A 55,869-nucleotide genomic window follows, 5' to 3' on the forward strand; every position below is an offset into this window, starting at 1 on the left:
GCGGCCGGCTTGACGAGGGCGTTGAGATGCTCCCGAAACCTTTCACCTTCCAGGCTCTCGCCATGAAAGTGCGCGACATGCTCGAAAGCGGACGCACGCAGCGCGTACTCCTCGTCGAGGCCGAGCCCACGGTACGGGCTTTTGTTGCCGAAGCGGTTGTCGGGTTTGGCTATGCGGCGGATGAAGCCGCCACGTCTGCTGAGGCGCTTATGAAGGTGCGCGCCGCGCAAGGCCGCTACGATGTAATCGTGCTCGACGCTGATCTTTCGGACAAGAGAGGCGATGCCTTGATGGCTGAGCTGCGCGCGCTCTATTCTGACATGCCGATGCTGATTGCTTGCGCCGACGGGGTTGCTGAAATGTCCCGCAAGTTTGCAGCAGACCGGTGCACGGGCGTCCTGCCTAAGCCCTACACCGCAGCAAAGCTGGCCCAGGCCTTGCGCGATCTTGGTCTGCGCTGTGCGGCGGCAAGCAGAACCGGCTAGGCCCTTCTCATGGTTCGACCCGCGAGCGTGCCGAACCGCAATCGGGCTTGTTCGCCGGTCCGCGCAACTCTTGCAACACCCGGCCAACATCGCTGTGAACAAAGGGCTTTTGCAGCGTCGGACGCCCTCTCCAGGCTGCGGGCAGATCCTCTGCGGCAGATCCGGTCGCGAACACAAAGGGTATTGCATGGCCCTGCAGAATGTCCGCTGCTGGAAAGCTTTTTTCGGAGCCCAGGTGAACGTCGAGGATAGCGACATCGAAATCCAGCGTTTCCTGTCCAAGCGTGTCCATGGCCTCATCGAGGCGGCTGCAGACACTCACAACAATGCAGCCGTAATCCGCCAGAATATCCTCTATCAACATGGCGATAAGCGCATCATCTTCGGCGACAAAGACTTTCAAGCCATTCAGATCGATGTTGTTTTCTCCTTGCATCGACAAACCCCGTGTTTGGCCAACAAAACGGCGCGATAGCACAACATAAAAACGTCGCAGCCCGCGGTTGCCGCCACTTTGCCTGGCTTCCTTTCGAGCAGGCGGCTTGCCGCTCGAAGTCCTGTACATGATCTTGCTGGTGTGATCCAGCGGCAGCGCTGCCCGGCCGCGATGAGTTACAAGACAACGCCCGAATGGCCTGCTAAGACTGCTTGCCGTTGCATTGCAGACATTTGATGGAGGAAAGCCTGGTGCAACTGGACGGCTCAGAGGTAAAAGTCACCCGCCCGTTGGCGGACTTCGGCGCGCTGTTCGACGCCGCACCTACGCCCTTGCTGGTTGTATCACCTCCGGACTGGGTCATTGTTGCCGCAAATCAGGCCAGACTGGCCGTTACCGGGACGACGCGTGATGCGCTGATCGGGAAAAAGCTCTTCGAGGCTTTCCCGGATGATCCGGGCGATCCTCACGCTGACGGTACGCGCAACCTGGCTGCATCCCTCGCCAAGGTGCTTCGAACCAAGATGGCCGACACCATGGCTTTGCAGCGATATCCGCTACGCGTTGCCGGCGGAGAGTTCGAGGAGCGCTGGTGGCATCCCATCAACGCGCCCGTTCTGGGGCCTGAAGGCGAAGTCGCTTGGATAATACACAGCGTAGAAGATGTTACGGAACAAGTGCTTGCGCGTCAGGCGGCGGACGCGACCCGGAAAAAATTGCAGCAAGGTGAAACGGTCATCGAGACGATGCAAATCGCCGAGACCGAGTTGTTGGCTACGGCGGCCAGCGCGCGCTCGCAGGCGGCGGAACTCGAACAGCTCTACGATCGCTCGCCCATGGGACTCGCACTGCTTGACCGCGAGCTGAAATTTGTCCGGATCAACGAAGCTCTGGCCGAAATGAACGGACTGCCGGTCGAAGCCCATATCGGCAGGACGGCTTGGGACATAGTTCCGGAATTGCGACCCTCTGCCGAGCCTGCTCTGACAAAGGTCCTCACAAGCGGCGAGCCTGCTCTTGACGTTGTGGTGACAGGAGCGACGGCGGCGAAGCCCGGCGTGGTGCGGGAATGGCGGGAGCAGTTCTATCCATTGAAAAATACGTCTGGCGAGGTGATCGGGGTCGGGATCGTTTGTGACGAAGTCACCGAACGCCGCGCCCTGGAGCGGCGACTTCGCGAAAGCGAAGCGCATCTGCGCCGCGTCATCGACCAGTTGTTTGCATTCGTGGGCACGCTCACGCCCGATGGCGTGCTCACGGAAGCCAACCAGGCACCCATCGAGGCCGGCGGGATCTCGCGAGAGGATGTCATCGGCAAACCCTTCGCCGATGCGCCGTGGTGGTCTTATGATGCACAGGTGCAAGCCCGACTGCGCGAGGACATCGCCGCCGCCGCTGCCGGCGCCACCATTCGCTACGATGTCCCCGTCGCCATGGCTGCCGACAGCCGGGTCACGATCGACTTCCAGCTCGCGCCGCTCCGCGACGATGGCGGTAATATCACCCACCTCATCGCCTCCGGCGTGGTCATCGACGACCGCATTGCAGCCGAGGCGGAGCTGAGAGCGCTCAACGAAACCCTCGAGAGCCGCGTGCGAGAAGAGGCATCGCGCCGGGAAGCCGCGCAGCAGGCGCTGCTTCAGGCGCAGAAACTCGAAGCTCTCGGACAACTCACCTCGGGCATTGCGCACGATTTTAACAATGTGATCCAGGCGATCTCTGCTGGATTTGCGTTGATAATGAAGCGGACCAGCGATCCTCAGATCATCCACATCGCAGAACACAGCGTCAGGGCAGCGGAGCGCGGAAGCTCGATTGTCAAACAGCTCCTGTCTTTTGCTCGGCAACGTCCTCTTGAGATATCGCGCATCGACCTGTGTGCGTTGCTGAACGAGGCAAAGCCATTGCTCGAACGCTCCGCTGGCGCGAAGGCCAAATTCACCCTCGATTGCCCGGATGATATCGGCACAGTCGAGACCGATCCGGGTCTCCTGGAAGCGGCGCTCATCAATCTTGTGGTCAATGCGCGCGATGCAATCTGCGACCACGGTTGCATATCGGTGCGTGTGTCGCGCGCGGTGTCAGATACGGGCGCCAGCCATGTCACCATCGCGGTCGAGGACAATGGGTCGGGCATGTCGCCGGAGGTTGTCGCACGGGCGCGCGATCCTTTTTTTACGACCAAGGCGCAAGGCCATGGCACCGGGCTTGGCCTTGCCATGGTTCATGGCTTTGCGAAGCAGTGTCACGGCACTTTACGGATCGAAAGCGAAGTGGGAAAGGGGACGGTGATATCGATCGACCTGCCCCAGGCGAAACAGACCAACTGCCTCGCGCCAGAACCAGAAGACATCGGTGGCCGCAAGACGATCCTGTTGGTCGATGACGACAGCAGCGTCCGTTCGCTGGTTGCCTATCAGCTGCAGGACATTGGTTTTCACGTGGTAGAGGCAGAAGACGGGTCGCAGGCGCTCGATCTGTTCGACCGCCAGCGTGCCAGAGGACTACCGATCGATGCCATCCTGACGGATGTAAGGATGCCGCGGATGGATGGTCCATCGTTCGTCAGACAGGTCCACAGCCGCGAGCCCGTGCCGGCGCTTTTCATGACCGGGTATGCCGAAGCCGCAGAAATCAACGATGCTAAAGTGCTCAGCAAGCCGTTCGAGGAACAGGCCTTGGCTGCCGCCCTGAGATCGCTGTTTTCAGATAGGTGACCGCGTGTTCAACATCTACGTGGTGGGGCATCCGTCCGGATGCATGAACTGGTGGGGCTCCCCCGGGTCGCAAAGAGGGAGCCCCGCCGAGCTAGGCTATGGGTGCGGGAACACCAGCCGTATCGAGTAGGTAGCACAAAATACGTTAATGAGAAGTGTCATGGAACAAACCCGTCGCATGCCACCCGCAAAGTAGCGGCGCTGTGAGAGCCGCAAACGGGATGATCTGTAGAATCGGTCAATATTACCGAACTTCACCCGGGTCTCGGGGATGCGTCCCTGCTCGTTGCGGAGCAACGAGGATGAGCAGGATCACCGCGCCCGCAAGGACAGCTGTGGCCAAAGGTCGACTGAAGTCGAGACCACCCTTCGCCACCGGCTTGTCGAGGAAGTCGCCAACAGTGGCTCCCAGGGGGCGGGTAAAGATGAACGCCGCCCAGAACAGCAACACGCGGGAGAGCGTGGTGAACCAGTAAAGTGTGGCGAGAACAGCAAGCGTTGCACCAAAGAGCAAGGCAGCGCCAGAATAGCCAAGCGCGCTGTCCGCTACCCAATCACCGAGTGCCGTGCCCAAGGTCTGACTGAATGTAATTGTGATCCAGTAGAATGTCTCGGCCCGCGCAGTTTCGATCCTGTTCACATCCACGGTGCCGAGGGCTCGATGCCAACTGAACAAGGACATCAGCACCAGGCTAAATAGAAGCAGCGATCCGCCGGGGTAGCCTAGGCCGATTGAGCGCGTGGCAAACATCGGCGAGTGTGGTCCCGGCGGTCGTCGACGCGATGATGGTCGCCCAGTATAACCACGGACTGAAGCGTCGCGCGCGAATTTGCGGCCAAACCAATCCGAGCAGCAGCAGGCCAAAGATGACCGTGCCGACAAGATACCCGTTGAGGCCGCTGGCTCCGGCGCCCGGGGTGGTTTCCCCTAGCCAGCTCATGCTTACCGCGTCACCACCCGTCTCACCCAGGGTTGTCGCCAGGATCTTGATCATCCAAAACGTAAGCGTCACGGCCGGAACCTTGCTCACGGCATCGTCCACGCGATCCCTCATGTCACCCGCTCCTGATTCACTCAGGTTCAGGGCAATGGCAGGTCAAGCAAGGGGTTGCAATTGCGCGATTGCTGCCTTTTCGATCGCAGCTTCACAATCGCGTCTGGATATGCAGACGTTTAAAAAACGGACACCACGCCTGCGGCGAGCACCAGTTCCCGGGCAGCCCGCCGGGGAGCTTGCTGAGCGGGCGGTCAGCGATCCGAGACAGCACAGCGGCGAGCAACGCATCCGGACCGACGTCAATCAGGCACTCCGTCTGAATCATTGGGTGAAGCACTGCTGCTCCGTGATCACCACGTTCTGAGATGCAGAACAAGCACGCCTTACGCCCAGCGGCATACAGCGGCGCGCGCTCGAAATGGTTTTGGGTAACCATAGCCTGTACTCATCGAGGAAACAGGTGAAGGCATTCCAGCGCCGCAACATGCAGTAGATAACCTTTCCCTGATCATGATTGCGACAGCCGGGCGAGCTGGCTGATGAGCGAGGCTTGAAGCTCAGCCAGAACCTGCGCGCTGAGTTCATTGCGGACGGCAAGGCGCTCGCCCGACCAGCTTGCCAGGCAAAGCGCGCCCACGACGCCGGTCTGACCATAGACTCCCGCGGCAGTATATCGGGGAATGGCTTGCGTGAGGGCCCTTGGTGTAAAGCCACATCACGATGGGTCATGCAAATGATCTTCACAACGATCCGGCACGGCCGCGGAAGACGAACGGGTCGTCGCCATACCGGTCACGCTTCAAGCCCTGTTCCACCATCTGTGTAAGGCCGCGCATGCCTTTCCTCAGCTGGGCGTGACCTATCGCGATCCACACCTGCGCGCCGGCGGGGATCACTGCAGCGTCTTCAGTGCGGCCAATGCGTGGGCCGGCGACGGCGATGGTCTACACTCACAGGCTTGCCCCGGGCCAGGTCGATGACCACTGCCGGAGCCGCCACGCCGCGCCTCTCCGCTTCCTCGTCGACGACCAGCGGCGACGGCAAATGCAGGCACGTTCCCGGCTCGCTGGGCTCTGCTTCGGCACGGGCTTGCGCCGCTTGCTGCGCCTGTGAAGATCAGCGAGGTCGCATCATAGCGCTGGTAGCCATCGGCCAGGCGGGCCTTCGGCGCGAACGCGTCGGTCACCCGCAGCCGTTCCTCCTCGCTCCACCTTCAGCGCCGTTCTGGTTGCGAGAACACCGTGATCCGGCTCATTAGCCATTCCCACGAGCACGCACAAATGCGCCTACCAGTGCTCACTCATTGGCCCGACAAGGCAGAGCCTGCCGGACACGTACCTCGCAGCCCGTTCTAGCCGACAGCTGAAAGCCGGTTATGGCTCACGGACCTGCCTCGATTTTCGTAGGCGCTTGCGTTTTGGTAGCGGCCGTGTGGCGTTCGAGTTCAGAATTGAGCTCTGCTCCGAGCATCAGCACATAGGATGAGAGATATAGCCACGTCAGCAGGACGATTACGGCGGCAAGCGAGCCGTAAGTGGCGCCGTAGTCCGTGAAATTTGCGACATAGATCCCAAAGCCAAGTGTCATCGCCAGCCACAGTATGCCGGCCACAACCGAGCCAGGGGTCAGCCATACCCACTTTGCCGTGTGCCGCGACGGCGCAAACCGATAAAGGGTCGCCGCGCCGCCAGCACCAGCAAAAACGAGAACGACAAAGGACAGGAGCTTACCCATGAAGAGCGCGGGACCCGGCAGCCAAGGCAGCAGATCCTCGAGGTGACCGAGGCCGGCGATCGCGATCACGGCGAGGATACCGATCGCGACCGCGCCGACGGTGATGAGCAGCGCAAGCACGTTGACCCAAATGAAGCCTCGCTGCTCCTCTTCCCCATAGGCAATGTTGAGCGCGGTGATAATGCTCGCCGCACCGTTACGCGCGCCGAACAAGGCGAGGGTAAGCGCGACAAGCAGCCCGACGCCCTTTTTCTCGCCTGAGGTTTGCTCGATGTTGATCAACTGATCCCCGATCAGAGAAGCGGCCTCCCGGGGAAGGATCTCACTCAGGCTGGTCACATGGCGACTGATGTCCTGCGGATCGGCAATGAACCCGTAGGACAAAATCGTGGCACCCATCAGCGGCACCAGCGCCAGGAAACCATAGAATGCGACGCCAGCGGCGACGAGGCTCATGTTGTCCTCGCTCGTCTCCCTCCACGTCCTGACGAACACCTCTTTCCAAGCAGTCCGCGGCAGTCGCCAGGGCGACCTAACGTCCGATGGCGTCTCATCCACGGGTTTGGGTGCATCACCCCCCATGAAACCTTGGTTAATCAGGCTTTCCCCCTTCACATCGTATTCCCGCCACGCTCCTGGATCAAATCGGCTGTAGAACACCGGGTGTTCACCGCTATCGATGGTGCAGCAACGCGGCCCAAGGGCCGGTGTTCCGAACCCACAATTTGCCTTGGTCCTGTGGAAATCTCGTCGCTCCGGCACCAATTGCGGCGCTTGGCGTTCCTCGGGTCTCACTTATTGGAAGTTGGCTGCTTGGAAGACCTTGCAAGTTGGATGGCCCCCACCGCCAAGATGATCGCTGCAACGATGACCGCGGCCGATCTCGGCGCGCAGGTGACAGGCTCGGGCTTGGTCATCTTTGCTTTTTGGTCAATGGCATGGTCGGTCATCAGACTGTCGTCCGGTCAGATCAATCTCATCGTCACCAACGGCTTTCTGCTGTCAGTTAACCTGATCGGGGTTGGGCGTTGGCCGGCCAAGCAGCGTGCGTATGACAGGCCTGCTAACCCGGCGGAGATGATCCGGAGCCAGCGTCGATGAACGCCTCACACGGTCTCGGGGCAACCGCTCTCGTGCTCGCCGAATTCCTTCGCGCGGGAGACCTCCTCTATCTTGCCGACGACGAGCAGGAGGCCGAGGCAGTGGCTGGAGCACTCGCTGCCCTCGTCCCTGCCGCTCACGTCGTCTTCCTTCCTTCGAGCGACACCCTGCCCGGCGACCGTGCTCCCGCTTCTCCCGCCAATATCGGGCGACGGGTCGCTGCCTTGCGGGCCCTGCGGCGACTTGCAACGAGCGACAAACGCGAACGCCTGGCAACGATCATGAGCGGCGAGGCGTCCGCCCGGCTCTATGCGGATGCTGCGGCCTTCGAAACCGCTCCTCCGAGCCTGAGGTCAGGAGACGCAATCGACATGACCCGTTTCGCTGCGCAAATGGAAGCGCTCGGCTACATTGCGGACGACCGTGTCGACGAACCTGGCGAAGTCGCCGTGCGCGGCGATGTCGTCGACATCTTTCCTGCCGACGCCGGCCTCCCGGCGCGGATCGATGTCGCGGAAGGTCGGATCGCCGGGATCCGCCGCTATGATCCCGTGACGCAGCTCACCGAAGAGCCATGCGAGGTCCTCGAAATCGGCCGCGCTGCCGAACCCGAGTCGGACTCCAGGGTGTCTATCTTGGCCCATTTGCCGCCGGGCCATATCTACATGTCGCCCAAGGCCGACCAGCGGCGACAACGGTTCGTTCGCCTTGCCGCCTCTGCAGCCGACAAGGCGGGCGCGGTGATCGATGCAGTATCCGAAGAAGCATGGACACAGGCATTAGCCTCCTGGGCTCGCGGCGAGCCTCAGACCGAACCGTCGCCCGTGCCGCGCTTTGCCGAGCAAAAAGCGCCCTTGGCCGCGCTGAGGCAGTTTGCTTCGCCGCTGCTACAGGCTGGGCAACGCCTTCTGCTGGTCGGCAGCGAGCGCGACATTCGCTTCCTGAGACCAAGGCTTGCCAAGATCTTCAAAGTCGAGGTTGAAACGCTCACAACCCTTTTTGATCTGGCGCGTCTGCCCGCCGGCGGTGTGGCGACGCTTGTCGCGCCAATCGACCGGGGTGCCCGTGCCAAAGACTTCGTGATGGTCGCTGCGGCCGATCTTCTTGGCAGCCGCGCGATCGTGGGCCAGGTCCAGCCGAGCGCGTCCGGGATGCAGCTGTCCACCGGCGACATTCGCTCCGGCGATCTCGTCATCCACGAGGATCATGGCGTCGGGCGAGTTGTCGGCCTCGAGGCTGCACCGGGCGATAGAGGCGAAGAACTGATCGCGCTCGAATATGCCGGCGGCAACCGGCGTCTCGTTGCCGTCCACGATGCGGGGCGACTGTGGCGTTACGGTTCTGACGGCGACGCGGTGACGCTCGACAAGCTCGACGGCTCGAGTTGGGAGAAGCGGCGCGGGCCGATCGACGAAGCCGTCGCCGAGAGCGCCCGCGAACTGCTGCTTTTGGCAGAAGAGCGAAGCCGGCTCGAAGCGCCGGTCATCGAGCCCGACTCAGCCAAATATGAGCAATTCGTCGCGGCTTTTCCCTTCAACGAAACCGCCGATCAGATGCGCGCTATCCAGTCCGTGCGCGATGATCTCGCCTCGGGCCGGCCGATGGACCGCCTGATCATCGGCGACGTTGGCTACGGCAAGACCGAGGTCGCGCTGCGCGCGGCAGCCCTGGCCGCCATCGCCGGATACCAGGTCATCCTGGCGGCGCCGACTACGGTGCTGGTTCGCCAACACCTGCAGACATTCGAGCGCCGCTTTGCGGGTACGGGTGTGCAGATCGCCAGCCTTTCGCGACTGTCAAGCAAAGCCGAGAAGAAGACGGTAAAAGCAGGTCTTTCGGATGGATCGGTCGGGATCGTCGTCGGTACGGCCGCGGTCCTGGCAAAGGATGTCAGTTACGCGCGGCTCGGGCTCGTCGTCATCGACGAGGAACAGCGCTTTGGAACGGCTGACAAGGCCAAGCTGCGGGACCGGGCCGCAGCTCACTTGCTGGCGATGAGCGCGACGCCGATTCCGCGCACGCTCCACCGCGCGATGATTGGTCTCCAGGAGGTCTCGATCATAGCGACCCCCCCGGCCCGGCGCCAGCCGATCCGCACCAGTCTCGCCCATCCCGACGATGCGATGATCCGAACTGCACTTCTGCGCGAGCGCTCGCGGGGCGGACAAAGCTTTGTCGTCGTGCCCCGGATCGAGGATATCGCGCCGCTAGCGGGTCGGTTAGCCCGTATCGTGCCGGACCTCACACTCATCGAAGCGCACGGCAAGATGCCGGCTGCCGACATCGACAAGGCCATGGTCCGCTTCGGCGATGGCGAAGGCGATGTCCTCCTGGCTACCAATATCATCGAGGCGGGGCTCGATGTGCCGCGCGCCAACACGATGGTCGTCTGGCGCGCCGATCGCTTCGGGCTCGCTCAGCTTCACCAGCTCCGGGGGCGGGTCGGTCGAGGCAACCGCCGCGGACAGGTCATCCTCCTGACCGAGGATGGCGAGATCGCCGAGCGCACCCTCAAACGGTTGCGCACGCTAGCCACCTTTGACCGGCTCGGCGCAGGGTTCGCGATCAGTGCTGCCGATCTCGACCAGCGCGGCGCCGGCGACCCGCTCGCCGATACGCAGGCGGGTCACATGAAGCTCGTCGGCGTCGACCTCTATCAGCACCTGTTCGAAGCCGCGCTACGGCAAGCGCGAGGACAGGACCCGGGTTTGTGGGTGCCGGACGTCAACCTCGGTGATGCCGGCGGCCTGCCAGCAGAATGGATTCCCGACCCCGATATCCGCCTTGGCCTTTACGTGCGACTAGCACGGCTGTGCGACGAGGCCGAGCTTGACGCGTTCGACGCAGAACTCGCCGATAGGTTTGGCCCGCAACCAGGCGCGGCCCAGCGGCTCCTGGCGGCAGCGCGCATCGGCATCCTAGCACGCGCCGCGGGAATCGAGCGCGTGGACGCCGGTCCCGCCGCGATCGCGCTGACCCCGCGCGATCGTTCTTTGCAGGTTCCCCAAGGGATCGAACTCGCCGAGAAGGAGGGACGATGGCTGCTGAAAGAGCAAACCGCTGAAGCTGAACGACTGGCTCGCGTAGCGGACCTTCTCGAGACCCTGGTGGCAATGGGAGGCTGATGCATGTCGGATGCGCAAGCCAGCCCAATTGTCTCATCGTCGGGCCGCGCCAAGCGCTCCTCCCTGCGGAAATCTATCTCGCGCGCTTCCGCCATGGCGCCGAGCTCGTCGAGGTTGGCGAGAGCCGGGCCACTCTCATTCCGCGCACCCACAACCATGCCGGCTATCCCGGCAGCATTCCCGGAAAGGAATTGCTCGCCCTTATGCGCCGGCAGGCATGGCAGTTCGGGGCGACCGCCCGTTCTGGACTGCTCGAAAACGCTCGAACGCGGTAACGATCTCTTCGTCGTACGCGTTACTGATGAGGCAAAGTGCGCCAGCAGTGTCCTCCTCTCGACGAATGTTGTGAATGGCGGATCGCTGCGCTTTGGTGCCGACAGTGACAAAACGTATTGTTCGTCGCCGTCGGAAAGGTGCTTCAGCGCGCCGGTTACGCGCGCTGAAGCTGGTAGGAAATTACTGCCGCAGACTGTCTGGAACGACGCCGCCGTTCTCCGCAAGCTTGTCCATCACAGCGCGGTGCAGAGCGATATTCTGCTCGGCCGAGCCGTCTTCGCCGGCGTGCACCCCCAGCTCCTGGCCCAGCTCCTTGCGCGCTGATACACTGGACTCGAGATCAAGCAGCTTCAAAAGGTCCACGATCGAGCTTTTGTAGTTACCGCCATGGTCGTCCTTCATCGATGCCATGGCCTCGAGCACCTGTCCGACATCGACTTTGGGCGATTGCGGAGCGGTTGCGGGCGCGGGCGTGGCCTCGGGAGCAGACTGCGCAGCCGGGGCGGACGCCTGCGACGCGGCGACAGGGGCGGAGGAGGGAAACGGCGCTGCCGCCGCGCTGTCGTGATGGAAGATTTTGCCCAGGATGCTTCCGAAAATACTCATTGCTCTCTCCTGCCGTTGAATCGGACGTCGGCGTACATAACGAATTTTGGCCGTCAGGAACGCGTTGCGGGTTCGAGCAGTTAATCAGCCTGGATTCGCATTGGTTCCCCCCGGGAGTTGCTACAATGAAACATTCCGTTCTGTTCGCCATTTCGATTGCCGCGCTGAGTCTTGCCGGTTGCCATAAGAAAGCGGCGACGCCGGCCGCCGACAGCTCGGCCGCCGCCAGCGATATGAGCCACTCTCCGTCCGTCGCGACCACGTCGGCCAGTGCTGGCCAGGCATTTGCAGATACGGCAGCGGCGAGCGACAAATTCGAGATCGAGACCTCAAAGCTTGCCGTGACGCAAGCGCAGTCTGCCAAGGTCAAGCATTTTGCTGAAGAGATGATAAAGGCGCACACCGATTCCACCGCCAAGTTGCAGACAGCCGCTGCGGCAGCTACCCCGGCCATCACCCCCGCCGCGGCTCTCACGCCAAGCCAGCAGCAAACTCTCGACACACTGGCGACAAAATCCGGAGCGGATTTCGATCGCGCCTATGTCGATGCCCAGCGCAGCGCCCACCAGGCAACGCTCGATGCGCTGAAAAGCTACGCATCAACCGGCGACGTGCCCTCACTCAAAGATTTCGCGGCGCAATTGGTGCCGGTTGTGACGGCGCACCTCAATATGGCCAAGGGCCTCTGACGACGGAGATGAGGCCAAGTCCGTCTGCACAGGGTCGGGAGACGGCTACGTGTATCGTCTATATCGGCTGTCGTGCAGCGAGGGCGCACCCCACCGGAGGGCAGCCCTCATCGGCAGCTGGGTTCATGCTGCGTTTGCCAGTGGCAGATTGTCGAAATGGCCTGCACCGGTGTCTTGCGCCAAGACGGTAACAAGGCTTCTGAACTTGCATAAGGCCGAGGTCCATCTACGCGAACCTGTGCCTCGCTGGCTGCGGCGCAGGTCTGGAGGTAGATCTCCTCGTACGTCGCCGAGCATCACAGCCGCTCTATGACGACATTATCTCGCCATCCGCTGTGTTCACGGTCATCCGTGCTGATTGCGACTTCAACTTAGCGCAGCAAGCTCGTCGATGCCAGAGACCCGAGCTGCGGTCCTGATCGGCATTGAGCGCTCTGGGCATTCATACCACGCCAACGCTTTCGCACCCGATTCGACGCAATAGCTGGCCTCAATCGTGAAATCGGGGCGGCAATCCGGACGCCCCTTGCATTTCCCTATTGCCGGAACCTTGCGAGGAGTCGGCAATTATTTGTGCGAAACATGGGATGCCTTGGCAATGACCGATAGCGATGCAAACACACGAGACGATGCGCCGCCCACAGCCTCCAAGACGGCGAAGCCAGATCGCGCGCTCGTCAGCGAGGCAGTCACGATCGCCCGGCCAGCCTCCGAACTGTACGCATTCTGGCGCAATCCCGCGAATCTTGTCCAATTCATGGACAACGTCATTTTGATCGAAGCGCTCGACGATTTGCGTTCGCGTTGGACCGTCAAGGCTCCGATGGGCAAGGCAGTCAGCTGGGAATCCGTGGTCACCCATGAGGTACCGGGACGTTCGATTACGTGGCAATCCGCTGACGGGGCAGATGTGGACAACAGCGGCAAGATCGAATTCGCCGATGCCGGTCGCCGTGGAACGGTTGTGCGCGCGACCATCGCCTATGAGCCCCCTGCCGGTTTTATTGGCCAGATGCTCGCCAAGCTGTTTGGCCGCGAACCCAGAGTGCAAGCGCGCCGTGACCTCCATCGTTTCAAGCAACTGATGGAAACTGGCGAGGTCGCCACAAGCGCCCGGAATCACAAGATCCATGAACAGCGCTACGGGCCTAATGGTCCCGCCGCAGGAGTGTCCCTATGAAAGCGATCGCCTGGCACGGGAAGCACGATGTCCGCTGCGACACGGTCGATGATCCGGAAATCATCAATCCACGCGACGCCATCATCAAAGTTACATCCACAGCGATTTGCGGCTCGGACCTTCATCTGTACGACGGCTTCATTCCGAGCATGCAGACAGGCGACATTCTCGGCCATGAATTCATGGGCGAGGTTGTCGAAACGGGCGCAAAAAGCACTCTGAAAAAGGGCCAACGCGTCGTCGTCCCGTTCACCATCAGCTGCGGTGCCTGCTATCAATGTGCAAAACAGCAGTATTCAGGCTGTGAGAACAGCAATCCGGCCGACACCCAGGACATCGGCCGCGAAATGATGGGTCAGCCAATGAGTGGGGTGTTTGGATACAGTCACCTCACTGGCGGCTACTCAGGCGGCCAGGCCGAATACGTTCGCGTACCGTTCTCGGACATCGGTCCGCTGGTGATCCCGGACGATAGTATCGCCGATGAAAAAGTCCTGTTCTTGACCGATATCCTGCCAACAGGATGGATGGCTGCGGAAAATGCGGGCATTGAACCGGGCGACACGGTTGCGGTTTGGGGATGCGGACCAGTAGGCCTCTTCGCGGTGCAGTCGGCCTTCCTCATGGGCGCAGAGCGCGTCATTGCCATCGACCATTTCCCGAATCGCCTGGAGCTGGCAAAACAATTCGGTGCAGAGACTGTCAACTTCGAGCAAAGCAAGGTCTACGAGGCCTTGCAGGACATGACGGGTGGAATCGGGCCGGACGCCTGCATCGATTGCGTCGGGTTGGAAGCGCACGGAGCATTCGCCGACAACATCTGGGACCAGATCAAAGCCTCTAGCTTCATGGGCACGGACCGGGCCCATGTCATCCGCCAGGTAATCCTGGCGGCGCGTCGCGGAGGACGTGTTTCGATGCCAGGCGTTTACGGCGGTTTCGTCGACAAGTTTCCGCTTGGTCAGTTCATGGAAAAAGGCCTGACGCTCAAAACTGGCCAGACGCATGTCCAGAAGTATCTGCGCCCGCTCTACACTGCCATTGCTGAGGACAAGCTGGACACGACCTTTCTGATCAGCCACACAATGGCGCTCGAGGAGGGGCCAACCGGGTACAGGAAGTTCCACGACGATCAGGACAATTATACCAAGATCGTGCTCAAACCGGGGCGAGAGGTTGCCAGCACGCGATAAGGGCCAGTTGCTCGCCCCATTAGGTTCCTGCCATCGGATACGAATGATCAGACTGTCTGCGCAAGACGACAATGTTTTCGGGTGCGTCGCAGCCGCAAAGCAATGGACCAGCTCCTCCGGCGTCGTCGCAGCCCGCCGGGACGAATTGCTGCTGCGCCCGTCAGTCAGGGCTCGGCGAGCCGGCAGAACCAGGTTCGGCCAACTTGCGGTGCTGGTCTGCAAGGAACGATTGCGGAACGAGTCCGGCGGCCAGGACTTGCGCTTTGTTGAGCACCCCGCTGACGACGTGGCTCTTGCCTGCCATCAACGCCTCCCAACCGTCACGCGCAACTTTCGCAGGGTCCGCCTTTTTGGCGGCGCCCACCCGTGTGTCGAGCATGCCCGCACGCGCAAAAAATTCGGTGTCGGTAGCGCCGGGCATCAGCGTCGTCAGGGTAACGCCCGCCTGCTCATTCAATTCATTGCGAAGTGCTTCGCTGAAGTTGTCGATAAATGCTTTTGTTGCGTTGTAGACAGCATTGAAGGCACCTGGAACGTAGCCGGCAATGGAGCCGGTGATAAGGACCTTGCCGCCGCCGCGCGCGGTCATTTGCATCAGCACCAGCTGCAGGAGATAGAGCGTTCCGGTGACATTGGTGTCGATCGTGCGGCGCCAGTCGGCTGTCGTCTGGTCTAGAAATGCGCCTCCGTGGCCGCGCCCGGCATTTGCAAAAAGCAGATCGACAGGACGGTCCGCTGCAGCCGCCAGCGCCTCGTCAACGCCCTCAAGCTGAGACAGATCTGCTTGCACGGCTTCAACCGCTCCGCCGTATCTGCGAAAGTCCTCTGCCGCCGCCTGAATGGCTGGCTCGTCGGCGACCACGACAAGATCATACCCCTGCTTTGCGGCAAGGCGCGCGAGCTCGTATCCAATTCCGGTTGATGCGCCCGTCACGAGGGCGAGTGGTCGGGTCATAGCAGGATCCTGTAGCAGGCTTCGATGGGTGTGAGCGTGCTTGGCCGCTTCCTTGTCATCATGCGTAATGCAGCGGTCCAGCAAACTGTTCCCAGGCGCTGTGCACTGACCTGCCGCTCTTCGCACAAGGCACGATATGGCAGGTCGAAGACGGCGTTTTGGCTGCGGAACTGTTGCCCCTCAGACGTGTTCAACAAGCAGCGCCGCAAGGGCGAGGGTCGGCCTGCCTGCAAGACATGGAGATGAAAGTGTCTATTCTCGACAAGATCATAGCCGCTGTAACGCCGCCGGAATCCGAAGCCGACCGCGCCCAGGCACGCAGCCGCGCGCTCGAATACACCGACCGCGCCCCTTGGCTGGGCATGGTGATTGATCATCACCGCCAGATCGACGATGCGTTTGCTGCCGTAAAAGCGGCGGCGGACCCCGCTAATCGCAAGGCTCGATTGAAAACACTGGCCGGTTTGCTGACCGCGCACGCCGTCGCCGAGGAGGGCGTGATCTATCCCGCTTTGTCCGACACCGGGGACACGGGTCATGCCACCATGGCGTACACAGAACAGTCCGCTGCAAAGATGCAGCTAGGCCTGCTGGACAGGCTCGATCTGATGAGCGCCGATTTCGAGGACAAGCTGGGTCATCTCGAAGGCGCGGTGAAACACCATGTCTACCAGGAAGAAGGGACCTGGTTTATCGATCTTGCCGAGGGCGCTGTCGATTCCGATCACGAGACGATCGCGCGGCGCTACGCGGAAGAGTTTGACCGATATCTGTCTGGGCCTGGCGGTCAGAGCAGTCCGGCCGCTTCAGTCACGGCCGCTTCAAATGCCACGAACACCGGGTCTCAAGCGCTGCATGGCTCGGTCATCGACCAATCTGACCCACCTGCCTGACGCGAGCGGTAACGACCTACAAAGTCTTTCGACCCGGCCTGGGCAATGCGCGGCGGCTCGCCGCGACCAATTTTTCTCGAGCGGTGCGCGACGAGGCGCAGCGATTGGGCGCCATTCCCGTAATTGTCTGCCGAGATGGATTGTCCTGCGGTTCGCTGCATGAGGGCCGGCGCCCTGCTGGCACGGTAAGCACAAACTGTCCGGGGCCGGGCTCGCTGCGGCCTTGCCTGGCACATTGCTGTTCCGAAGCGCGCCCACAACATTAGGGCAAAGGTGGTCGTGCCTCCGCCGTGGCAACCACCGGTCTCGGTAGCGGCGCATACGGCCCTGAGGAACGGGCACGAATAGTGCAATCGTCGGGCTCTTCCCTTTCGTTTTAAATGTACCATACCATTCGGTCCCACTCGGTTTTTGGGCGAACGCGACCTGCGTGCGTGTCCTGCAGGACCCCTTGTCACGGATGATACTCAGTAGTCCCAGCTCAAAATGTATCGCCCACTTGCTGGGACACTAAAATCAATCCGCTGGCGGCCCTGCTTTCGGCCTCGGACAGTACTTCCGCTCGCACTGACAAGTCTGCACGCCGGCAGACCTTCTTTGCCGCACCGCACGATGCTGAGCGCCGCGTGGCACGTTTCACCCCCGTCCAGGGTGACACTGATCGCGCGTTCTCCGGTTCGTTCGCTCGCCATGATGAAATGGTCGCAAAACAGACGAAACGGCGCCTCACTCACCTGATGGAACGTCCGGCTGGCAAACACGAAAGCCGCGCCTGCACCATAAATTTCCTGGCCAACCTGGCCGGCCGGCTGCCCATCGACGTAAAGATCCTCGAGTGGGAAGGACAGCGCACGATCGATGTGCCCATTGCGAACCTCGGTCGCGAGGAGTTCTGGCGGGAGCGCGTCGGGATAGTAAAACCATGCGCGGTCAAGCGCATATTTACAGTATTCGCTGATGAGCATCCTGGCGGCAGGTTCGAGTTCCGGGCCGCTGTCCCGCAGGTAACATTCAAAGGCCGAAAAGCTGTCAAAACACTCGTAAATGGCCATGTAGGGCGCATCCTGCAGGCACGTGACCCCAAAGAAGTTCCGGTATTGTGCCGCACCGCCGATCTCTGACTCCCATATGGCGCAGTTGTGAAAGAAACTGGCGAGGTAAACGTAACTCTGCTCCAGATAGCGCCTGACGTTGGTGACCCGCCATAGCCGCAGACAAGCCGCCGCGCCCCATGCGGTAAGGTTTGCCTGATAGTTGAGGTTGAACCTCATCCCGCAAGCCGCGTCGATTGCTGCCTCGGCTTCGCGGAGAAACCGCTCTTTGCGGGTAAGCTCGTAGGCTTGCAGCATGACCCACGCATAGAGGCCGCCGACATCTGTCTGACCGCGCCCGTCTGCGCCTGCTACTGCAGTAATGACGGAAAAGTCGGTGACCTTGTATTGTATCGGCCACTTATACTGGAAATGATGAGCCGCTTTAATGCCATAATCGACGGACCGGAGGAACAGATCTCGCGCCTTTTCGTCCCCGGCAATAGCGAGTCGGGCAAGATTGAGCAACGGATGATAAAGATACCACGAGTCGACGGCGTCCGCATCCTTGTCACTTCCTACGTTAGGAAGATACCGGCGAATTGTCTGAAGTTCAGAGTCAAAGAATTTTTTCAGGCGGTCGGAGAACTCTTTTTCCAACTCGCCGGGCCTGCCCCGCCAGGCGGCATAATCCCGCATCGAGGCAAGAAGAGACAACTGGACCATGCTGTCGGGATATTCGCTAGCGGTATAGGGATGAGCATAGCGCTTGCCATAATGCCGGATAGTTGCCTTGGGCGATTGGGACAGATCTCGCAAGGTCTGTTCTGCGCGATCCACCCAGTCGCGAAAGTCACGTTCGGGCAGCTCCAGCGCCGTGTAAACGGCACCGAGCATTTGCACAAAGAGACGGGCACTTTCACACTCGTTCTGCGCGGGCGCGTCCCGGAAGACGATGATGGCGTCGGACAGGGTCACTTTGCGGCCGGCGGGCAGGGGATTGATCGGCGGTGTCCCGCTCTGGATCGAAGTGGGAAGGAAATACCCGATTTCGGGCCACTCGCCGCCCACCACACCATCGGGTTTGGTTCCGGTGAGGGTGAAGTAGTCATTAAGCGCGGTGAGGTTCTGGAAATAGAGCACGCTTCCGAACGCAGGCTTGTCTATGCTGAAATAGAGCAGCCCGCTGTTGAGACCCCGCTGGCCGGCTTCTATAGTGCCTGAGGCGCCCAGCGGGTCATCATTTTCATCGAGCGGATAAAGATCTCTCGGCACGAAAGGGAGGAGCAGTTCAGCCGATGGGACCAGTGTAATGGTCAGGCGCAACCGGTGCAAATCGGTGCCGTCAAGGCGGGCCGCGATCGCATATGTACCGAGCGCGGTCTCGGCCGTGAGCGAAAACCCTCGTTTGCTCCTTTTCAAGGAGCCATACTTGAGTTCCATGCCTGGTGCGTAGGCCAGACGGATCGCGAGACCGCCGCGTCGCGGACGGCGCACAATCGCCCATAAGGAATCACCCCCGCAGCATATATCTGCTGTGAGATCGCCGAGCGGCATTACGCCAATTGAATGCAATCCACCTTTCAGCTCTTTACGCAGTGTCATCAGGTAAGGACTTGCCGGTTGTTCGATAACGGCAGCGCGATGCGGCATTCTGATCTCCGTTTCAAACCGCAGACTTTGCTCGCTTACTCAAACGGAGTTCGATGGATCAGGTTTCAAGAACCTGTGGTGTTATTTCTGTGCGCAGATCAATGCGAGTGGGAGACCGGCGCCGCGAGGATGATCATTCCATCCCGTCAGGGCGGCGGGAGCGGCCTTCCCCTTAGTGCCCACGCCTCTGCCTCCTCCCATGCTACTTGCGCGGTTCATCCGCCTTGCCGGTCCCTCTTACCGCCAACAACGCTTGCAGACTGGCAACAAAGCTCCCGTCACGCAGGGATTGTGGCGAGGCCACGATGCGACCGGACAAGTTCTTATCCAGCTGCGCGCAGTACGTGTCGCCTTGCACCGCCTGCATGCTGATCCGACCGCCGTCCGGGAATGTCACGCTTACATCGATCACAGCAAGAACCACCCCGTTCTCCATTGTGCGATCAATCGTGCATCGGCATCCATGATCGTCGCGCCTGTCCTGCAGAGCAAGAAGCACCGGCAGAATATCCCGTTCGAAGTCGGTCGCGACTCGAAGGAGACGGCGAAGGTCGAGCACGGGGTAGACGTAGGCACCGTACGCTTCCAGTCTGGTGGCGGGCGTCGAACTTCACCAAGGCCGAAAAAAAATGCCTGAATGAGACCGCGTTCGCCTTCCGGCGCGGAGCTGCTGGCCGATGCCTCGACATCACCGGCATAGGCCGCTTAAAATCCAATCCAGAGAAGGACGAGGCGGACATCATGGTCTTCATCCTCAGCTTCGGCTTGTCGAAGCCAAGATAGCGCACGGTGCACGCGAAGCCCCAAAGGCTTCTGGAAGCCGTCCCGCGGCGAACGCTGCTTCTCCTTCAGAGCTTCGGGATGAGGAGTATTGCCCAGCGGATATCGATAAACCATGCGCGCAGCCTAGCGCGAGGAATTCTGACGGAATAGACCACGGCGTGATCAGTTTGGAATTCGCGATACGGCGCGGATCCACTCATCAATTTCCGCTTCAACCCAAACTGCGCATTTGGGCCCCAGCGATCGTGACTTGGGGAAACGCCCTTCGCTCATCCGCTGATAGATGGCCGAACGACGCAGCCCGACGCGGGCCATCACTTCCGGCAGTCGAAGAAGTCGGGCCGGCGACACAGTTTCCGCCGACGGCAGGCAGGGCGTTTCATCTTGAGCTGAATGCGACATTGCTGATCTCGATTGTAAAGTTCGGTCCCCTCCGAACTCCTAGGCCTACCGTGAGAGCGACATGGCGATGTCGCGATTGGCGAAATCATCGATGTGCTTGGCAAGCATTCGCGCCACCAGCTGCGCCGTTCCGCGCGCCCACCGAGGCCGCAGATCCTCAATCCGACGTCCCAGAGTCCGCTGCAGATGGACAGGCAGGCTGGTGAAGAACTCTTCGAGAAATTCGCCCATCTCGCCATGCATCCACTCGCAAGCGAGATCTTCCTGCCCGGCAAGAGCGAGGATCATGCTGGCTCGCGGGTGAGCTCCACAGGCGGCAAGCACACGAGCTGCCTCGTCGAGCCCGATGGGCCGCTCACCACGCGCAACGCGAAGCAGGGTCTCGCGATGCATCCCGCTTTCATTGGCAATCCTGTGGCGTGGTTTGCCGGCAGCATCGATCGCATGGGCAAGTACGCGAGCCAGGCTTTCATTGGCGGGTCTGGCGGCGGCGGTTGGATGGTGCATGGTTGTCTCCTCGTTTCTTCAATGGTGCGACTCGCAGGCATATCGCGAAGCATCCCATGTAGGAAAATGAAAAGAACATAGGTGGAACATCTCGTTTAGAGGCGAATCGGTTCCTCTATCCGAGTCGTCGCCGAATCGCGGCTAGCGTGACGGTAGTCACCGACACATAAAGACTGATTTAGCGCCATTATCGTCGGTTTTGATCGTCGGGCAGGAAAAGATGTGTCCGCATCTGTCCGCCTCCAGCGGAGATCAGATCACAACTCTTTCCTACAAACATTTCCTAGATGCATGTGGAACACACAGCGAACGCAAGGACGCTGTGACCACCCCTCCAACCGGAGCTTCACATGCAGTCACTCACCCTCCCCCGGCGCGTCGGCGTCACGGGTCTCGGCCCAAAGCACCTTGGCAATGCCCTCAACATTGCCATCCCGTTCGCAGTCGCGGCGCTTGCGGCAAGCGCCGCCTATGCCGGCGCTGACACGACCTTCACCCCTGCCCTCACCAAGTTCACCGACTTTCTCGAAGGTTCGGGCGGCAAGATCATCACGGTTCTCAGCCTCGCTGGCGGCCTGATCGGTCTGGCATCCGGGCGCTTTTCGCTCGGCCAGGTCGCCGTTCCGGTGGGCGTCGGCATCGGTGTCGGCACCGGTGTTCCGATCGTCACCTCGGTCGTGACAGCGGTCATCTGAACGGTCGGACGAGAAGGCGGCGTCGCCATGGCAGACCCTTACATCATTCCCCGGCGCCTCGATGACCCGGAGCTTATCGGCTTCTGGACCATCGACGAGTTCGCGGGAATGCTGGCCCCCTTCACCTGGGGGATCCTCACCCAGCATATCTTTATCGGTATCATAGTCGCCTTCGGCGCCTGGTTCGCATTGCGAAAGGCAAAAGCAGGACGCGCCAGCTCCTGGGTAGCCCATGCCGCATATTGGTATCTGCCTGCAGGATTTCTGGGCCTCAAGGCAACGCCGCCTTCTCACTGCCGACTGCTTGCCGGTTGAGGGGAAGCCCATGTTTTCCGACATATCACACGAACGTCAGCAATCGCTGCTGCGCCAGCGGAACCTGTTCGCGCTTACCAGTGCCGGTCTCGGCCTCGCACTGGTCGTAGCAGGGAGCCTTGCCGCCACCCGCGACCGCGAGGTCGTGCTGGTGCCGACTGTTTCCAAAGGGCTCACGGTGAGCAGCGCCGGGGTCGAGGCCGACTATCTCGAGCTTGTCACTCGTGATGCCGCCCTTGTCCTCCTCAATCGCAGTCCGGAAGGCCTCGATTACTGGATGAACGAGATCCTGAAGCTGGCAGATCCCGCAAGCTATGGGCAGCTCAAAGCTGAGCTCGTGCGGATTGTCGAGGAACAGCGCGGTTCGGACGTTACCCAGGCATTCGTGATCCGGTCGATGAGCGTCGATCCCAAGGGTCTGACCTCGGATGTGACCGGCACTCTCAAGACATTCGTCGGCGCGCAGGTGATTGCGAGCGACGAGCGCCGCTTCCGCTTCAGCTGGACCTACCGCGGCCTGCGCCTGGCGCTGGCAGGGTTCGCGCAGCTCCCCCCACAGGACAAATCGAAGGAGGCCCAGTGATGGCTTACCGAAAAGATGCCCACGCTCGGGTCCGATTTCTGAGTGCGGCAGCACTGCTCACAGCAGTAGCATCCCCCGCTCATGCCGCCGACCAGTTCAAGCAAGCGGCCGATGGTGCCGGGATCGAGTGCAGCGTTTCGGCGCGGGAACTGACCCGCTTTGCGCTGGTCGACGACCAGTTCGCCAGCGTCTCGAAGATCTCGACCGGGACGCCCTACAACGACTTTGCGGTGACCAACGAGCCGGTGCGCGGGGATATCTACGTGTCCGTGCCGGAAACCTACGCCGCCCGGGCAATCAGCTTCTTCGCCACCACGAAAAAGGGCTTCGTCTACAAGGTCGCGTGCCGGGTTGAGCAAATTCCGGCGACCCAGGTCTTCGTCACAAACCCCGCGATCGCGAAGAACCAAGCGGCGGACTGGGAAAGCCAGACCCCGATCGAGACCAGCGCCGTCAGGCTCATTCAGGCCATGGCCAACGACCGGACTGTCGATGGCTTCGAGGTCCGCCAGTCGACCGCTATGCCTGCCCGGGTCGGCGATCTCGAAGTCCAGCTCATCGCTGATTATCGCGGCACCAGTCTCACCGGAAAGGTGGTCCGCATCCACAATCGCGGATCGAAGCCCGTGACGCTGGCCGAGCGCGATCTCGCACCGCGCGACACGCTCGCTGTCTCGATTGCCGAGCCAAAGCTCGAACCCGGGGCCAGCACCACGGCCTTTGTTGTCGGCGCAAGCGGGGAGACCGGCCATGACTGATGCAGTCAATGCGAACGGCACGGCCCCTCTTCAGGCCGAAACCGCTTCACCGAGTGAACTTGCCGGGCTTAACGCCCGCACCGCGCGCCGTCAGAAGCTGCTGCTGGGCTCGCTGGGAGCACTCGCGCTGCTCGGCGGGAGCTGGTTCATCCTTGGCGGTGACGACAAGGCCAAGACCGGCGATCCCAATGCGGCGCAGACGATCGACACGGCAGGTCTCGTCAACCGCGATCTGTCGCAGCGCGAATTCGTGGCGACCTATGGCAATCGGCTCGATGCGGTCACGCGCGAACAGAAGGCGCTGAAGGATGGGAGCATCCCGCGGACGGAGATCGAGGCGCAGCTCGCGGCTCTCAAGGCCGAAAACCAGGCCATGCGGGTCGATGGGCAGGCTGCAATCGATGCCATCTCCGCAGAGAATGCCGAGCTCAAGACACGGCTAGCCGCACAGCCGGCGACGACGGCACCCGCTGTACCGCCACCGGCCTATGGGCCGCAGGCGGGCGGATATGACGCGCGGGGACGTTCGCCCCAGCCCAGTTCTGTGTCCGCAGGCGGTGATCCTCAGGGCGGCATGATCCCGTCGCCTGGCGAGGTGAAGCTGATGAGCTTCAGCTCTGACAAGGCAGGGAGCAGCGGTCTCCGGGTGGGCCGCCCCGATGCGCCGCCGGTCGTCGTCGAGGACTCGCCTGATTACCTGCCGCCCAATTCCTATGCGCCGGCCAGGGTTATCGTTGGCGTCGATGCTTCGGCGGGCGTCGCCAGCCAGACCGATCCGTTGCCCGTGGTGCTGAGGATCACGGGGCCTGCCCGATCGGTGATGCAGAACGGGAAGGTTCTGACCACCCGGATCCAGGGCTGCGTTGTGAACGGCGCGGCTCGCGGGGATCTCAGCAGCGAGAAGGTCTATGTGAAGCTTGCCCGCATGACCTGCGATCAGCCTGGTGGCCGGGTCGCAGTGAGCGAGGTCAAGGGCTTCATCAGCTTCGCTGGCAAGTCCGGGGTCCGGGGTCGCGTCGTGAGCCGCGAAGGCAGTCTGGTCAGCCAGGCATTGCTCGCCGGGATCGTCGGCGGCTTCGGGCGCGGCTTCTCCGCAAACGCCAACAGCGTGTTCTCCGGCGTCACGACCAACCCCGATGGCAGTCGCTCCAAGCTGTCTGCGGGCGACATCCTCGGTGGCGGGCTTGGCCAAGGCGCCGCCGATGCCGCCGACACGGTCAGCAAATACCTGATCGAGCGCGCCGAACAGTACCAACCCGTCGTCGAGATGCCGACCGGCATCGATGTCGAGATCGTGTTCCTCGACGGCGTCTACGTGAGGAACTCCCAATGACCGAAAACTTGTCTCTAGAGCGGGATAACCGTCGGCGCCGCTGGTTGCGTGCCAGCGCAGGACTGGCAGCAATCATCGCCTTGTCGGCCGCAACAGGATGGGCGGTGGCAAGCCTTGCAGCCCCCACTGCCGCTCCGGACATGGCGAAGGTGCGTGAGGCACTGAAGCTGCGCCTGCCCAAGACGCCGATCGACGCGATCAACTGCAAAGGCCTTGGCGGTTTGTGCGAGGTCGCATCCAAGTCGACGCTCTTCTACGTTGACCGGGCTGCGAAGTATCTGGTGATCGGCCGGGTCTATGACATGGAAGCCCGTCAGGATCTGACGGCTGCACGGCTGCTCGCTCTCAATCCGGACCTGCTGGCGGCAGGGGCAGCACGGCGCAGCAATCCCGAAGCGCAAGCGGATGGGAGCCCAAACCCATCAGCAGCTTCAGCCCGGAACGCTGAACCGCGGCATGTGCAGCTTGGCAAGCTTCCATCAAATGGCGCGATCACCTGGGGCCCTGCCAATGGTCCACGTGTCGTTGTCTTCTCGGACTTCCACTGCGGCTACTGCAAGAAGCTTGAGGCAGAACTGAAGGCGATCGGGGCGCGGGTCGAAGAACGGCCGATCTCGATTTTCGGCGCAGAGAGCCGCCGCGACGCCGAGCGGGTTCTGTGCTCACCTCGGCCCGAGCTGGCGCTGCACATGGCATATTCGGGTCTGGCGCTCGCCAATCCCAAACCCTGCGACACGAGCGGCCTCGATGCCAACGAGGCCTTCGCCCGGGCTCACGGCTTTGGCGGCACGCCGGTGATCGTGCGCCCCGCCGATGGCGCCGTTCTCGAGGGTTTCCGGCCTGCTGCAGTGCTCCGGGAATTCCTGCGCCCAACCTCCACCCGGGCCCCCACCCCAGCTCCGAAAGGATAAACCCATGCGGTTTCCGACACGTCTCCTCGCCTGCGCCTGTCTGGCCGGCTTCGCCAGTGGCTGCGCCACGTTCGGCACCAATGTCGAAGGCGACTTCACCTGCCGGGCGCCCAAGGGCGACTGCGCACCGGCCCACGTCATCGATGCCAAGGCGACGAACACTCTGTCCTCGGGCACGGCGCCTCATGCCGAGACACGCCCCCGGTCGGGCGTCGTGGATGCTGACACCACGCGTACGGCGGAGCGGACCCTGCGGGTCGTCTTTCCAGCGCATGTCGATGAGGCCGGAACGCTCCATGATGAAGCGGTCGCCTGGACGGTCGTCGATAACCCGCGCTGGGCAACCGAACTGCGCCGCAAAGCGGGTGAGGACAAGAGCGGGGCCGTCATGCGCCAGGTCCGCCGGCAGTTGAAGGCCGCTCAAGCTGCGTCGGCACACGAAGCCGCAAACAGTCACTCGGATGCTACCGTCGATCTTGCGGCGCCCTTTTCATCCGCGCCCACGAACGGGACCAGCACCCTGGAGACCCCGGGCGCTGATGCTCCCAGTTCCGAAAATGCAGTTTCAGATGCCTCGCCGCTGGTCCTCCCCTCCACGGCGCGCGAGGCCGTTGCCGGTGCCAAAGCACCGGCGGTCGAGGGGTTCGACACGTCGCCTCCCCCGCGTGATCGAGCCCCTCGGCCAGAGGCGGGGCACAGCGCCCCGGCGTTCCCGAGCGCGGCGGCGATTGAAGCCGCGAAAGCCGCAATCCGCCCGGCAATCCGGACCGGCGCTCAGCCGACCGACACCACCTCGCAGTCCGAGGAACCCAAGTGATGGCCGAGCAACTCAAGTCCGTCGTTGATCGGTTGCTCAGCGGATTGCTGGGGGATGCCGAGCACGTCGAAAAGCCCCGTCCCCAGCTGATGGTCGACATGCTGTCCGACTGGCTGCCCTACAGGGTCTATGATCCGGCAACGCGCCTGTACTTCAACGCACGCTCGAAGGGCTTTGTCCTCTCGGTCACGCCGCTGATCGGCGCGGACGAGCGCACAGGGGAAATCCTCGGGCAATTCTTCTCGGAAGGCTTACCAGCGGGCGCCTGCCTGCAGGTGCTCCACCTTGCGAGCCCGCGCATCAGCAGAATCATCGCCCCGTGGTTTGCGCCACGGTACATGCAGGGCGGCGTGTACGAGGCGATTGCCCGTCACCGCGCGCGGCGGCTCTATTCGCTCGTCTGGGAATCAGGCTCGCCGGACGCCCCCTTTCATGCGCGGCACCACCAGGTCATCGTCTCGGTCGGCGTGCCAACATCGAAGGCGGTCAGCAACGAGGATCTCAAACAGACCCGCGAGGGGTTGGTGGCGATGCTCAAGTCACTGAACCTTGGCGTGGTCGAAGTCGGGCCGGAAGCGCTCATCGCCGTCATTGATGATCTGACCTCGCCCACCACCGCGCCGCAGGACGACGCCGTGCCCTACAATCCGAACGATCCGATCGCCTCGCAGGCGATCCGCCACGATATCGAACTGGTCGTGGCTGAAGATCGCATGCGGCTCGTGACCGAGCGCTTCCGTCCTACCGGCAAGGTCAATGACGGCGTGCCCGAGATCGGGACCGTCTATCCTGATGCTTTCGATGTTCGCCATTTTGCCGTTCGAAACATGCCATCGCGGTGGGCCCCGTGGGAATGCGCGCGGCTAATCGGCGACCTGTTCACCGACAAGCTGCGCTTCCCCTGCCCGGCCGCCACCATGCTGTGTCTCGTCTATCCGGACCAGGAGGCGGCATCGGCGAAGGCCGGCTTCAAGTTCATGCGGACAACCAGCCTCGCCGGTACCCGCAGTGCCAGGTTCCTGCCGCGGATCGGGGAACAGGCCGCCGAGTGGCAACATGTTCAGGCAGAGCTGCAGGAAGGCCGCCGTCTGGTACGCGTGTTCTACGGCGTGACGACCTATTCGCCGCTTGGGTCCGGCGACCGCCACGAGCGCGCGATCAAGTCGATCTACAAGGCGGCAGGCTGGGACCTCACCGACGAGCGCTATCTGCAGATCCAGGGGCTTCTTGCGGCGATGCCGCTGACGCTAGCCGACGGGCTCGGTGCCGACATGGAGCGGCTGAAGCGGTTCAAGACCGTCCTGTCGACCACGGCAGCCAATATCGCGCCCATGCAGGGTGAGTATCTCGGAAGCGCCCACCCTCACCTGCTGTTCGTCGGTCGGCGCGGCCAGCCCTTCTTCTGGTCGCCGTTCGAGAACGAGGCGGGCAACCACAACGTCGCGATCTGCGGCAAGTCGGGATCGGGCAAGTCGGTGCTGCTCCAGGAGATGTGCGCCGCGCTGCGCGGCGCCGGCGCGCAGGTGGTCGTGATCGACGACGGTCGCAGCTTCGAGCATTCGGTCAAACTGCAAGGCGGCCGTTTTGTCGAGTTCACAATGAAAGCGGGCTTCTGCCTCAACCCCTTCTCGATGATCGACGCAGCCCGCGCCGCCGAGGACGAGGATTATCGCCTCGACTGCTTCGGAATGATCAAGGCGATCGTCGGGCAAATGGCCCGACACAGCGCAAAGCTGACCGATACAGAGCGCGGGCTGATCGACCGGGCGGTCAACATGGTCTGGGCTGAACACGGCGCGGCGGCCACGGTCACGACCGTCGGCGAAATGATGGCCGGTCTTGGCCATGACACGGCCGCAGACATTGCGACTGCACTTGCCCCCTACATGGCTGGCGGAACCTACGGTGCCTTCTTCGAGGGCCAGGCCAGTCTCGACCTCGATGCGGATTTCACTGTATTCGAGATGTCCGACCTCGCGAGCCGGGAAGACCTGCGCAGCGTGGTCCTCTCCGCGATCATGTTCATGACCAGCCAGGCGATGACGCGCAGCCCAAGGTCGCTGCGCAAGCTGCTGCTGATCGATGAAGCATGGTCGATGCTGAAGGGCGGCTCGATGGGTGAGTTCGTCGAAACCTATGCCCGCACCTGCCGGAAATATGGCGGCGCGCTGGCGACCGCCACACAGTCGCTCAACGACTACTACAAGTCCGACGGGGCGACGGCAGCGCTGGAGAACAGCGACTGGATGCTGATCCTTCAGCAGAAGCCGGAGACGATCGCCGATTTCAAGGCGAGCAAACGCCTCGATATGGACGATCGCACCGAGACGCTGATCCGCAGCCTCAAGCGCTCCGGGAGCGACTATTCCGAGGTGTTCATCAAGGGGCCGGAGACCGAGGCGATCGGACGGCTCGTGCTCGACGACTATTCGGCAACGCTCTTCTCGAGTTCGCCCCAGACCTTCGCCGCCATCGATGCCGAGATCGCCCGCGGCCACCAGCTCGCCGATGCCATCGAGCGCATCGCTCATCTCAACCGCTGACACCTCTTCACCAAAGGATTCCGAAACTCATGCCTCTCCACCTCGTCACCCCGTTCGACCGGACGGATGCGCCCGAAGACGAACAGCCCCTATTCCCGCCGGTGCCGACCTGGCGCTCGCGCATCGCCGATGGCTGCTACATCGTGTTGCGCGGTAGTCTGTTTCTGGGCTCGTCCTATCTGATGGCCCTGGGCCTGCCGCTGCTCTTCTTCCTGCTTCTATCGGGTGGCAATCCCGATGCCTTCTTCGCCCATGTCGCCAATCTCGGTGATCGCTTCCTGGCGGCGGATTTCACACGGCGAGTCACATTCCTCGATCAGTGCAAGTTCGTCCTGATCGGTCTCGCCACACTCGTCGTCGTGTGGCGCATGCCGCGCTTCATCCGTGATCTCGACCGCGAACTCTCGGGAGAAATGCTGTGAAGAACATTCTGGCAACATTAAACCTTCGCAGGCGGCTGGCATCGATCAATCTCACCGCTGTCGTGCTCGGCGTCGGCATGATCGGCCAGGTCCTGTGGGGCGTCTGGACGACCGACAAGCTGGTCACCCTGGAGAAGCGTGAGGTCGTCACGGTCCAGCTGAGCCGGATCATGGGCGACTTCATCGAGGGCGAAGCACGAGCTGGTCGTCCGCCGGAAGAAATGAAGATGCGCGTCCAGGCCTACCTCAAGGCTGTGGAAGCCTCGGTGCAGCAGCTTGGTCGCGAGGGCCGGACGGTCCTCGTTGCCGAAGCCGTGGTGGCCGGGAGCACGCCGGACCTGACGCAATCTGTACGCGCCGATGTTGTGCGCCGGATGGGAGCCATTCCCGATGCTGCCCGCTGATCGCCTGATCCGCTCTGCGTCCGCGCGCCGTCTCGTGCTTTGGGGCGGGCTTGGCGCCGGGGCGCTGGCACTCTCCTCGCTCGCCGCCTTCGCTCAGGGCCACGCGCTCATGATCAACGTGAGCCCCAGCCTGCCCTACTGGGCCCTCTGGGTGACGCGCGGGGCAGCCGTGCACCGCGGGGATATCATCCTTTTCGATCCGCCTGCTTCGTCGTTGCTGGTGAAGCATTTCGGAGCGGCGCCGAAACCGTTCGGTAAGCGGGTGAGCGGCGTGCCGGGCGACATCGTCACCGAGCAAAACCGCACCTACTTCGTCAACGGGCAGGCTGTCGCCAAGGCCAAGCTCACGAGCCGCCTTGGTGAACCCCTCGCGCTCGGCCCGACGGGCCGCGTTCCGCAAGGCTGCTATTTCGTCACAAGCGAACACAAGGACGGTTTCGACAGCCGCTACGCCGCAATCGGTTGGATTTGCGGCCCACGCATTCTCGGCGTCGGGAGGCCGATCCTGTGAGGCTCCTTACCTTCCCCATATGCGCCACTGCGCTGGCGCTGGCCATAGCGCCAGAGGCAATGGCTCGCGATTACGGTCAGCACGGCACGGTCTGGCCAGTCATCGAACCGGACCTGCTGCAGCAGATCCATGCCAGGCTTACGCAGCTCGAGAAGACCGGCGAGACCGCCCGCCTCAATGAGGAGCTGAAGCGGCGAACGATCGCCCGGGTCAACCGGCCTGAGCATGTCGCAGGTCTCTCCCTCGCTCCGGCAACACGCAGCTGGCGTTTCGATCCGACGATCACAGTCGAGCGCGATATCGCCGACGATAAGGGCCGCGTCATCATTGCCGCAGGCACTCGGGTCAATCCGCTCGATACCGTGCCGCTGCGGGCTCCCCTCGTCTTCCTCGACGGCGACGACCCGGCACAGCTCGCCTGGGCCACCCGTCGCTATGCCAGCACAAAGGCCAAGCTCATCCTCGTGGCCGGCGCGCCGCTCGAACTCATGAAAGCCCGCCAGCGGCGCTTCTACTTCGACCAAGGCGGCACGCTGGTGAAGCACTTCGGCATTCGCGCAGTACCGGCAACCGTCGAGCAGCAGGGTCGCGCGCTCCTCATCACCGAACAGCCGGTCACTCCCAACGAGCGGGCGCCATCATGAGCAGGAAACATCGCCTTCTGTCATGGCTTTGCGGAGCACTTCTGCTCGCCAGTCTGAGCATCTTCTCCAGCACCCCGGCCCAGGCTGCGGCCGGTCCCGGCCGCTGCACCGGCAAGTTCGTCAATCCGATCACGGACATCTGCTGGTCGTGCCTTTTCCCGATTTCTATCGGAGGCTTGAAAATCTGGCCGTCAAGTCGGCCCGACACCAGCAACCCAGCTCTCCCCGTTTGCCTCTGCGGTTTGCGGCCCGGTATCGCCATGGGGTTCTGGGAGCCGGTCCGGCTTGCCGACGTCAGCATGAAGCCTTGGTGCTTCGTCAATCTGGGCGGGATGAAGCTCGATCCTGGGTTCGACATCGGCTTCAAGTCGATGGCGGGGCCATCTGCAGTTGGCGGCAATACCCAGTACAACTCGCAGTGGCATGTCCACTGGTATGCCTATCCGCTGATCTACTGGATGGAGATCGTTGCCGACTTCCTGTGCCTCGAGTCCGGCTCGATCGACATCCTCTACATCACCGAGATCGATCCGCTCTGGCAGGACAGCGAACTCACCGCGATCATCAACCCCGAGGCGGTCCTGTTCGCCAATCCGCTGGCGCTTGCGGCCTGCGCGGCCGACTGCGTGGCGGCAACGGCCAAGCTGCCGACCGATGAACTGTTCTGGTGCGCGGGCTGTCAGGGCACGATGTATCCGCTTAACGGCAATGTCTCGGCGACCATTGGCCATGTCCAAGCCTCGCGGCTCGCGCTCGCCCGCTTCTCCTACAAGCTCCACCGCGAACTCGTCGCCTGGGGGACGATGGGCAGCAAGGGGCTTTGCGGCAAGTACCTGATGCCGGTGATGCGCAAGCAGCAATACCGCTTCCAGGCCACCAATCCCAATCCGCAGACCAAGGGCCGCTACGCCTGCGCGCCCATTGGTGCCTCCACCACCTTCATGTCGGCAGGCCAGGTCTATCCCGCCATTGGCGAGGACATGGGCTATCTGGTCTGGCGCAAGCGGAACTGCTGCGCACGATGAAAACCATTCCTCATCTCATTGTGGTCGCCTCGCTTTCGAGCCTTGCCGCTTTGGCTGGCGCGTCGGCGCAGACGGCCGAACCGGACCTTGATGTGGCGGCCATCCGGGCACGCGCCAACGCTGGCGCCAGTGATGCCGACGCGCTCTCTGCCAATGCTCGCGCAAGGGCCGAGGCGCTGGCGCGGGAGGCCAGGACAAGCACCAACGAGGCCGAGGCGCACGCTCGCCGCTACACCCGTGAGGCTGCCGCAAGTGCTAAGCACGATCCGGCCAGCACCTTCGACTTTGACCGGATGGTGGCCGACGCCGGCACCATGACCAGCGAAGGCATGGGCGAGGCGCCAAGGTTCATCGCCTTTGCTTCGCTCTCGATGCCGCCAGCGGCGCTGCGGGCGATGATCGACGACGTGGCCAAGGCCGGCGGCATCGTCGCCTTGCGCGGTCTGCCTCGCAACAGCGCCAAGGCTCTGACGGACGCATTGGCAAAAATCGCAAAGCCCGGCGAGCAGCTGGACGGCGTCGGTATCGACCCGCGGCTCTTCCGTGCTTTCGGGATCGAGACCGTGCCCACCTACGTCGTCACCAGCAGTGACTTCGATCTGTGCGACGGGTTCGATTGTCGGACGCAGATCCCGCCCCACGACCGGATGAGCGGCAATGTCAGCGCAGCCTACGCCCTTGAGACCTTCGCGCGCGGCGGCGGCCCCGGCGCTTTGCTTGCGGCCCAGCACCTCGCCCGTCTTGAAAGGCAGGATCCATGACACGACCAATCCTCTCTCTCACGGGCGTGTGCGCGCTCCTGCTCACCCTTGCCGGACCGCTTCACGCCCAGACAACAACCGATGCTGCCAAGGCGGACGGCAAGGCTTTCGGGCGAGACAAGGCGGCATCCGCGCAAAGTGCGGCAACCACAAACCCGGATGCCAGTCGCATCCCCAATTTTGGCGGCACACCAAGTCAGTCGGGCTATTTCGACGATCCCGACCGGATGAGCCGCGAAGCGGCGAGCCAGGCCACGACCAATACCGGTTACAGGGCCATGCGGGACTCGATGGACCGGCGGGCCCGGTTTGCGCCGCAGGATCTCGATGCGACGATCGCGCGCAGCAATGTGATCAGCAAAGATCCCCTCGCCTATACGAGCGGGATGGCGATTGGCGGCTCGCAGGGACGCTGCGTGCCGTTGCCGCCGGCCAGCGGAACCGCAGCACGCTACATGGCGACCTGCAACGTCGGCTACACCGCCAGCCAAGAAACCCGGACCTGCCCCGTGACATTGACCGCACGGGTCGAGCAACGCCAAGTCTACGGCTACTACTGCGTGGGCGGCAGCGGGGTCGACCCGACTTCGGTCTACAACTGCAACCGCTACCCCGCGCCGCAATGCACGGTCACGCAGTCCTATCCGATCAACCTGTGCGATCCCTACTTCGGGATCTACTGGGGCTGCAACTCTGGCGACCTCAGGGTTGACCTGGTCAGTTGTACCGCGCCGGTCGATGGCGCCACACCCTATACGGTGACGGGCGAGAACGTCGTAACCGCCACGCGCGATGAGAGCCAATGCGCCGGCATCGCGGCCGACAGCTCGTGCCAGCAAGACACCGAGACGTGCACCGACAGCGATCCGGTAACCCGCATTGTCGATGGCATCGCCGTGACGCAGCCTTGCTGGGCATGGAGCCGGAGTTACAGCTGCGCGCAGTTTATTGAGGCTCAGGACTGCCAGACACTTGAAGACACCCCGGGCTGCAAGCTCGTGCGCGAAGACTGTCTCGCTGGCGAGCCCTGCCGCACCTGGGAGCGGGTCTATGATTGCCCGGTTCCGGACCAGCCCGCGAACAGCAATCAGTTCATCTGCGATGGCGACGTCTACTGCATCGATGGCTCGTGCGAGACCATCCAGCGCGAAGCCAATGACGAGTTCAAGGACGCGGTTGTCGCGTTGAACGCGATGAATCAGGCCCGCCGCGAGTTCGATCCTGACAATCTAACCTTGTTCAAGGGGACCCGCGAAAGCTGCTCGTCGAAGGTTTTCGGCATTCTCAACTGCTGCAAGGGCAAGGGCTTTCCGCTCATCCCGGGCATCCAGCTGCTCGTAGCGCTGGGCTGCAGCCGCGAGGAGATGCTGCTGCATCAGAAAGACGCGCAAGGTTTGTGCGCCTACGTCGGCACCTATTGCTCGTCGTCCTTCCTTGGCGTGTGCCTGACCAAGCGGAAGGTCTACTGCTGCTTTGAATCCAAGCTCTCGCGGATCCTGCAGGAGCAAGGCCGCCAGCAGCTGAACAAGCCCTGGGGCAAGCCGAAGACCGAGCAATGCGCCGGGTTCACCATCGACGAGTTCGCCCGGCTTGATCTGAGCCGAATGGACTTCAGCGAAGTCTATGCCGAGTTTACCGACGCCGCCCGCCTGCCTGACGAACTGCAGGCCACCCAGGAAATCCAACAGAAGATCGAGGACTATTATGCCCGTGCACGCCAATAAGGCCGCGTGGCGGCTGCTTGCCGCCTGCGCGATTGCCAATGCCGTTTGCGTCCTTCCGTCCGCAAACGCGCAGACGACCACCACCCAGACCGATGCGCTGCCACGCGCCGAGACGGGCGAGCGGCAGGACAGCTTCTACTGCGCGGAGCGCCGGCTTGGGTACTGGTTCTACTGCGACCGGCCCAAACCGCCGGAACAGAAGGCACTTACGCCAGCGGCAAGCGCCACGAGCCAGCTTGACGCGATCACGGCGACCTTGCGGGAGCTCAAGGCCAAGGCGATCCTCGAGCCCACGCCTGCCAATGTGACGGCGTACATCCGGTTCCAGCGGGCCCAGCTCGACCGGGCTTCACTCTTCAGCGACGTCTGGCAACGGGCGATCTGGCAGGATCCCGAGCTCGACTACACGCTGCAGCGCCCGGTTTCGACGCTCGGCAAGCGCCAGTGGCAGGATTCGCGCAGCGCGGAACGGAACGCGGCAATGGCGCAGCTCTCCGAGCGCTACGGGCTCTTCTACTTCTTCGCCCAGAGCTGCGGCGCCTGCGAGGTCATGTCGCCGATCGTACAGAGTGTTGCCTCTACCTGGCATATCGCTGTCAGAGCGATTTCGACCGACGGCGGCCCATCGCGGCATTTCCCGAATTACACGGTCGAGACCAACCAGCGCAGCCGCATGGGCCTGGAGCCCAAGATTACGCCAGCTGTCGTGCTCTGGGACGCCCTGACCGGCCGCCCCATTCCGATCGGCTACGGCGTGATGAGCGCCGACGAGCTTCAGGACCGGATCTACCTCCTCACATCGAAGGAAGCTGGACGTGACTACTAGGATGAAAAGAGCCGTCGCTGCGATCCTTGCAGCTACCCTTCCCCTCACCAGTGCATCGGCCGACGTCGGCAGTTCGATGGACTCGTTTCTGAACGACGTCGGCGGCGCAGCCAACGTCAACGGGCCGACCGCGTTTCAGGGGCAATCGGCCGGCTATTACAGCCTCGGCAATGTCTGGACGCGCTTCCCGCAAAAGACGACCAACATTGCCAACCTGCAGCTGCCGCGCGCCCGAGCTGGATGCGGCGGTATCGACATTTTCGCGGGGTCCTTCAGCTTCATCAACGCGAGCGAGATCGTGGCGATGCTGAAGGCGGTCGCCAACAATGCCGTCGGCTTCGCCTTCAGCCTGGCGATCGACACGGTCTGCCCGGAATGCTCGAAGATCATGCAGGAGTTCAGCCAGAAGGCTCAGCTCATGAACAACCTCAACATCAATTCCTGCGAGATGGCACAAGGATTGGTAGGCGGGATCTGGCCGAAGGGCGACCTTGCCGACAAGGCGGTCTGCGAAGCTATCGGCAACTCCGAGGGCATTTTCACCGACTATGCCGCAGCCAAGCACGGCTGCGGCACAAGGGGGCAGCGTTCGAGCACGACTGCGCAAGGGTCGGGCAAGTATGACGACGTCAATCCCGGTGTGCCGCGAAACTACACCTGGACGATCCTCAAGAAGTCGGCGTTCTTCTCGCCCGGAGGCCGCTTCGACGAAGAGCTCGCCGAATATGCCATGACGCTGTTGGGCACGATCATCTACGTGCCGCCCAAGGACGATGAACCGGGCAAGTTCGTGCCGATCGTTGGCGAAGCCTCGTCGACGCTTGTGACCTCGTTGCTGGATGGCACCACGAACGGCAACGTCCTCATTTTCGACTGCGACGAGACGGAGAAGTGCCTCAACCCAGGTTTCAAGTCGCTGAGCCTGCCCGCATCGAAAGCGCTGCGGCCGCGCGTCGCGGCGCTCATTGGCGGGATGGTTCAGGCGATCCGCGATGATACGGCGATCACCGAAGAGCAGAAGGAACTGCTGCAGGTCGCATCGATCCCGCTCTACAAGATCCTGACCGTCCAGGCGGCCTATGGCCGCGGCATGCCGACCGACGACCGCGAGACCCTGGCCGAGATCGCCAGTGTCGACCTGCTGTTTGCCGTGCTCGACCGCATTGTCAGCGAGGCTGGCCGCTCAATGTCGAGCTTCATTGGGGCCGACGAAGCGAAGATCGCGATGTGGCAGAGCCAGGTCAATGTCGTGCGTCAGGCGCTGGCTGATCGGCAGGCCAACACGCATCTCAAGGTCAATGCGGTGCTGCAGATCATCGAGAAGACGGCGTTCATCGAGAACGTGCTGGCTGCCTCAATGTCTCCCGGCATGGCCGCATCGCTCGACTGGTCGCGCGGCGTCCAAAGCCGCGCCCTCACCCACTGACCGGGCCAACCACATCCAAGCGGGACAATAGACATGGTCGAGATTTTCACGGTCGGCGGCGGCGACTATCTGGTCAACGTCTTCCAGGCAGTCGCTGCCTGGACCGGCAACGGCGGCTACAAAAGCCTGCTCCAGGTGGTCATGGTGATGGGTCTTGGCCTTTCCGCCTTGACACTGGCATTCAACCAGGACTGGCGGGCGTGGATCAACTGGTTCCTGGGCGCCACGCTCATCTACTCCTGCCTGATGGTGCCGCGGCTCGATGTCCATGTGACCGACCGGCTCAACCCGAGCCTTGCGCCGGCCAATGTCAGCAATGTGCCGCTGGGCCTGGCTCTCATGGCGAGCTTTACCAGCCAGGTCGGCGATTATTTGACGGGCTCGGCCGAGGTGGTGTTCGGCCTGCCTGGCGATCTCAACTATTCAAAGAACGGCATGATCTACGGCGCGCGGCTCTACGATGCGACCCGGTCGTTGCGGATTTCCGATCCCGAGTTCGCCGCCAATCTCGATGAGCATTTCCGGCAGTGCGTGTTCTACGATGTCTTGCTCGGCCGCTACTCGATGAAGGAGCTGGCGGAGACGGGCGACATCTGGGCGACGATAGCCCCGGGCAGCCAGGCTCGCGCGCAACGGTTCCTGACCCGCGATGCGACCACTAGCGAGGTGAGCTCGAACATCGTGACTTGCCGCGAGGCTTACGACACGCTCAATGCGCAGTGGGCCGGACTGGTCGATGCGATGGGTTCGGTATTCGGCCGACAGCTCTACCCCAACCAGACGGCCGCGCTGGCCAAAGCGAAGCTCTTCGCCGATCTGCCGGTCGCCTATCAGTACCTGACCGGGGTCTCGGCCAACGCGACCGAGATCTTCAAGCAGACGCTGACGATCAATGCGATGAGCCAGGCCATGCACTCGATGTCCGGCGGCAGCGGCGCGGGCAATGTCGACGTCTACGCCCAGACCCGAGCCGACATTCAGACCGAGCGGACCTATGGTTCGATTGCGAGCAACGCGATGAAGTGGGTCCCGCTCCTGAACGTCGTGCTGACGGTGCTTTTCTACGCCCTCTTCCCGGTCCTGTTTCCTCTATTCCTGCTCCCCAAGACGGGCCCTGTCGCACTCAAGGGCTATGTGACAGGCTTCTTCTATCTCGCGGCTTGGGGGCCGCTGTTCGTGATCCTCCACATGATGCTGATGTACAAGGGTGCGGCTGACATGAGCGCGGTCACGGGCAGCAACGGTCTCAGCCTTGCGAGCTTTACCGGCATGGCAGACGTGAACAGCGATATCGGTCTGCTAGCAGGCTACCTCATCGCCTCGGTGCCGTTCCTGGCCGGCGGTGTGGCGAAGGGCGCCATGGCAATCTCACACAACGCGACGAGCTACCTCAACCCAAGCCAGAACGCGGCCGAAGAAGCAGCCCGAGAGGCGAGCACCGGCAACGTGTCACTCGGCAACACCAGCTTCGAAAACGCGAGCGTTCTCACCCGTCAGTTCGCCCAAGGCACTATTGCCCCAAGCTTCACCTATGGCGCGCCGCAGACGCGAACCTTCAGCGACACCGGCTCGATGACCACGAGCTTCCCGGATGGCAGCTACGACCAGATCCCGAACTCCAGTTATCCCTTCACCCCGACGCTGGGCCAGGAGTTCACATCGCGGCTTTCGACCATGGCGTCACAAGCCCGCGCCAACAGCGAGACCTATGCCAATGTCGCCACGGAATCGACGACCAGCGCCGTGACGAAGTTCCGTGAGCTCAGGGACCAGTTCAGCCGAGGCGCATCCTTCGAGAGCGCGACCGGCACCTCGAACTCCGACAGCATCCAGACCGCATTCAGCGAGGTCGATCAAGCATCGACCAGTCTGCAGCGGCAATTCGGACTGTCGCGCAGGGCCGCCGATGACATCACCGTTTCCTGGTTTCTGAATGGCGAGGCAGGCGCAAGTGCCGGCATCACGAACGGAGTGGCATCGGCGAACATCGGAGCCAAGGGTGGTCGAAACCAAGCTTGGACCGATAGCGACATCGGGATCGCTTCGGAAGACCGTTCGCGCATCTTCGGGAGCCTGTCCCAGATGGCTAACAGCCGCAATTGGTCGAGCACCCGCGATGGGTTCGTTCGCTCAGTCAGTACCTCATCAAGCTCGTCGATCTCGAGCACCGCGAGCGGCATGAACGCATCTCTGACGGAAGCACAGAGCTTCACAATCGAAGCCCGCCGGGCCGAGGAACTTGCCAACCGCCTTGAGAGCCAAGCGTCGTTCTTCGAGGGAAACAGCGCCGCAGCAAATCTCAATCTGTCCCAATCCTACCGAGAATGGGGTCTCGCCGAGATCGAAAGCAACCGCGATTATTATGGCAACGCTCGGTTCGACGACGTCACTTTCCAGCTTAGTCCGGAAGGCCAGGCATTGCAGGCAAAGTTCATTGAAAGTTATGCCGAGCAGCTTCGCAACGGGAGCAACGATCGCCTGGTACTCGCCCCCGGACAGGCCGTGTCCCGTCCGGCTTTCTCTGGCGCCGGATTGGTACGCGGGCGCGCGCAGACTGGCAGAGGGAACTCTGTCACAGTGCCGCAAGTGGGCGTCGGCAATATCCGTGGTGAGGTTCTGGGAGCTCAGTCTGCCGGTCGCGAGAAGATCAGCGGATCAAGAGGACGCCTGGATGCCATCACCAAGGGAGCACAGGGCGCAAGCGCTGAGGCTGCCGATGATGTCAAAGAGTGGTGAAGCGTCAGCCCTTCAAGACATCCCAATAGAGCACAAAGCCGACGAAGATCGCGAGTAACAGGAGGACTGCAACCGTCAAGGCTTGCGACCACGGATCAGCCCATGACTTCTTGATCCGATATTCCATCAGGCGATTATCGCGGATCGCCTGATCGACTTCAGACAACCCTTCCCACTTGCGAGTTCCCCGCGCCTCGGTGCCTTCAATGTCGAATTTCGTCATGATAGCGTTCATCTCGGATCCCTTTAGAACATAGCATAAACGAGGTCAGGGAACAGGGAAATCTGCCCCGCAGCGGAGAGAGCGCAGCCTCTCCTCAAGGTTCGAATCACGAATGCATTGACACGGAGAACGAAATGGTAACAAAAACCGCTTGTAAAGCGTCTCTTTACAGGGCACGCTGGCATAACCCGGCGCTGATCGAGATTGATGTATGCGAAGTGAAACCAGCCTGCTTATGCCCAGCCATCCCGGCAGCTTCTTGAAGAGTGAGATAGTGGAAGCCAACGGCTTGTCGGTAACAGAGGCAGCCCAAGTGCTTGGAGTGACTCGTCCAGCGCTGTCGGCCTTGCTCAACGGTCGCGCGGATCTAACGCCTCAAATGGCTGTGCGCATAGAAAAGGCGTTTCGCGTGCCTATTGAGCAGTTGATGCACATGCAGACCAGCTATGACATTGCGGAAGTCCGCAAGCGCGCCGACAAAATCCAAGTAGCGCCATTCAAACAAAAAGCAGATGGGGCGCGACCAGGGGGGATCATATGACGAATTCGAGATCAGCCGCACGGCTGAAAAAGCCCACGGCGTCCAGCGTAGCCGCTGCCATCGACTCCAAGCGCGTCGAACTGGCGCGCGCGCGTGTCATGTCACGGGCTTGGGCGGAAACAATCCCGGAGACACGCCGCACCAGCCAAGCAGCCCTTTTCGCGCGGGCTGCGATTGAAGCCTTTGCTGACTGTGTGGCACCTCAATTGACCCTCAGTTCTCCCTTTGTAACGGTGCGTGGGAAGCTCGACGCAACCGCGCGTCAGCTGGCTACATCCATCGGGCGCGAGGCGGCAATGTTGCCGATCCTCGAAGGCAGCCACTTCCTAACCAGTCTCTACACGACCCTATTGCCTGGAAGGGAGCGCAGCGCCCTCGGGGCATTTTATACGCCCCCGGCACTGACCCAGCGCTTGCTAGATCTCGCCACAGAAGGCGGCGTTGACTGGTCAAGTGCGCGCGTGCTCGATCCGGCGAGCGGTGGGGGCGCCTTCCTGTTGGAAGTCGCCGCACGCATGCGCATGGCGCTTGAAGGCAGCGAGCCTGCCTTCATCCTTGCCCATCTCGGCACACGTCTTGCGGGCCTAGAACTTGATCCGCATGCGGCGTCTCTGTCACAGGCCGCACTCGAAATCTTCCTCTCTGATCTCAGCATGGCGTGCGGCCGCGCTTCGCCGGTCTTCGTGAAAGTCTGTGACACGCTCGAAGAAACGCCGTCGGCCAAATATGACTTGGTGATCGGCAATCCGCCTTATGGACGCGTGACCCTCTCGGCCGCGCAACGCACGCGCTTTGCACGGAGCCTCTACGGCCATGCCAACCTATACGGGGTGTTCACAGACGTTGCCCTGCGGTGGACGCGACCAGGCGGTGTTATTGCTTACTTGACGCCCACAAGTGTGCTGGGGGGGCAGTATTATACTGCTTTGCGCCAGCTTCTCGCAGATGAGGCTCCACCAGTCGCGATTGATTTCGTGCATGCGCGTCGTGGTGTCTTCGAGGACGTGCTTCAGGAAACCCTCCTCGCGCTGTACCGCAAGGGCGGAAAGCGCGATCGTTTCCAGGTCCATTATCTTAATGTTGATAATGAGCGCGAGGCGCGCCTGAATAAGAATGGGAAGGTCGGCTTGCCGGGGGACGCTAGCGCGCCGTGGCTAGCGCCGCGCGAACCAGGACACGTCGGGCTCATCAAGGCGGCAGAGGCCATGGCCTCGCGCTTATCAGATTGGGGATATGGAGTTTCAACCGGCCCGCTCGTGTGGAACAGGTTTAAACCGCAGATGCGCGCTCGTGCAGCGCGTGGACTTCTTCCCCTGATCTGGGCCGAGGCGGTGACAGCTGACGGGCGTTTCGTTTTCCGTGCTCAGAAGAAGAACCATGCACCCTACTTCAAGACGGAAACTGGGGATGACTGGCTTATCGTAAATCAGGGGTGCGTGCTCGTTCAGCGTACTACAGCGAAGGAGCAGGCACGACGTCTGATTTCCGCCGAACTGCCGCAAGCCTTCATCGAAGTGCACGGCGGAGTAATTGTCGAAAACCACCTGAACATGGTGCGCGCGATCGGAAAGCCGAAAGTGTCCCCCGCTACCGTCGCCACCGTACTCAACAGCGATGTGGTCGATCAGGTGTTCCGTTGCATCAGCGGGAGCGTCGCCGTGTCGGCGTTTGAATTGGAGGCCATCCCGCTACCGCCTGCCTCGGCCATGGCAGAAATTGAGCGACTTGTCGCAAAGGACGCGCCGCGTGCGAAAATCGAAAAGGCCCTGCGCGGCCTCTATGGCCTTAAAGCATGATGTTTCCGCCGCTCCTACCATGGAAGGAAATCCACGGGCGCTTACCGGAAGTATTCCCCGAAGGTTCGGCGAACCGCGAGCATTCGATCTGGGAAATTGCGGCCAAGACCATTTTTGTGATGCTCTACGTCGGTGCTGTGGAAGGAAACGGAGTTTGGCTCCGGCCCGATCAGGTGACGCGGATGACGGACGCGCAGGCGGCGCTGACCGGTGACGATGACCGCGCAGCTTGGGTGCCCGTGTCGATGAAATCCAGCAAAGGCTTGAACATTCCTGATCGATGGTATGCGGTCAACACGCGGGAATCGATCCGAGACGATACAATCCGCTATGCTCTGCTCCAAAATGGCGCCGTCATCGATCGGCCGGTAGCCACCACATCGTCGGCAGGGCGGTATGCCCTACAAGCCGAGTTCGCGGAGCTATTGTCACCCAATCTCGACGAAGCGACCTTCATAGCCAAGTCGGCCGCTTGGCGCGAAAAGCACCTCAATGCGGGAGCGCTCGCGCGCATCGCGATCGTGCGCAAAGGGGCTGCCGCCGGCGGCACTTACGAGCTGGTCACGTTTCCCAACGGTGAAACCCGCCGCATGGCGACCGGACCGAGCGCCGATATTTCCAAGGCAGTGATTGAGGTCTTTGCACCAAAGTTTCTGCAAAAGCCTGGTGTGATCACGTTAAGCGAAAGCGGCAACAAAGTAGTCGCGCGGGATGACGAGTTGGCCAAGGCAATCGGTCTAACAATACCGGCCGACAAGAGTCTGCCCGATATCGTGCTCGTCGATTTGGGGCCAGTTCATCCTCTGCTTGTGTTCATCGAGGTCGTGCATACTGATGGACCGGTGAATGACGCGCGCAAAACGGCGCTGTTGGAAATCGCACGAGGGGCCGGATTCCCTGCGGAGCATGTTGCCTTCGTCACTGCCTATCTTGATCGCGACACTGCCACATTTCGCAAGACCGTCAGCAGTCTGGCTTGGGGAAGCTATGCTTGGTTTGCATCCGAGCCGGACAACCTAATGGTTTTCAGCGCCAAACCTGTGCAGATCGAGGGCATTTGACAGCGTGGCTAGTACGCACGTTACGGAAAGCAGAAGTGACAAGCCGCAGCGCTTGCCCCGGGCAGGAACTAAGCAGGCGCTGTTGGTCGGCATGCTGATGCGAGCTAGTGGGGCGACAATCCGCGAACTTGTTGAGGAAACCGGCTGGAAAGCAAATACAGTGCATTCGGCCTTGGCGACTCTCCGCAACTCGGGATCAAGTATCGTCGTCGATTTTTCTGAGGACCAAAGACGCTACCATCTCACAGGAAAGTCTGCATAAATCAGCCGTTAAGGCATGACGGCCGGAGGCAAGTATGTCTGGCAAATTTTATTGACGACAGTTCCTTCGCCTATCCCTTGCGGCGGAGATATATACGTCAGCACGCGCAATCGTGTCCCAGTCCTTGGTCGGCGACCGGCCCGCAAATCTTTCACAAAGCGGGGGTCCCCGACCGCCAACCGACCGAAGGTGCTCGGCGACGTCCGGGTTTGCACCAGATATTCCTCAATCTGCTCCAGAAGCTCCATGGCCGTAGACTCGCTTTGCGCTTGCGTTCTTGTTATGTCCTTACTAGGAAGGCCTCCTAGAGTCTAGGATCGATTTTCCTAGGTGCCCGCGATAGGACTGGCAGTCATGGACGACGCACGGAGAGCCCTGGACGAATTGATCCAGCAACGAGGGGCGAATTACTCCTCGGTTTCGCGCCTTCTGGGGCGCAATGCCGCTTACATCCAGCAGTACATTCGGCGCGGCAGCCCGCGGCAGCTGGACGAGCAGGATCGCTCGGTACTCGCGCGATTTTTCGGGGTCGATGAGAAGATTCTCGGCGCCCCGGCCCGTCGTTGTTGCCCGGTCGTCGAACTGGTGCATGTGCCTTTGCTCAATGTCGAGGCATCAGCTGGCCACGGCGCTTTGGCCGAAATGGAAGCCAAATCAGCGCAGTTCGGCTTCGACGAGAAGTGGCTACGCCGGCTTACCGCGAGCAAGGCATCGAGCCTGTCGATCATCGCCGTGCATGGCGACTCCATGGAGCCAACCCTTCATGATGGCGACGAAGTGATGGTCGATCTCGGGGACGGCCAGGCGCGCCTGAGAGACGGGATCTATGTCCTGCGGATGGACGACATGCTGAGCGTCAAGCGGATTGCACTCGAACCGCAGGGCAAGCGCGCCTCAGTTCTGAGCGACAACCCGGCCTATCCGAGCTGGCGCGGTCTCGAGAAGCGGACTCTTAATATCGTCGGGCGGGTTCTCTGGTTCGGACGAGCACTCTAAGGGAGCCATATGATACTCGCCTTGCTTGCCGCCTCCATCGTCGCCTCCGGACAGCCATTCACCTGCACACCGACCCACGTCTGGGATGGTGACGGTCCAGTCTGGTGTGCGGAAGGTCCTCACCTTCGGATCGCCGGCATCGCTGCGCGGGAAATGGACGGCACCTGCCGGACCAATCAGCCCTGCCCCGCTGCCTCGGCGATTGACGCGCGCGATGCGCTGGTACAGCTGATGGGCGGCGCGCGCGGAACGATCTCGACCGGTCATGTGGTGGTAAGGGGGCCGCGACTGACATGCCGCTCCGAGGGGGGCGCAGGCGGAAACAGGACCGCTGCCTGGTGCCGCCTGCCGTCAGGTGCCGATCTGTCATGCGCCATGATCAAGACCGGCACTGTCTTGCGCTGGGATCGCTACTGGAAAGGCCCGGCTTGCCGGTGAACAGCACCACGCATCTGACCGGCATCGTCGAGCGGGCGGCAAACGGACCGGTGCTACGCACCGATGGTGGCGGGACCTGGGAACTCGACAACACCCGCCAGGTACGCAAATTTATCGGCTCTCGCGTCGAAGTGGTCGGGGAGCGTTCGGGGTTCAACGGGTTTACCTGCGAACAGATATGGCTGGCCGGCCAGCCTCGTCCGACAGCATTCAAACTCCGCATCGAATTCCTTCTTGCCGCCGCCTTCGTCGCCTATGGCCTATACGCTACGGTTAGCGCGGTCGTGAACGCGCTAGGCTGATGCTCAGCGACTGGGAACTCTGGGCCTGCGCCAACCATGTCCTGCAAACACACGGTGAAAAGGCGCCCCTTCATGTCGCCGAACAGATTGGCGCGCTTGCTCTCGCGGGTGATGCCGCGGGAATTCAGACCTGGTAGGCTATAGCTGCGCGGATCGTCCAGCTGACTTCAGAAAGTGCTGACCGGCCGCTCCAATAGGCGGCGGCCACCACACTGCCTCACTCACCCGATCGGCGAAAGATCGCCGGGAAAGAGACAGGATTGCGCGCCTGCGCCGCCATGGCTGTCGCTTTCGATGGTGAAGCCGCGCATGCGTTCGACCAGATGACGAGCGAGATCGACCCTGGCGCTGCGCTGGGCGCGCGGATCATCGGCATTGAGACGAACGAGCGTGCGCTCCGGCGCAACGGCCAGCGCGACTTCGAGGTGCGTGAGAAGGATATCGTCGGAGATTCGTGGCATGGGCCAATGAGAACAAATAAAGAACTTCTCGTCAACCGGCAGTGTGCGGACGCATGGGGACAGCAGGTCGCTAGATGCCGATCTCGAATGGCTTGGTGATCGACCGGTCAAGCTCTGGCGGCTTGCGTTCCGGTGCAAGATCGACACGATCTTTGGCCTGCCCTTTTGACGCAGCGTCGCGGAGGAGATCGACCGTTTCCAGCGCAGAGCGCTTCATACCGGCATTGCGCTCGACCGCCGCTTCAAGCTTGCCAGCATTGTCGACGTAGAGGGTGAGGCCGTCGCGCAGCCGTGTGATCGTGACCAGAAACGTCTGCTGGTTGGCCAGATTGCACTCGCGGCTGTCCATGACCGCAATGCCGCAATCGGAGGTCAGCCCCTGCGCCATATGGGCATTGAGCGCATAGGCGAGATCGAGACGGCGGAGCATCGGGTCGCCCTGCTCCAGCCTGTGCTCTGCGCCCAAGGATGTCTTCACCACGACGGCCTCTTTGTCGACTGCGACAATCCGGGCCTGGTCGGCATTGAGCAGGCCGCGCTGGTGATCGGTCTCGGTCCACCGGATCTTGTCACCAGTGTAAATGTCGAGTGCCCGGACTTCGAACAGACGCAGCGGATCCTGTTCACCTTGCGGTCGTATCTGACCGGGACGAAACTCGAACTGCCGGCCACGCTCGTTCTCCAACGTGACCCGCTCGCGAGGTACATCAGTTCCGACCACCCGGTACTCGCCTGCTGCAAGGCCTTGGCTGCGCTGACGCCGCGCGACCTCGACCACCATGCCGGGGTTATAGGTGCTCGCGTATCGCAGCTCCTCGCGGGTGACATTGGCGCGCGACAGGGTCTGGAGCCGCATGGTTTCAGGACCGAGTTCCCCGCTCGCTTTAAGGCCCGTCTGCACCGCATCGTTCACCGCACTGCGCAGGTTGCGGCCTGAAGCATAGATCGCGGTTGCCTCGCGCGCCGCTGACGAGAGCGACAACCAAGCGGCGGCGGCTTCGACAGCAGCATCGTTCCCCGCCTCGATCACCTGGGGTGCGAGATGGTGCATGGCATCCTCAATGCGCCCTTCTTGCGCTGCCTGTTGGGCTTCACGCAGGCCTTCGCTGCGCGCGCGAAGATTGGTGCTCATCACCGCAGTCTCGATCCCGGCCTGCTGCATCACATCGAACGGCTTGCCGGCATCTACGGCACCCAACTGCTTGCGGTCGCCGATGCTGGCAAAGCGGCCGAGTTCGAGCAGGTTGGCGAGGCGCACCAGCTTTTCCTTGTCGACATTGCCGACCATAGATGCTTCGTCGAGCAGCACGACACTGCCGCGCATATCGGCCCGAGCCTCGGCGAGGCGGTCCGCATCGGCCCCTTCGAGAAGATCGCGGTGCCGCGCGAGAAACCGCGACACCGTCATCGAGGGAATACCCGTATCGCGTTCAAGCATCTGGACCAGCGTGTTTTGCACCGCGAGCCCGAGCACGGCCCTGTCCTCCTCCCGCAGAATGTCCGCAACGGGCTTGAGGACCGTGCTCTTGCCTGCCCCGGCAACGCCCTGGATGGCGACGATGCGGTTGTTCGATCCAAGCAGCAGGCGCCCCGCCCCTTCCTGTCCGGCGTTCAAGGTGAGCCCGTACTTGATCTGGGACAGGGCTTGCAGGCGGGGCCCAGCAAGGTCGGGAGAGACAATCGCCGAAGCGGCGCCGCGCCCGCTTTCGACTCCAGCGATGATGCGCTGCTCAAGGCTGACGGCGTCGCGGGTGGTCAGCAGGTCCCGGTCTGCGTCCCTGCCCTTCTCCAGATATCCCTGGCGGAGCAGTTGATCGACGCGATGCTCGACCGCGGCAAGCGTTGTGGGGAGCGCAAAACCAAGTGCCGTGCGGTAGATCTCGGTGCGCGTGAATGCCGCTTCCCGCTCGCCCAGATGCCGGACAGCCGAGGCGACCGCATGAATTGCGGCGACCTGCTCGACACTGCGATTGGTCAACCGGGCAGGTATCAGAGGATCACCTTCCCGCAGGCCCAGACGCTCGGCAAAGGAGGTTGCGAGGGCCTGAGCATGGCGGACAAGCCCGAGCATCGTTGGACCGATGCCGGCCACATTTCCAAGATCCTGTGCACTTCGGCCGTTGGCACTGGCAATGATCGTGACGGGATCAAAACCAAGCCTGGCGGACGTTTCCTGCCACTGCTGCGTAAGCGCATCGCGATCTTCGACCCGCCCCTTGTCGGCCCGGGTCATCAAGGTTGCAGCATCGAACACGCCTGGCCCTGAGAAGTTCATCTGGGCAGCCGCTTCCAGGATTTCAGCTCGCCGGGAACTGAAGGCATCGCGGACCGCCTTGGGCACCCCGACGGCCTCGAAATTCCCGTGCTTTCCGAACTCCCCAACCTCGTAACCGAGCTTCTCCACGCTCAACCGAAACCGGGCCATTGTCATGGCATTGAGCAGGGTGTTGTGCTGCCAGAGCTTGTCGTTGCGCAGCGCCCGCCATTTTCCATCCGGACCTTGGGTCACATTGGCAATGACGGCATGAAAGTGGGCGTTGGGTTCCTGGTTACGGTTGGTGTCGTGCTGGAACAGCGCGATCGCAAGGTTGCCGGTCTGGACGACACGCTCCCGGCCGCGAACCTCCATCCTGGTCTCAGCGAGGTTCTTTTCGGCCCAGCGCAGAGTTTCCCGCACAGCCGCGGCGTAGGCGTCGAGGATCCTTTTGTCGCCGCCCACCAGAGCAAGGACCGACCAGCTTTTCGGCATCGAAAAGGTGAGGTCGGTCCCCGCCCGGTGCGCCCGATTGTCACTGCCAACCCGGCTACCATCCGGCAGCATTCCTTTAAGGACTGCCTCGAACTGCCGCGCATCCACGGCCCCAACCAGCCCCAGGGCGGCAGCGCCTTCACCCAGCCATTCGCCGGAGCGATCAGCGTCTGCGCGCGTGTAGTAGTTGTCGGCAGCAAAGTAATTGGCCGCGCCGCCTGCGGTGCGGACATTGGCTACCGACAGCATCGTTTGTCCCCCGAGGCTGCGGCAATCGGCGGCATGATCACATCTCCATGTCGCCGAGGTCGGGACCCGGGATTGGCGGCGGTTCCTGCTCGCGCAGCCCATCCTCGAGCATCAGCTTGCGCGCTACTGCATCGCTGGGTCGCACGCTCTTAGGGCCATCCTGCTTGCCCTCTTGCAGCGGATTTGCGTCCGTTGTTCCGGCTCTAGCAGTACCCTTGGGAGTAGCCGGCTGCTCCTGCGTCGGGGTGGTCTCGCCGGTAGGCAGGAGCGGGCGGGCGGAGGGTCCAGCCTTTCTCGGCCTTGCATCAGTTCGGGTGTTCGAACCCTCCCGGTTGGCGCTGCCCGCCTTCTCTTTCCCGGATCGGGCTGCTCGTTCCTGTTGCTTCGGCGTCTTGCCCGATGTGCTCTCAACGGCCCGCTGCAAATCCTTTACGGTCGCTTCGGGCTTCTGCCTCAGCTCTGATTGCGGCGCTTTGTCGAGGGCAAGTTCTCCCTGCTTGGGCACGACCGGCTTCCCTGCTCCGTCGTCGTTCGCGGCGGGATGCTCATTGCCCGCCGATGCTGCGGATGGCTCAGACTGCTCCGCCGGCCGCCGGGGCTCAACGACGCGTGCCTTTGGCCCTTCCTTCACTCTTGCGATGAAGGTCTCGGCCCGCTTGGGACGGTCGACGGGAATGAGCTTGACGGGCGCGGCAGGGAAACCATCGGGGAACTTGATGTACCCTGACAGGCGCGGCAGATTCATGAGCTGGTCGGGCAGCAAGAGCGGTTCAATGTGCTTGCGCGGGGTCAGGCTGACCGCATCACGGGCATTGTTATACCCGTAGGTATAGCCCTCCTCCATGTCCCGGACCTGGCGATGTCCTATGAAGTCGGAGCACCAGGTGGCCGTTTCGCGGTCGGCAGTTCCGAGGATCAGTTTCGTCCGGGCCAGCGATGCCAGCGTCATCGCCATGTTCTCGCCGTAGACTTCTTTGAGCTTGGCATAGGCGTGAAGGCCAAGGACAATCGCGCCGCCGAAATTGCGGGCCGTCTGCAAGCCCTTTTCGAGGGCTGGCAGGCGATGCAATGCGCCCAGTTCATCAACGAAGAACCAGCACTTGAGATCGCGCGTGCGTGGGCCAGTCATAAGCGTGTTCATCGCGGTGTCGAGCCAGAGTGTGAGCAGCTGCGCGCAAACACTCATGTCGACATAGCGGGCCGAAATGAACAGGACTGACCCCTGGTTCGGGGCGCTCTCGGCCCCGTCCTCAATCCATTTGCGAACCGAGAAACGAGGTCCGGCAGTCGGCAGCAGCTTGAGCGCCTTGGCGTTGACGTTGAAGACGGCCCGGATCGACTCCGCCATGCGGGCGGCTTCCGGCGCGGTCAGCGGATCGGCGATCGTTCCGCGCATCATGGCATGCACGCGCGACAAGTCCGCGGTCATCAGCTCGCGGGCAAGGGCATCATTGGTTGCCCTGCCCTCCGCCACGAGCTTGAGGCAGAATTCGACGAACAGGGCGCGGGCAGCGATCACCCAGAACTGGGCTTCCCCGCCCCCGTCATGGGGCACGAGGGCATCGGCAGCGGCCCAGAATTCGCCTTCGGTGCGGCATTCGTCGAAGAGACTCCACTGGGGGCAGCGCGCATCGAGCGGGTTCAAAATGATATCGCAATGGGCGGCATGGAAGTGCTCGATGAAGGCACCGGTCAGATCGAAAACCACGCAGCGCTGGCCCTTGGCTCTTGCCTCCGCAATCATGTCCGAGATCGCCACGGTCTTGCCCATGCCGGTCGTGCCAATGAGCATCGCGTGGCTCTGTTCAAGGCGCCAGGGATAGGCCACCGTGGCGATATGCGATGGCCGGTAGGGAAAGACCCGGGCGATCTCTCGCGGCAGGCTGAGTCGCCACTTCCAGCCCATAGCGGAATCGAGCTCACGGGTGCGCTCGCGCCGGTTGTGGTTTGTCAGTTCATCGACGAGCTCGGGAAGCGTGACCAGCATGGCGCCGCGCTCGTGTTTGCGTTCCTTGGAACGACCACCGAACCGCTCGGCGAACCAGTAAAAGACGGCAAAGGCAGGGACCAGCAGGACCCCCGATCGCCACAAGGCACTGGTCAGAAGATCTGTCAGCTTCTCCCACGCATGGACAACCGGTGGGTAGTGGTCGAGCTGGGCAATCGGAAACTGAATGGATGCGCCGAAAGCGGTTTCCAGCGTGATATGCTTGGCGTGATCGAACTCCATGAAACCGTAGATGGCGGCATAAATCCGCATCCAGACAAGGTAGACTTCGTGGTCGGTGAGCCCCGCCGAAATGGTCCACCAGGATGTCCATGAGATCACCAGCGCTGCAACGATCAAGGGGCCCTTGAGACCTGCCGCAAACATGAAGCTGAAGTGTCCGAGCAGCTGGCTGCCGCGCGTGAAATTGACGAGGTTACGCTTCATCGGAACCTCCCTCGCCGGTAGCGGTGGTGAGGCCGAGCTCTTTGCATTTGCGCACGTAAGCCTGGTGTGCCCGACCACGCAAAGCGTGGTCGGGGTGCCCTGCCAGTAGCGCATCCACACCGACCATGAGGAACACCGAGCGGCGGGAAATGCGATCAATTGAAGCGTCGAGCCGGGAGGCAAGATCGTCCTCGGCGCAGGCATTGGCGAGCAAGGCACGAACCCATTCGCTCATGCTGATCCCCTTGGCTTTGGCGGCCTTGCGGATCAGCGAGCTGAGCTCGCTGGAGATGTAAACCTGGAGACAGATTGGCCGTGTCATGCACGGGCTCCTTGTGGTCAGGAGCCCGGTTCACACTGCGAAAGGCAGGATCGACACTAAGTCAGATTCAAGAACATGTCAAGAACATCGAATTCGGCGAAATTCCGCCATTCGCTGCGCTGCTTGGGTCAAATCCACGTAACTCCCTCGCGCACGTCATTTTTGACGGAGAAGCTGCCATTCCAGTATCCTCCGCACAAATATCTGTATCTTCGTGGTTTATTTCCCCATTTTCCTGCGACCCGTCGCGTAGGGTGTGCTCAACCGTCCCCAGCTGCGAGGACAGGAACCAGCTATTGAGCCTGTAACGGATGATGCGGTCTGCGATGTCCGTTCGGCCGGTCGCTCTGCAGGTGGCCGACGCCTCGGATCCTAATAGGCACAGACGGGATCGATGCCTATGATGCGGGCATTACCCCGGGCAACAAGGAAGCACGGCATGGGCCAAGTCACATTGAGTGCGACACCGAAGGGCAACGGCTTCCAGGCGACAGTCACTTACCCGAACGGGGTGTCGATCAGTTCTTCCGAGGCTTTCCCGACGCAGGCAGAGGCAATCGAGGCCGCAGCGTTGAAGGTCCTGGATAAGCCGGAGCGGCTCACCGATCTCGACCGTTCCGATACCCCCGACTGAAGCTTGCGACCCGCCGTCCCGTCCCGGCTGAGAGATGCCGAAACAGTCTGCGAGCAAAAAGAAAGGAGGAAGCCCTGACGGACTTCCTCCCAAACCGGCGGATCAGAATTCATCACTGAGACGGCCCGGAACTGTGTCGATTACCCTGTCCAGCATGGCCTTGGGCAAGGCGCCATAGTCCCCTTCATCGACCGCGATGTATCCGGCCTCGTCATCGGTCAGGACATACTGCGTGTAGTAGCTGTGAAAGGACCGGGCATGGGCCTGATCCAGTGCGGCAACGAAGGCGGCCTGATCTGCCTTGAGACCGGCATCGGCAATGTTCAGCGAAGCGTACATGATCTTTCCTCCTGATGTTCGATGCGTCGCATCAGGGATTGCGAAAGATGTGGGTGACGGGCTGGGTCAGGGACCGCGTCAGCGGCCGCGAAGCGGCGATGGGGGCAACGATTTTTGCCGGGCTTGCCCGGTAAAAATGGTGGGGCCCCGTCGTCCTTGACGCAGCCCCAAAGCCCGCATCAGACTTGGTCCTTCTGCGAGAGAGACCTCTCCAACGTCAGTGGGGAAGCGCACCAATCGCCACACAAACCATTTTCCTACATGCGTCCGGAATGCCAATATCGTCAGCGGAGGGGACCAACGGCCAGCAAGAAGGAAACTCTATGGCCAGGTCCAAACCCACTGCGCGCGATGCGCTGAAGAAGCTGCGTGAACAGCGTGCGAGGCTCGAAAGCGAAGAAGCTCGTCTTCGCGAAGAAGCAGCGACCGAACTCGGCAGGCTGCTGATCGAGTGCGGCGCCGAGACGATCGAACCGGCACAACTGCGCCAGATCGTGCGTGCTTCTATGGCACTCGGGATCGAGGAAACGCTGAAGCGGATCGCTACCGCTTAAGGCCAACCCAGCGGCGGCAAGGGGTTCGATGCCCCGCGCCGCCGCATCGCCCGAGAGCAAAAGAAAAGGCCCCGATGGCATCTGCCACCGGGGCCTTGTCGTGGGGTAAGGACGTTCAGTCCTCGTCGATATCGGGAGCGCCCTCGTTGCCACCCGAACGGCCCTTGGTGAGGAAGTCGACCTTGTCAGCGACGATCTCGCAGCCGTAGCGCTTGGTGCCGCTCTGATCCTCCCACTGGGTGTAGTGGATGCGCCCCTCGACCGTAACGAGCTGGCCCTTGGTGCAGTACTTGGCGACGTTCTGGCCAAGGCCGTTGAAGCAGGTGATCCGGTGAAATTCGCTGTCCTTGGCAGTGTAGCCGTTTTCGTCTTTGTAGGTCTTGCCATCCTTGCGGGCGGGACGGTCAGTCACAACCGAGATCGAGGTGATGCTGGTTCCACCTACCGTGGTGCGGGTTTCGGGGTCGCGAGCGATGCGGCCAACGAGGATAACGAGATTGGTCATGGGCTTTCTCCTGATCGAGCATTCCGGGTCCATCCCGGCTGCAAACCCGAGCAGAAGCGCCCCGCGGCGAAGCGCACCGAAGGGGAACCCGGAACTGGTTCGGGTGGTGCGGGCAGCCGGGCATAGCCCGGCAACTCGGCCGGACCAGATCCGGGTTGCGCGTCTCGACGGGGGTGATTCAGGGACAGGTTTGTATCGAAGCCGGGTGGAGCCGGATGCCTTGAACAGGTTTGCCCTGCCTCGTTTCCCTCCGGTCTTGGTCGGATCATTCCCCCGCCAGCCCTCCACCGGAGAACACCTTCCTAGATCACGGTACGGACCGCGCCTCCAGCAGATGGGACGCTCCTGGACCTAGCTGCTTCGCCGGGGGCAGGCATATCGATCGTCACCCCTTGAGCGCCGTCCAGACGGTTGCCTCGCAGCATCCAGGCCTGCAGCGTTATCAGGCGCGCCCAATCAGCAAAGGAGGGGATCCAGTCCAGGTCTTCGCGCACGTGCTGCTCGCCGATCAAACGCACCGGAACCGTCCGGCCATCGGCATTGACGAGGGTCTCGCCGAATATCGCCTCCAGCATGAATATCCCCTCGGCATGGTGCCGCAGCGCGCGGTGCCGAGGGTCTGCCAGGATTGCCTTGGACTCGTCGAACCACTGATGCAGCGGGAGATAGTCATCGACGGTGCCGCCCCATTTCCGGACTGACGAAAGGGCGTGGTAGTAGCAGTGGGCCATGCCATGTCTCCTAGAGCTCGGTCGAATGATCATCGGTTGCGGTGAAGCGCAGGCTGCAGTCGAGCAGGAAGGTCGCTTCAGGCACATCGATCACGAGTTCGCCGCAGGCGCCGTCGTTGATCTCCCAGCCAGGGTGGTGACGTTCGAGCGCCAGATAGGTCAACTGCTCGAGCGCTTGCCCTAGTGACTGCAGCTCCTTGGAACCGGCACCATCCGCCGTATGTGCTCCGGCTTCCTGCAGCGTAACATCAGGGCACGCGATCGACGCACCGGCTGCATCGAGGCAAATACATTCCTCGACCGCACCGCTGTCGCCGCAACCGTCAAAGCGGATCTCGACGCGGACGATGCCGGCTTCCTGCAAGCGCGGGAGAATGACGGGCTTGAGCTGCTGAATCTCTTCGACCACCTGGGTCTGCCGCTCGGCCTGGCGAACGGCAAAGTCGGCCATCACGGCTTCGATATCGATCATGGAATGCCTCCTGTGGAACGGAGCCAACGACCATTCGCTGGCTCCCAACGACAGGCGCGCGCCTTTCCTCTGATGGACGACGCCAGCGCCGATCGGGCGCTGGCGCGAAGACCGAAAGGGTCTCAGTCGGTCCTGGCCGAAGTGTTCTTCGGATTAGTGCCGAGGGGCCCGCGGCGATCGACAACGGTGATCCGCCGAGCCTTGGCCTCGATCACCAGGCGTTCGAGCACGCCATTGCCCGGGAACGCGATGACGTAGCGCGGGTCGAGCGAGAGCATCCGCTCGTTGCGCTTGAATCCGGCACGGGCGCCCAGCCGCATATCGAGCGAGAACGTCACCTGTGGAATGCCTCGACGTTCAGCCCAGCTCGATGCCAGACGGTCGACGCCCTTGGTGTCGCCGCCGTGGATGAGCACCATGTCCGGCACGCGGTCGCGGACCTTGTCGAGCGTAGCCCAGACATTGTTGCCGAAGGTCAGCGCATCGTCTTCGGTAGCATGACGGGTGCGCCCGCCAGCGAACACGACCGGGGTTCCTTCGGGCACGGCCGCACGGCGCTTGGCTTCGGCGCGGGCGCGCAGGAAATCCCGCCCTTCGACGAGCGCGGACGTCAGCATTGCGCTGTGGTTGAAGCGCGAGCTGGAGACTGGTTTCCAGGAGGAACCGAACTCGTTGAGGTAGAGCGCGGCGGCAACTTCGCGCATCTCTTCGAGCGCCAGCATCGCGCTTTCGGCGCATTGCGCCCGCTCGACCTGGGTCTCGAGTTCATGGGTGTGGACCTCGGATCCATCGGCCGTAGCAAGAAGCGCGCGGACCTCGTCGGTCGCCCGGTCGAGGGCTGTCGACTTGCGCTCGGCGGAGCGGTGAAAGATGTTGACGAAGGCCCAGCCGAGATCCTCGGCGTCGGCTTCAAGAGCGGTCCCTGACACCATGGCGAAGAGATCGGACCAGACCGCTTCGAGGGTTTGGGCGACAGCCTCCCGGACCGGGAAATCGCTTGTCGATACGGGAGCGGGTCCAATCGAGAAGCCGGCAAGATCGAGCCCGGCGAGTTGGTCGGCGAATGACGTGTGCATGGGATGTCCTCCTGACTGACGTGAGGCCGACGCACCCGTTCATGGCTGCGCCAGCGAGAGCCCGTCAGGGCCAGCATTCAGGCAGGGTTGCGCACCCGTCAGGGGGAACCCGCGCGGGCGGGCTGGCGCGGGCAGGCCTTGAGCCCGAAGGGCAAAGGCCAACACGGGCCCGACCACGCCGGGTTGCGCAAGACTGGCGGCTGGCCCAGGGCCTCTCTCGCATGGCGCCAGGCCATGGGCGGTCGGAACAGCCATTGGCAGGGGCACGCCCTATGCCTCATGCATGTACCGCCCCGGCTTAAGCCGCTCGCTTGGTGTAGACACCCTCTCCGTTCGACATATGCCCGAGACAGTCATAGTCGCCGAACACGGCATCGAAGCGGGATGCGATCTGGGACAGCCAGCGCTGTGCCCGCGGTGAACGAGCCGTACGCCAATCGGCGTCCCAATAGGCGCCGTCATCGCGTTCGACGATCCAGACGGCCACTAGCCCGCCGTAGACCGATGCGCCGAAATCCGCATAGGC

At 62.1% G+C, this 55,869-nt stretch carries 56 protein-coding genes and 2 pseudogenes (2 of these 58 cut by a window edge); 37 read left to right on the forward strand and 21 right to left on the reverse strand.

Annotated features, from left to right (window positions below):
• On the forward strand, nt 1-485 hold the end of the coding sequence (locus ACM61V_RS17265) for a PAS domain-containing protein (RefSeq protein ID WP_419714207.1). It extends 3,760 nt beyond the left edge of the window; only the last 485 of its 4,245 coding nucleotides appear in the window; the start codon falls outside the window, past its left edge; its stop codon occupies nt 483-485.
• A 7-nt stretch (nt 486-492) separates the two neighbouring features.
• Here ACM61V_RS17265 and ACM61V_RS17270 read toward each other — a convergent pair whose 3' ends face one another.
• Complete coding sequence (locus ACM61V_RS17270) at nt 493-1,050, reverse strand: response regulator (protein ID WP_253204250.1); 558 nt, start codon at nt 1,048-1,050, stop codon at nt 493-495.
• Between the two features lie 107 nt (nt 1,051-1,157).
• Between ACM61V_RS17270 and ACM61V_RS17275 the strand changes: the two genes are divergently transcribed.
• Nucleotides 1,158-3,638 carry a hybrid sensor histidine kinase/response regulator gene (locus ACM61V_RS17275; RefSeq protein WP_216313574.1) on the forward strand — a complete coding sequence of 827 codons (2,481 nt, stop codon included), beginning with the start codon at nt 1,158-1,160 and terminating at the stop codon, nt 3,636-3,638.
• A gap of 244 nt (nt 3,639-3,882) precedes the next feature.
• Here ACM61V_RS17275 and ACM61V_RS17280 read toward each other — a convergent pair.
• The 3 genes and pseudogenes from ACM61V_RS17280 to ACM61V_RS17290 form a co-directional block, all read right to left on the reverse strand.
• A pseudogene (locus ACM61V_RS17280) lies at nt 3,883-4,693 on the reverse strand (hypothetical protein).
• A gap of 683 nt (nt 4,694-5,376) precedes the next feature.
• Complete coding sequence (tnpB, locus tag ACM61V_RS17285; RefSeq protein ID WP_216313576.1) at nt 5,377-5,532, reverse strand: IS66 family insertion sequence element accessory protein TnpB; 156 nt, start codon at nt 5,530-5,532, stop codon at nt 5,377-5,379.
• A 484-nt stretch (nt 5,533-6,016) separates the two neighbouring features.
• Nucleotides 6,017-6,952: a YihY/virulence factor BrkB family protein gene (locus tag ACM61V_RS17290; protein ID WP_216313952.1), complete on the reverse strand. Its 936-nt coding sequence runs from the start codon at nt 6,950-6,952 to the stop codon at nt 6,017-6,019.
• Nucleotides 6,953-7,183: 231 nt separating this feature from the next.
• Between ACM61V_RS17290 and ACM61V_RS17295 the strand changes: the two genes are divergently transcribed.
• The 3 genes from ACM61V_RS17295 to ACM61V_RS17305 are packed head-to-tail and all read left to right on the forward strand — an operon-like array spanning nt 7,184 to nt 10,871.
• Nucleotides 7,184-7,471, forward strand: a complete 288-nt coding sequence (locus tag ACM61V_RS17295; protein WP_216313578.1) for a hypothetical protein — start codon at nt 7,184-7,186, stop codon at nt 7,469-7,471.
• On the forward strand, nt 7,468-10,596 hold the full coding sequence (locus ACM61V_RS17300) for a DEAD/DEAH box helicase (RefSeq protein ID WP_419714208.1): 3,129 nt from the start codon (nt 7,468-7,470) through the stop codon (nt 10,594-10,596). Before ACM61V_RS17295 ends, ACM61V_RS17300 begins: the two co-directional genes overlap by 4 nt.
• Nucleotides 10,596-10,871, forward strand: coding sequence for a hypothetical protein (locus tag ACM61V_RS17305; RefSeq protein ID WP_216313582.1), 276 nt, complete (start codon nt 10,596-10,598; stop codon nt 10,869-10,871). The genes ACM61V_RS17300 and ACM61V_RS17305 overlap by 1 nt, the downstream gene beginning before the upstream one ends.
• Nucleotides 10,872-11,052: 181 nt before the next feature.
• On the opposite strand, the gene ACM61V_RS17310 is transcribed toward ACM61V_RS17305, so the two are convergent.
• On the reverse strand, nt 11,053-11,478 hold the full coding sequence (locus ACM61V_RS17310; RefSeq protein WP_216313583.1) for a DUF3597 domain-containing protein: 426 nt from the start codon (nt 11,476-11,478) through the stop codon (nt 11,053-11,055).
• Nucleotides 11,479-11,603: 125 nt separating this feature from the next.
• Between ACM61V_RS17310 and ACM61V_RS17315 the strand changes: the two genes are divergently transcribed.
• From ACM61V_RS17315 to ACM61V_RS17325, 3 genes are all read left to right on the forward strand, one after another.
• Nucleotides 11,604-12,167 carry a DUF4142 domain-containing protein gene (locus tag ACM61V_RS17315; RefSeq protein ID WP_216313585.1) on the forward strand — a complete coding sequence of 188 codons (564 nt, stop codon included), beginning with the start codon at nt 11,604-11,606 and terminating at the stop codon, nt 12,165-12,167.
• A 598-nt stretch (nt 12,168-12,765) separates the two neighbouring features.
• Nucleotides 12,766-13,347, forward strand: coding sequence for an SRPBCC family protein (locus ACM61V_RS17320; RefSeq protein ID WP_216313587.1), 582 nt, complete (start codon nt 12,766-12,768; stop codon nt 13,345-13,347).
• On the forward strand, nt 13,344-14,540 hold the full coding sequence (locus ACM61V_RS17325; protein ID WP_216313589.1) for a zinc-dependent alcohol dehydrogenase: 1,197 nt from the start codon (nt 13,344-13,346) through the stop codon (nt 14,538-14,540). The genes ACM61V_RS17320 and ACM61V_RS17325 overlap by 4 nt, the downstream gene beginning before the upstream one ends.
• 160 nt (nt 14,541-14,700) lie before the next feature.
• Here ACM61V_RS17325 and ACM61V_RS17330 read toward each other — a convergent pair whose 3' ends face one another.
• Complete coding sequence (locus tag ACM61V_RS17330; protein WP_216313591.1) at nt 14,701-15,495, reverse strand: SDR family NAD(P)-dependent oxidoreductase; 795 nt, start codon at nt 15,493-15,495, stop codon at nt 14,701-14,703.
• A 248-nt stretch (nt 15,496-15,743) separates the two neighbouring features.
• Here ACM61V_RS17330 and ACM61V_RS17335 point away from each other — a divergent pair, with 248 nt between their 5' ends.
• Nucleotides 15,744-16,388: a hemerythrin domain-containing protein gene (locus tag ACM61V_RS17335; protein ID WP_216313953.1), complete on the forward strand. Its 645-nt coding sequence runs from the start codon at nt 15,744-15,746 to the stop codon at nt 16,386-16,388.
• 467 nt (nt 16,389-16,855) lie between these two features.
• Here the strand turns inward: ACM61V_RS17335 and ACM61V_RS17340 are convergent, their stop codons facing one another.
• The 4 genes from ACM61V_RS17340 to ACM61V_RS17355 form a co-directional block, all read right to left on the reverse strand.
• On the reverse strand, nt 16,856-19,072 hold the full coding sequence (locus ACM61V_RS17340; RefSeq protein WP_419714209.1) for a hypothetical protein: 2,217 nt from the start codon (nt 19,070-19,072) through the stop codon (nt 16,856-16,858).
• 202 nt (nt 19,073-19,274) lie between these two features.
• Entirely contained in the window at nt 19,275-19,631 is a 357-nt protein-coding gene (locus tag ACM61V_RS17345) for a hypothetical protein (RefSeq protein WP_216313595.1), read from the reverse strand.
• 386 nt (nt 19,632-20,017) lie between these two features.
• Nucleotides 20,018-20,257 carry an AlpA family transcriptional regulator gene (locus ACM61V_RS17350; protein WP_253204253.1) on the reverse strand — a complete coding sequence of 80 codons (240 nt, stop codon included), beginning with the start codon at nt 20,255-20,257 and terminating at the stop codon, nt 20,018-20,020.
• Between the two features lie 45 nt (nt 20,258-20,302).
• Nucleotides 20,303-20,764, reverse strand: a complete 462-nt coding sequence (locus ACM61V_RS17355; RefSeq protein ID WP_419714210.1) for a transcriptional regulator — start codon at nt 20,762-20,764, stop codon at nt 20,303-20,305.
• A gap of 350 nt (nt 20,765-21,114) precedes the next feature.
• On the opposite strand from ACM61V_RS17355, the gene ACM61V_RS17360 reads away from it, so the two are divergent.
• The 18 genes from ACM61V_RS17360 to ACM61V_RS17445 are packed head-to-tail and all read left to right on the forward strand — an operon-like array spanning nt 21,115 to nt 39,198.
• Nucleotides 21,115-21,459, forward strand: coding sequence for a hypothetical protein (locus tag ACM61V_RS17360; RefSeq protein WP_216313599.1), 345 nt, complete (start codon nt 21,115-21,117; stop codon nt 21,457-21,459).
• A gap of 27 nt (nt 21,460-21,486) precedes the next feature.
• Nucleotides 21,487-21,774, forward strand: coding sequence for a type IV conjugative transfer system protein TraL (gene traL, locus ACM61V_RS17365; protein WP_020819170.1), 288 nt, complete (start codon nt 21,487-21,489; stop codon nt 21,772-21,774).
• Nucleotides 21,775-21,784: 10 nt separating this feature from the next.
• Nucleotides 21,785-22,357 carry a type IV conjugative transfer system protein TraE gene (locus tag ACM61V_RS17370; protein WP_216313601.1) on the forward strand — a complete coding sequence of 191 codons (573 nt, stop codon included), beginning with the start codon at nt 21,785-21,787 and terminating at the stop codon, nt 22,355-22,357.
• Complete coding sequence (locus ACM61V_RS17375; RefSeq protein ID WP_216313603.1) at nt 22,357-23,115, forward strand: type-F conjugative transfer system secretin TraK; 759 nt, start codon at nt 22,357-22,359, stop codon at nt 23,113-23,115. The genes ACM61V_RS17370 and ACM61V_RS17375 overlap by 1 nt, the downstream gene beginning before the upstream one ends.
• Complete coding sequence (locus ACM61V_RS17380) at nt 23,108-24,448, forward strand: TraB/VirB10 family protein (protein ID WP_216313605.1); 1,341 nt, start codon at nt 23,108-23,110, stop codon at nt 24,446-24,448. Before ACM61V_RS17375 ends, ACM61V_RS17380 begins: the two co-directional genes overlap by 8 nt.
• On the forward strand, nt 24,445-25,359 hold the full coding sequence (locus ACM61V_RS17385; protein ID WP_216313607.1) for a DsbC family protein: 915 nt from the start codon (nt 24,445-24,447) through the stop codon (nt 25,357-25,359). Before ACM61V_RS17380 ends, ACM61V_RS17385 begins: the two co-directional genes overlap by 4 nt.
• A gap of 4 nt (nt 25,360-25,363) precedes the next feature.
• A complete protein-coding gene (locus ACM61V_RS17390; RefSeq protein ID WP_216313610.1) occupies nt 25,364-26,176 on the forward strand; it encodes a TraV family lipoprotein in 813 nt (270 codons plus the stop codon).
• Nucleotides 26,176-28,719 carry a type IV secretion system protein TraC gene (gene traC / locus ACM61V_RS17395; RefSeq protein ID WP_216313612.1) on the forward strand — a complete coding sequence of 848 codons (2,544 nt, stop codon included), beginning with the start codon at nt 26,176-26,178 and terminating at the stop codon, nt 28,717-28,719. Before ACM61V_RS17390 ends, traC begins: the two co-directional genes overlap by 1 nt.
• A 29-nt stretch (nt 28,720-28,748) precedes the next feature.
• Nucleotides 28,749-29,141: a hypothetical protein gene (locus ACM61V_RS17400; protein ID WP_216313614.1), complete on the forward strand. Its 393-nt coding sequence runs from the start codon at nt 28,749-28,751 to the stop codon at nt 29,139-29,141.
• A complete protein-coding gene (locus tag ACM61V_RS17405) occupies nt 29,138-29,545 on the forward strand; it encodes a type-F conjugative transfer system protein TrbI (protein WP_216313616.1) in 408 nt (135 codons plus the stop codon). Before ACM61V_RS17400 ends, ACM61V_RS17405 begins: the two co-directional genes overlap by 4 nt.
• Nucleotides 29,532-30,056, forward strand: a complete 525-nt coding sequence (locus ACM61V_RS17410) for a S26 family signal peptidase (RefSeq protein ID WP_419714211.1) — start codon at nt 29,532-29,534, stop codon at nt 30,054-30,056. Before ACM61V_RS17405 ends, ACM61V_RS17410 begins: the two co-directional genes overlap by 14 nt.
• Nucleotides 30,053-30,700, forward strand: coding sequence for a type-F conjugative transfer system protein TraW (gene traW / locus ACM61V_RS17415; RefSeq protein WP_419714212.1), 648 nt, complete (start codon nt 30,053-30,055; stop codon nt 30,698-30,700). The genes ACM61V_RS17410 and traW overlap by 4 nt, the downstream gene beginning before the upstream one ends.
• On the forward strand, nt 30,697-31,725 hold the full coding sequence (gene traU / locus ACM61V_RS17420) for a conjugal transfer pilus assembly protein TraU (RefSeq protein WP_419714213.1): 1,029 nt from the start codon (nt 30,697-30,699) through the stop codon (nt 31,723-31,725). The genes traW and traU overlap by 4 nt, the downstream gene beginning before the upstream one ends.
• Nucleotides 31,722-32,486 carry a type-F conjugative transfer system pilin assembly protein TrbC gene (gene trbC, locus ACM61V_RS17425; RefSeq protein WP_419714214.1) on the forward strand — a complete coding sequence of 255 codons (765 nt, stop codon included), beginning with the start codon at nt 31,722-31,724 and terminating at the stop codon, nt 32,484-32,486. The genes traU and trbC overlap by 4 nt, the downstream gene beginning before the upstream one ends.
• Complete coding sequence (locus ACM61V_RS17430) at nt 32,483-34,210, forward strand: conjugal transfer protein TraN (protein ID WP_419714215.1); 1,728 nt, start codon at nt 32,483-32,485, stop codon at nt 34,208-34,210. Before trbC ends, ACM61V_RS17430 begins: the two co-directional genes overlap by 4 nt.
• Complete coding sequence (locus ACM61V_RS17435; protein WP_419714216.1) at nt 34,191-35,036, forward strand: conjugal transfer protein TraF; 846 nt, start codon at nt 34,191-34,193, stop codon at nt 35,034-35,036. The genes ACM61V_RS17430 and ACM61V_RS17435 overlap by 20 nt, the downstream gene beginning before the upstream one ends.
• A 1-nt stretch (nt 35,037) precedes the next feature.
• Complete coding sequence (locus ACM61V_RS17440) at nt 35,038-36,462, forward strand: conjugal transfer protein TraH (protein ID WP_419714281.1); 1,425 nt, start codon at nt 35,038-35,040, stop codon at nt 36,460-36,462.
• A gap of 33 nt (nt 36,463-36,495) precedes the next feature.
• Complete coding sequence (locus ACM61V_RS17445; RefSeq protein WP_419714217.1) at nt 36,496-39,198, forward strand: conjugal transfer protein TraG N-terminal domain-containing protein; 2,703 nt, start codon at nt 36,496-36,498, stop codon at nt 39,196-39,198.
• 4 nt (nt 39,199-39,202) lie between these two features.
• Here the strand turns inward: ACM61V_RS17445 and ACM61V_RS17450 are convergent, their stop codons facing one another.
• Nucleotides 39,203-39,433, reverse strand: coding sequence for a hypothetical protein (locus tag ACM61V_RS17450; RefSeq protein WP_419714218.1), 231 nt, complete (start codon nt 39,431-39,433; stop codon nt 39,203-39,205).
• Nucleotides 39,434-39,632: 199 nt separating this feature from the next.
• Between ACM61V_RS17450 and ACM61V_RS17455 the strand changes: the two genes are divergently transcribed.
• The 8 genes and pseudogenes from ACM61V_RS17455 to ACM61V_RS17490 all read left to right on the forward strand — a co-directional run.
• The gene (locus tag ACM61V_RS17455) at nt 39,633-39,962 is read left to right on the forward strand and encodes a HigA family addiction module antitoxin (RefSeq protein ID WP_419714219.1); all 330 of its coding nucleotides are present in this window, start codon (nt 39,633-39,635) and stop codon (nt 39,960-39,962) included.
• Between the two features lie 206 nt (nt 39,963-40,168).
• On the forward strand, nt 40,169-41,758 hold the full coding sequence (locus tag ACM61V_RS17460) for an HsdM family class I SAM-dependent methyltransferase (protein ID WP_419714220.1): 1,590 nt from the start codon (nt 40,169-40,171) through the stop codon (nt 41,756-41,758).
• Nucleotides 41,755-42,819, forward strand: a complete 1,065-nt coding sequence (locus tag ACM61V_RS17465) for a BsuBI/PstI family type II restriction endonuclease (RefSeq protein ID WP_419714221.1) — start codon at nt 41,755-41,757, stop codon at nt 42,817-42,819. Before ACM61V_RS17460 ends, ACM61V_RS17465 begins: the two co-directional genes overlap by 4 nt.
• A gap of 4 nt (nt 42,820-42,823) precedes the next feature.
• Nucleotides 42,824-43,081 carry a DUF3489 domain-containing protein gene (locus ACM61V_RS17470; RefSeq protein WP_419714222.1) on the forward strand — a complete coding sequence of 86 codons (258 nt, stop codon included), beginning with the start codon at nt 42,824-42,826 and terminating at the stop codon, nt 43,079-43,081.
• 354 nt (nt 43,082-43,435) lie between these two features.
• Nucleotides 43,436-44,077 carry a S24 family peptidase gene (locus tag ACM61V_RS17475; RefSeq protein ID WP_419714223.1) on the forward strand — a complete coding sequence of 214 codons (642 nt, stop codon included), beginning with the start codon at nt 43,436-43,438 and terminating at the stop codon, nt 44,075-44,077.
• A 12-nt stretch (nt 44,078-44,089) separates the two neighbouring features.
• Complete coding sequence (locus ACM61V_RS17480) at nt 44,090-44,515, forward strand: thermonuclease family protein (RefSeq protein ID WP_419714282.1); 426 nt, start codon at nt 44,090-44,092, stop codon at nt 44,513-44,515.
• Nucleotides 44,512-44,817, forward strand: coding sequence for a DUF5818 domain-containing protein (locus ACM61V_RS17485; RefSeq protein WP_419714224.1), 306 nt, complete (start codon nt 44,512-44,514; stop codon nt 44,815-44,817). The genes ACM61V_RS17480 and ACM61V_RS17485 overlap by 4 nt, the downstream gene beginning before the upstream one ends.
• Nucleotides 44,817-44,951 (forward strand): annotated as a pseudogene (locus ACM61V_RS17490) (DUF6961 family protein); the annotation flags it as partial. The gene ACM61V_RS17485 and the pseudogene ACM61V_RS17490, both read left to right, overlap by 1 nt.
• 87 nt (nt 44,952-45,038) lie before the next feature.
• Here the strand turns inward: ACM61V_RS17490 and ACM61V_RS17495 are convergent.
• From ACM61V_RS17495 to ACM61V_RS17510, 4 genes are all read right to left on the reverse strand, one after another.
• A complete protein-coding gene (locus tag ACM61V_RS17495; RefSeq protein ID WP_073975142.1) occupies nt 45,039-45,278 on the reverse strand; it encodes a hypothetical protein in 240 nt (79 codons plus the stop codon).
• A 70-nt stretch (nt 45,279-45,348) separates the two neighbouring features.
• The gene (gene mobF / locus ACM61V_RS17500; protein WP_419714225.1) at nt 45,349-48,276 is read right to left on the reverse strand and encodes a MobF family relaxase; all 2,928 of its coding nucleotides are present in this window, start codon (nt 48,274-48,276) and stop codon (nt 45,349-45,351) included.
• Nucleotides 48,277-48,313: 37 nt separating this feature from the next.
• The gene (locus ACM61V_RS17505; protein WP_419714226.1) at nt 48,314-50,710 is read right to left on the reverse strand and encodes a type IV secretion system DNA-binding domain-containing protein; all 2,397 of its coding nucleotides are present in this window, start codon (nt 50,708-50,710) and stop codon (nt 48,314-48,316) included.
• Nucleotides 50,700-51,032 carry a hypothetical protein gene (locus ACM61V_RS17510; RefSeq protein ID WP_419714227.1) on the reverse strand — a complete coding sequence of 111 codons (333 nt, stop codon included), beginning with the start codon at nt 51,030-51,032 and terminating at the stop codon, nt 50,700-50,702. The genes ACM61V_RS17505 and ACM61V_RS17510 overlap by 11 nt, the downstream gene beginning before the upstream one ends.
• 439 nt (nt 51,033-51,471) lie before the next feature.
• On the opposite strand from ACM61V_RS17510, the gene ACM61V_RS17515 reads away from it, so the two are divergent.
• Nucleotides 51,472-51,666, forward strand: a complete 195-nt coding sequence (locus ACM61V_RS17515) for a hypothetical protein (RefSeq protein ID WP_216313658.1) — start codon at nt 51,472-51,474, stop codon at nt 51,664-51,666.
• 102 nt (nt 51,667-51,768) lie between these two features.
• On the opposite strand, the gene ACM61V_RS17520 is transcribed toward ACM61V_RS17515, so the two are convergent.
• Nucleotides 51,769-52,005 carry a hypothetical protein gene (locus tag ACM61V_RS17520; RefSeq protein ID WP_066120159.1) on the reverse strand — a complete coding sequence of 79 codons (237 nt, stop codon included), beginning with the start codon at nt 52,003-52,005 and terminating at the stop codon, nt 51,769-51,771.
• A 323-nt stretch (nt 52,006-52,328) separates the two neighbouring features.
• Here ACM61V_RS17520 and ACM61V_RS17525 point away from each other — a divergent pair, with 323 nt between their 5' ends.
• On the forward strand, nt 52,329-52,559 hold the full coding sequence (locus ACM61V_RS17525) for a DUF6437 family protein (RefSeq protein WP_253204257.1): 231 nt from the start codon (nt 52,329-52,331) through the stop codon (nt 52,557-52,559).
• A gap of 115 nt (nt 52,560-52,674) precedes the next feature.
• Here ACM61V_RS17525 and ACM61V_RS17530 read toward each other — a convergent pair whose 3' ends face one another.
• From ACM61V_RS17530 to ACM61V_RS17550, 5 genes are all read right to left on the reverse strand, one after another.
• Entirely contained in the window at nt 52,675-53,064 is a 390-nt protein-coding gene (locus tag ACM61V_RS17530; RefSeq protein ID WP_216313662.1) for a single-stranded DNA-binding protein, read from the reverse strand.
• A 302-nt stretch (nt 53,065-53,366) separates the two neighbouring features.
• Nucleotides 53,367-53,795 carry a DUF6915 family protein gene (locus ACM61V_RS17535; protein ID WP_216313664.1) on the reverse strand — a complete coding sequence of 143 codons (429 nt, stop codon included), beginning with the start codon at nt 53,793-53,795 and terminating at the stop codon, nt 53,367-53,369.
• A gap of 10 nt (nt 53,796-53,805) precedes the next feature.
• Nucleotides 53,806-54,267, reverse strand: coding sequence for a DUF6878 family protein (locus ACM61V_RS17540; RefSeq protein ID WP_419714228.1), 462 nt, complete (start codon nt 54,265-54,267; stop codon nt 53,806-53,808).
• Between the two features lie 122 nt (nt 54,268-54,389).
• Nucleotides 54,390-55,343, reverse strand: a complete 954-nt coding sequence (locus ACM61V_RS17545) for a DUF2493 domain-containing protein (protein WP_216313668.1) — start codon at nt 55,341-55,343, stop codon at nt 54,390-54,392.
• A gap of 298 nt (nt 55,344-55,641) precedes the next feature.
• Nucleotides 55,642-55,869, reverse strand: the 3' portion of a protein-coding gene (locus ACM61V_RS17550) for a hypothetical protein (RefSeq protein ID WP_419714229.1). It continues 195 nt past the right edge of the window; 228 of the gene's 423 nt are visible here — the last part of the coding sequence; the start codon falls outside the window, past its right edge; the stop codon is at nt 55,642-55,644.

This window comes from Sphingomonas sp. TX0543 (genome assembly GCF_048565505.1).
In the GTDB taxonomy this organism is placed as follows: Bacteria; Pseudomonadota; Alphaproteobacteria; order Sphingomonadales; family Sphingomonadaceae; genus Sphingomonas.

Excerpts from the sequence above, each read along its gene's own strand:
- ACM61V_RS17270 (WP_253204250.1), bottom strand. The coding sequence starts at position 1,050 with ATGTACAGGACTTCGAGCGGCAAGCCGCCTGCTCGAAAGGAAGCCAGG.
- ACM61V_RS17275 (WP_216313574.1), top strand. The coding sequence starts at position 1,158 with ATGGAGGAAAGCCTGGTGCAACTGGACGGCTCAGAGGTAAAAGTCACC.
- ACM61V_RS17290 (WP_216313952.1), bottom strand. The coding sequence starts at position 6,952 with ATGGGGGGTGATGCACCCAAACCCGTGGATGAGACGCCATCGGACGTT.
- ACM61V_RS17300 (WP_419714208.1), top strand. The coding sequence starts at position 7,468 with ATGAACGCCTCACACGGTCTCGGGGCAACCGCTCTCGTGCTCGCCGAA.
- ACM61V_RS17305 (WP_216313582.1), top strand. The coding sequence starts at position 10,596 with ATGCATGTCGGATGCGCAAGCCAGCCCAATTGTCTCATCGTCGGGCCG.
- ACM61V_RS17310 (WP_216313583.1), bottom strand. The coding sequence starts at position 11,478 with ATGAGTATTTTCGGAAGCATCCTGGGCAAAATCTTCCATCACGACAGC.
- ACM61V_RS17315 (WP_216313585.1), top strand. The coding sequence starts at position 11,604 with ATGAAACATTCCGTTCTGTTCGCCATTTCGATTGCCGCGCTGAGTCTT.
- ACM61V_RS17320 (WP_216313587.1), top strand. The coding sequence starts at position 12,766 with ATGACCGATAGCGATGCAAACACACGAGACGATGCGCCGCCCACAGCC.
- ACM61V_RS17325 (WP_216313589.1), top strand. The coding sequence starts at position 13,344 with ATGAAAGCGATCGCCTGGCACGGGAAGCACGATGTCCGCTGCGACACG.
- ACM61V_RS17330 (WP_216313591.1), bottom strand. The coding sequence starts at position 15,495 with ATGACCCGACCACTCGCCCTCGTGACGGGCGCATCAACCGGAATTGGA.
- ACM61V_RS17340 (WP_419714209.1), bottom strand. The coding sequence starts at position 19,072 with ATGCCGCATCGCGCTGCCGTTATCGAACAACCGGCAAGTCCTTACCTG.
- ACM61V_RS17350 (WP_253204253.1), bottom strand. The coding sequence starts at position 20,257 with ATGTCGCATTCAGCTCAAGATGAAACGCCCTGCCTGCCGTCGGCGGAA.
- ACM61V_RS17355 (WP_419714210.1), bottom strand. The coding sequence starts at position 20,764 with ATGCACCATCCAACCGCCGCCGCCAGACCCGCCAATGAAAGCCTGGCT.
- ACM61V_RS17360 (WP_216313599.1), top strand. The coding sequence starts at position 21,115 with ATGCAGTCACTCACCCTCCCCCGGCGCGTCGGCGTCACGGGTCTCGGC.
- traL (WP_020819170.1), top strand. The coding sequence starts at position 21,487 with ATGGCAGACCCTTACATCATTCCCCGGCGCCTCGATGACCCGGAGCTT.
- ACM61V_RS17370 (WP_216313601.1), top strand. The coding sequence starts at position 21,785 with ATGTTTTCCGACATATCACACGAACGTCAGCAATCGCTGCTGCGCCAG.
- ACM61V_RS17375 (WP_216313603.1), top strand. The coding sequence starts at position 22,357 with ATGGCTTACCGAAAAGATGCCCACGCTCGGGTCCGATTTCTGAGTGCG.
- ACM61V_RS17380 (WP_216313605.1), top strand. The coding sequence starts at position 23,108 with ATGACTGATGCAGTCAATGCGAACGGCACGGCCCCTCTTCAGGCCGAA.
- ACM61V_RS17385 (WP_216313607.1), top strand. The coding sequence starts at position 24,445 with ATGACCGAAAACTTGTCTCTAGAGCGGGATAACCGTCGGCGCCGCTGG.
- ACM61V_RS17390 (WP_216313610.1), top strand. The coding sequence starts at position 25,364 with ATGCGGTTTCCGACACGTCTCCTCGCCTGCGCCTGTCTGGCCGGCTTC.
- traC (WP_216313612.1), top strand. The coding sequence starts at position 26,176 with ATGGCCGAGCAACTCAAGTCCGTCGTTGATCGGTTGCTCAGCGGATTG.
- ACM61V_RS17400 (WP_216313614.1), top strand. The coding sequence starts at position 28,749 with ATGCCTCTCCACCTCGTCACCCCGTTCGACCGGACGGATGCGCCCGAA.
- ACM61V_RS17410 (WP_419714211.1), top strand. The coding sequence starts at position 29,532 with ATGCTGCCCGCTGATCGCCTGATCCGCTCTGCGTCCGCGCGCCGTCTC.
- traU (WP_419714213.1), top strand. The coding sequence starts at position 30,697 with ATGAGCAGGAAACATCGCCTTCTGTCATGGCTTTGCGGAGCACTTCTG.
- trbC (WP_419714214.1), top strand. The coding sequence starts at position 31,722 with ATGAAAACCATTCCTCATCTCATTGTGGTCGCCTCGCTTTCGAGCCTT.
- ACM61V_RS17430 (WP_419714215.1), top strand. The coding sequence starts at position 32,483 with ATGACACGACCAATCCTCTCTCTCACGGGCGTGTGCGCGCTCCTGCTC.
- ACM61V_RS17435 (WP_419714216.1), top strand. The coding sequence starts at position 34,191 with ATGCCCGTGCACGCCAATAAGGCCGCGTGGCGGCTGCTTGCCGCCTGC.
- ACM61V_RS17440 (WP_419714281.1), top strand. The coding sequence starts at position 35,038 with ATGAAAAGAGCCGTCGCTGCGATCCTTGCAGCTACCCTTCCCCTCACC.
- ACM61V_RS17445 (WP_419714217.1), top strand. The coding sequence starts at position 36,496 with ATGGTCGAGATTTTCACGGTCGGCGGCGGCGACTATCTGGTCAACGTC.
- ACM61V_RS17450 (WP_419714218.1), bottom strand. The coding sequence starts at position 39,433 with ATGAACGCTATCATGACGAAATTCGACATTGAAGGCACCGAGGCGCGG.
- ACM61V_RS17455 (WP_419714219.1), top strand. The coding sequence starts at position 39,633 with ATGCGAAGTGAAACCAGCCTGCTTATGCCCAGCCATCCCGGCAGCTTC.
- ACM61V_RS17465 (WP_419714221.1), top strand. The coding sequence starts at position 41,755 with ATGATGTTTCCGCCGCTCCTACCATGGAAGGAAATCCACGGGCGCTTA.
- ACM61V_RS17475 (WP_419714223.1), top strand. The coding sequence starts at position 43,436 with ATGGACGACGCACGGAGAGCCCTGGACGAATTGATCCAGCAACGAGGG.
- ACM61V_RS17495 (WP_073975142.1), bottom strand. The coding sequence starts at position 45,278 with ATGCCACGAATCTCCGACGATATCCTTCTCACGCACCTCGAAGTCGCG.
- mobF (WP_419714225.1), bottom strand. The coding sequence starts at position 48,276 with ATGCTGTCGGTAGCCAATGTCCGCACCGCAGGCGGCGCGGCCAATTAC.
- ACM61V_RS17505 (WP_419714226.1), bottom strand. The coding sequence starts at position 50,710 with ATGAAGCGTAACCTCGTCAATTTCACGCGCGGCAGCCAGCTGCTCGGA.
- ACM61V_RS17510 (WP_419714227.1), bottom strand. The coding sequence starts at position 51,032 with ATGACACGGCCAATCTGTCTCCAGGTTTACATCTCCAGCGAGCTCAGC.
- ACM61V_RS17515 (WP_216313658.1), top strand. The coding sequence starts at position 51,472 with ATGGGCCAAGTCACATTGAGTGCGACACCGAAGGGCAACGGCTTCCAG.
- ACM61V_RS17520 (WP_066120159.1), bottom strand. The coding sequence starts at position 52,005 with ATGTACGCTTCGCTGAACATTGCCGATGCCGGTCTCAAGGCAGATCAG.
- ACM61V_RS17525 (WP_253204257.1), top strand. The coding sequence starts at position 52,329 with ATGGCCAGGTCCAAACCCACTGCGCGCGATGCGCTGAAGAAGCTGCGT.
- ACM61V_RS17530 (WP_216313662.1), bottom strand. The coding sequence starts at position 53,064 with ATGACCAATCTCGTTATCCTCGTTGGCCGCATCGCTCGCGACCCCGAA.
- ACM61V_RS17535 (WP_216313664.1), bottom strand. The coding sequence starts at position 53,795 with ATGGCCCACTGCTACTACCACGCCCTTTCGTCAGTCCGGAAATGGGGC.
- ACM61V_RS17540 (WP_419714228.1), bottom strand. The coding sequence starts at position 54,267 with ATGATCGATATCGAAGCCGTGATGGCCGACTTTGCCGTTCGCCAGGCC.
- ACM61V_RS17545 (WP_216313668.1), bottom strand. The coding sequence starts at position 55,343 with ATGCACACGTCATTCGCCGACCAACTCGCCGGGCTCGATCTTGCCGGC.